The 56,465-nt window shown below is 70.6% G+C and carries 52 protein-coding genes, 1 tRNA gene and 2 pseudogenes (2 of these 55 cut by a window edge); 33 read left to right on the forward strand and 22 right to left on the reverse strand.

Annotated features, from left to right (window positions below; all coding sequences use genetic code 11):
• The 4 genes and pseudogenes from OG385_RS19425 to OG385_RS19440 form a co-directional block, all read right to left on the reverse strand.
• Positions 1–514, reverse strand: partial view of an S-methyl-5'-thioadenosine phosphorylase gene (locus OG385_RS19425; protein WP_266856034.1) — the 5' portion only. It extends 371 nt beyond the left edge of the window; the window shows 514 of its 885 coding nt (coding positions 1–514); the start codon lies at positions 512–514; its stop codon lies off the left edge, out of view.
• Between the two features lie 98 nt (positions 515–612).
• Complete coding sequence (locus tag OG385_RS19430) at positions 613–993, reverse strand: FmdB family zinc ribbon protein (RefSeq protein WP_266856036.1); 381 nt, start codon at positions 991–993, stop codon at positions 613–615.
• A gap of 228 nt (positions 994–1,221) precedes the next feature.
• A pseudogene (locus OG385_RS19435) lies at positions 1,222–2,439 on the reverse strand (MFS transporter); the annotation flags it as partial.
• A 245-nt stretch (positions 2,440–2,684) separates the two neighbouring features.
• Positions 2,685–4,196 carry a potassium/proton antiporter gene (locus OG385_RS19440; protein WP_266861003.1) on the reverse strand — a complete coding sequence of 504 codons (1,512 nt, stop codon included), beginning with the start codon at positions 4,194–4,196 and terminating at the stop codon, positions 2,685–2,687.
• 189 nt (positions 4,197–4,385) lie between these two features.
• Between OG385_RS19440 and OG385_RS19445 the strand changes: the two genes are divergently transcribed.
• Positions 4,386–7,142 carry a penicillin acylase family protein gene (locus tag OG385_RS19445; RefSeq protein WP_266856038.1) on the forward strand — a complete coding sequence of 919 codons (2,757 nt, stop codon included), beginning with the start codon at positions 4,386–4,388 and terminating at the stop codon, positions 7,140–7,142.
• A 78-nt stretch (positions 7,143–7,220) separates the two neighbouring features.
• On the opposite strand, the gene OG385_RS19450 is transcribed toward OG385_RS19445, so the two are convergent.
• Complete coding sequence (locus OG385_RS19450) at positions 7,221–7,814, reverse strand: 5-formyltetrahydrofolate cyclo-ligase (RefSeq protein ID WP_266856040.1); 594 nt, start codon at positions 7,812–7,814, stop codon at positions 7,221–7,223.
• A gap of 94 nt (positions 7,815–7,908) precedes the next feature.
• Between OG385_RS19450 and galU the strand changes: the two genes are divergently transcribed.
• From galU to OG385_RS19505, 11 genes and pseudogenes are all read left to right on the forward strand, one after another.
• Entirely contained in the window at positions 7,909–8,811 is a 903-nt protein-coding gene (galU, locus tag OG385_RS19455) for a UTP--glucose-1-phosphate uridylyltransferase GalU (RefSeq protein WP_266856041.1), read from the forward strand.
• A gap of 3 nt (positions 8,812–8,814) precedes the next feature.
• Positions 8,815–10,119, forward strand: coding sequence for a gephyrin-like molybdotransferase Glp (glp, locus tag OG385_RS19460; protein WP_266856043.1), 1,305 nt, complete (start codon positions 8,815–8,817; stop codon positions 10,117–10,119).
• A gap of 60 nt (positions 10,120–10,179) precedes the next feature.
• A complete protein-coding gene (gene moaC / locus OG385_RS19465) occupies positions 10,180–10,680 on the forward strand; it encodes a cyclic pyranopterin monophosphate synthase MoaC (protein WP_266856045.1) in 501 nt (166 codons plus the stop codon).
• A complete protein-coding gene (locus tag OG385_RS19470; RefSeq protein WP_266856047.1) occupies positions 10,677–11,204 on the forward strand; it encodes a molybdenum cofactor biosynthesis protein B in 528 nt (175 codons plus the stop codon). Before moaC ends, OG385_RS19470 begins: the two co-directional genes overlap by 4 nt.
• Positions 11,205–11,221: 17 nt before the next feature.
• Positions 11,222–11,833, forward strand: coding sequence for a GNAT family N-acetyltransferase (locus OG385_RS19475; protein ID WP_266856049.1), 612 nt, complete (start codon positions 11,222–11,224; stop codon positions 11,831–11,833).
• A 232-nt stretch (positions 11,834–12,065) separates the two neighbouring features.
• Positions 12,066–13,130, forward strand: coding sequence for a hypothetical protein (locus OG385_RS19480; RefSeq protein WP_266856051.1), 1,065 nt, complete (start codon positions 12,066–12,068; stop codon positions 13,128–13,130).
• Positions 13,131–13,214: 84 nt separating this feature from the next.
• Positions 13,215–13,288 (forward strand) — tRNA-Ala (locus tag OG385_RS19485).
• 681 nt (positions 13,289–13,969) lie between these two features.
• Positions 13,970–15,013, forward strand: coding sequence for a TauD/TfdA family dioxygenase (locus tag OG385_RS19490; protein WP_266856053.1), 1,044 nt, complete (start codon positions 13,970–13,972; stop codon positions 15,011–15,013).
• Between the two features lie 131 nt (positions 15,014–15,144).
• Positions 15,145–15,308, forward strand: a pseudogene (locus tag OG385_RS19495) (TetR/AcrR family transcriptional regulator); the annotation flags it as partial.
• A gap of 95 nt (positions 15,309–15,403) precedes the next feature.
• A complete protein-coding gene (locus tag OG385_RS19500; RefSeq protein WP_266856055.1) occupies positions 15,404–16,306 on the forward strand; it encodes a hypothetical protein in 903 nt (300 codons plus the stop codon).
• Between the two features lie 132 nt (positions 16,307–16,438).
• Positions 16,439–17,200, forward strand: a complete 762-nt coding sequence (locus tag OG385_RS19505; protein WP_266861005.1) for an SAM-dependent methyltransferase — start codon at positions 16,439–16,441, stop codon at positions 17,198–17,200.
• 33 nt (positions 17,201–17,233) lie between these two features.
• Here the strand turns inward: OG385_RS19505 and OG385_RS19510 are convergent, their stop codons facing one another.
• Positions 17,234–17,728, reverse strand: coding sequence for a GNAT family N-acetyltransferase (locus OG385_RS19510; RefSeq protein ID WP_266856057.1), 495 nt, complete (start codon positions 17,726–17,728; stop codon positions 17,234–17,236).
• 84 nt (positions 17,729–17,812) lie between these two features.
• On the opposite strand from OG385_RS19510, the gene OG385_RS19515 reads away from it, so the two are divergent.
• The gene (locus tag OG385_RS19515; RefSeq protein ID WP_266856059.1) at positions 17,813–18,616 is read left to right on the forward strand and encodes an exodeoxyribonuclease III; all 804 of its coding nucleotides are present in this window, start codon (positions 17,813–17,815) and stop codon (positions 18,614–18,616) included.
• A gap of 96 nt (positions 18,617–18,712) precedes the next feature.
• Here OG385_RS19515 and OG385_RS19520 read toward each other — a convergent pair whose 3' ends face one another.
• Complete coding sequence (locus OG385_RS19520; protein ID WP_266856061.1) at positions 18,713–19,690, reverse strand: calcium-binding protein; 978 nt, start codon at positions 19,688–19,690, stop codon at positions 18,713–18,715.
• Between the two features lie 198 nt (positions 19,691–19,888).
• Positions 19,889–20,554, reverse strand: coding sequence for a MerR family transcriptional regulator (locus OG385_RS19525; protein WP_266861006.1), 666 nt, complete (start codon positions 20,552–20,554; stop codon positions 19,889–19,891).
• 163 nt (positions 20,555–20,717) lie between these two features.
• On the opposite strand from OG385_RS19525, the gene OG385_RS19530 reads away from it, so the two are divergent.
• From OG385_RS19530 to OG385_RS19545, 4 genes are all read left to right on the forward strand, one after another.
• Positions 20,718–22,334: an NAD(P)/FAD-dependent oxidoreductase gene (locus tag OG385_RS19530; protein ID WP_266856063.1), complete on the forward strand. Its 1,617-nt coding sequence runs from the start codon at positions 20,718–20,720 to the stop codon at positions 22,332–22,334.
• Positions 22,331–23,248, forward strand: coding sequence for an alpha/beta fold hydrolase (locus tag OG385_RS19535; RefSeq protein WP_266856065.1), 918 nt, complete (start codon positions 22,331–22,333; stop codon positions 23,246–23,248). The genes OG385_RS19530 and OG385_RS19535 overlap by 4 nt, the downstream gene beginning before the upstream one ends.
• Positions 23,245–24,126: an SDR family oxidoreductase gene (locus tag OG385_RS19540; RefSeq protein ID WP_266856067.1), complete on the forward strand. Its 882-nt coding sequence runs from the start codon at positions 23,245–23,247 to the stop codon at positions 24,124–24,126. Before OG385_RS19535 ends, OG385_RS19540 begins: the two co-directional genes overlap by 4 nt.
• Before the next feature lie 94 nt (positions 24,127–24,220).
• Entirely contained in the window at positions 24,221–24,433 is a 213-nt protein-coding gene (locus OG385_RS19545; RefSeq protein ID WP_266856069.1) for a hypothetical protein, read from the forward strand.
• A gap of 209 nt (positions 24,434–24,642) precedes the next feature.
• Here the strand turns inward: OG385_RS19545 and OG385_RS19550 are convergent, their stop codons facing one another.
• A complete protein-coding gene (locus OG385_RS19550; protein WP_266856071.1) occupies positions 24,643–28,011 on the reverse strand; it encodes a S41 family peptidase in 3,369 nt (1,122 codons plus the stop codon).
• Positions 28,012–28,260: 249 nt separating this feature from the next.
• Here OG385_RS19550 and OG385_RS19555 point away from each other — a divergent pair, with 249 nt between their 5' ends.
• Positions 28,261–28,854 carry a TetR/AcrR family transcriptional regulator gene (locus OG385_RS19555; protein ID WP_266856073.1) on the forward strand — a complete coding sequence of 198 codons (594 nt, stop codon included), beginning with the start codon at positions 28,261–28,263 and terminating at the stop codon, positions 28,852–28,854.
• A 146-nt stretch (positions 28,855–29,000) separates the two neighbouring features.
• The gene (locus OG385_RS19560) at positions 29,001–31,196 is read left to right on the forward strand and encodes an MMPL family transporter (protein ID WP_266856075.1); all 2,196 of its coding nucleotides are present in this window, start codon (positions 29,001–29,003) and stop codon (positions 31,194–31,196) included.
• 25 nt (positions 31,197–31,221) lie between these two features.
• Here OG385_RS19560 and OG385_RS19565 read toward each other — a convergent pair whose 3' ends face one another.
• Positions 31,222–31,674, reverse strand: coding sequence for an SsgA family sporulation/cell division regulator (locus OG385_RS19565; protein ID WP_323183802.1), 453 nt, complete (start codon positions 31,672–31,674; stop codon positions 31,222–31,224).
• 230 nt (positions 31,675–31,904) lie between these two features.
• Here OG385_RS19565 and OG385_RS19570 point away from each other — a divergent pair, with 230 nt between their 5' ends.
• Genes OG385_RS19570 through OG385_RS19580 form a run of 3 tightly spaced genes read left to right on the forward strand, consistent with a single transcriptional unit; the run spans position 31,905 to position 34,490 of the window.
• The gene (locus OG385_RS19570) at positions 31,905–32,972 is read left to right on the forward strand and encodes an energy-coupling factor ABC transporter permease (RefSeq protein WP_266856077.1); all 1,068 of its coding nucleotides are present in this window, start codon (positions 31,905–31,907) and stop codon (positions 32,970–32,972) included.
• A 1-nt stretch (position 32,973) separates the two neighbouring features.
• Positions 32,974–33,735 carry a cobalt ECF transporter T component CbiQ gene (cbiQ, locus tag OG385_RS19575; protein WP_266856079.1) on the forward strand — a complete coding sequence of 254 codons (762 nt, stop codon included), beginning with the start codon at positions 32,974–32,976 and terminating at the stop codon, positions 33,733–33,735.
• Positions 33,723–34,490: an energy-coupling factor ABC transporter ATP-binding protein gene (locus tag OG385_RS19580; protein ID WP_266856081.1), complete on the forward strand. Its 768-nt coding sequence runs from the start codon at positions 33,723–33,725 to the stop codon at positions 34,488–34,490. The genes cbiQ and OG385_RS19580 overlap by 13 nt, the downstream gene beginning before the upstream one ends.
• A 74-nt stretch (positions 34,491–34,564) precedes the next feature.
• Here the strand turns inward: OG385_RS19580 and OG385_RS19585 are convergent, their stop codons facing one another.
• On the reverse strand, positions 34,565–35,797 hold the full coding sequence (locus OG385_RS19585; protein ID WP_266856082.1) for an MFS transporter: 1,233 nt from the start codon (positions 35,795–35,797) through the stop codon (positions 34,565–34,567).
• A 335-nt stretch (positions 35,798–36,132) separates the two neighbouring features.
• On the opposite strand from OG385_RS19585, the gene OG385_RS19590 reads away from it, so the two are divergent.
• Positions 36,133–37,290 (forward strand): serine hydrolase domain-containing protein, encoded by a 1,158-nt coding sequence (locus OG385_RS19590; protein WP_266861008.1) that lies wholly within the window; start codon positions 36,133–36,135, stop codon positions 37,288–37,290.
• A gap of 7 nt (positions 37,291–37,297) precedes the next feature.
• Positions 37,298–38,077, forward strand: a complete 780-nt coding sequence (locus OG385_RS19595; RefSeq protein WP_266856084.1) for an SDR family NAD(P)-dependent oxidoreductase — start codon at positions 37,298–37,300, stop codon at positions 38,075–38,077.
• A 212-nt stretch (positions 38,078–38,289) separates the two neighbouring features.
• On the opposite strand, the gene OG385_RS19600 is transcribed toward OG385_RS19595, so the two are convergent.
• A complete protein-coding gene (locus OG385_RS19600; protein WP_266856085.1) occupies positions 38,290–39,477 on the reverse strand; it encodes a S8 family serine peptidase in 1,188 nt (395 codons plus the stop codon).
• 317 nt (positions 39,478–39,794) lie between these two features.
• Between OG385_RS19600 and OG385_RS19605 the strand changes: the two genes are divergently transcribed.
• Positions 39,795–40,607, forward strand: a complete 813-nt coding sequence (locus OG385_RS19605; protein ID WP_266856086.1) for a TrmB family transcriptional regulator — start codon at positions 39,795–39,797, stop codon at positions 40,605–40,607.
• Positions 40,608–40,634: 27 nt separating this feature from the next.
• Here the strand turns inward: OG385_RS19605 and OG385_RS19610 are convergent, their stop codons facing one another.
• On the reverse strand, positions 40,635–42,014 hold the full coding sequence (locus OG385_RS19610) for a chloride channel protein (protein WP_266856088.1): 1,380 nt from the start codon (positions 42,012–42,014) through the stop codon (positions 40,635–40,637).
• A gap of 143 nt (positions 42,015–42,157) precedes the next feature.
• Between OG385_RS19610 and OG385_RS19615 the strand changes: the two genes are divergently transcribed.
• Positions 42,158–43,267 (forward strand): FAD-binding oxidoreductase, encoded by a 1,110-nt coding sequence (locus tag OG385_RS19615; RefSeq protein ID WP_266856090.1) that lies wholly within the window; start codon positions 42,158–42,160, stop codon positions 43,265–43,267.
• 15 nt (positions 43,268–43,282) lie between these two features.
• On the opposite strand, the gene OG385_RS19620 is transcribed toward OG385_RS19615, so the two are convergent.
• The 3 genes from OG385_RS19620 to OG385_RS19630 all read right to left on the reverse strand — a co-directional run bounded on the left by OG385_RS19620 (position 43,283) and on the right by OG385_RS19630 (position 45,588).
• On the reverse strand, positions 43,283–44,476 hold the full coding sequence (locus OG385_RS19620) for an acyl-CoA dehydrogenase family protein (protein WP_266856092.1): 1,194 nt from the start codon (positions 44,474–44,476) through the stop codon (positions 43,283–43,285).
• A 76-nt stretch (positions 44,477–44,552) separates the two neighbouring features.
• Positions 44,553–44,777: a DUF397 domain-containing protein gene (locus tag OG385_RS19625; RefSeq protein WP_266856094.1), complete on the reverse strand. Its 225-nt coding sequence runs from the start codon at positions 44,775–44,777 to the stop codon at positions 44,553–44,555.
• The gene (locus OG385_RS19630) at positions 44,764–45,588 is read right to left on the reverse strand and encodes a helix-turn-helix transcriptional regulator (protein WP_266856096.1); all 825 of its coding nucleotides are present in this window, start codon (positions 45,586–45,588) and stop codon (positions 44,764–44,766) included. Before OG385_RS19630 ends, OG385_RS19625 begins: the two co-directional genes overlap by 14 nt.
• A gap of 172 nt (positions 45,589–45,760) precedes the next feature.
• Between OG385_RS19630 and OG385_RS19635 the strand changes: the two genes are divergently transcribed.
• From OG385_RS19635 to OG385_RS19655, 5 genes are all read left to right on the forward strand, one after another.
• Complete coding sequence (locus OG385_RS19635; RefSeq protein WP_266856098.1) at positions 45,761–46,039, forward strand: hypothetical protein; 279 nt, start codon at positions 45,761–45,763, stop codon at positions 46,037–46,039.
• A complete protein-coding gene (locus OG385_RS19640; RefSeq protein WP_266856100.1) occupies positions 46,039–46,473 on the forward strand; it encodes an ATP-binding protein in 435 nt (144 codons plus the stop codon). Before OG385_RS19635 ends, OG385_RS19640 begins: the two co-directional genes overlap by 1 nt.
• Before the next feature lie 124 nt (positions 46,474–46,597).
• Positions 46,598–47,374 carry an SDR family oxidoreductase gene (locus OG385_RS19645; protein WP_266856102.1) on the forward strand — a complete coding sequence of 259 codons (777 nt, stop codon included), beginning with the start codon at positions 46,598–46,600 and terminating at the stop codon, positions 47,372–47,374.
• 23 nt (positions 47,375–47,397) lie between these two features.
• The gene (locus tag OG385_RS19650; RefSeq protein WP_266856104.1) at positions 47,398–47,850 is read left to right on the forward strand and encodes an SRPBCC family protein; all 453 of its coding nucleotides are present in this window, start codon (positions 47,398–47,400) and stop codon (positions 47,848–47,850) included.
• Positions 47,851–48,030: 180 nt separating this feature from the next.
• Entirely contained in the window at positions 48,031–48,591 is a 561-nt protein-coding gene (locus OG385_RS19655; RefSeq protein WP_266856105.1) for a DinB family protein, read from the forward strand.
• A 358-nt stretch (positions 48,592–48,949) separates the two neighbouring features.
• Here OG385_RS19655 and OG385_RS19660 read toward each other — a convergent pair whose 3' ends face one another.
• Positions 48,950–49,513 carry a TetR/AcrR family transcriptional regulator gene (locus OG385_RS19660; RefSeq protein WP_266856107.1) on the reverse strand — a complete coding sequence of 188 codons (564 nt, stop codon included), beginning with the start codon at positions 49,511–49,513 and terminating at the stop codon, positions 48,950–48,952.
• A gap of 110 nt (positions 49,514–49,623) precedes the next feature.
• Between OG385_RS19660 and OG385_RS19665 the strand changes: the two genes are divergently transcribed.
• Entirely contained in the window at positions 49,624–50,613 is a 990-nt protein-coding gene (locus OG385_RS19665) for an amidohydrolase family protein (protein ID WP_266856109.1), read from the forward strand.
• 15 nt (positions 50,614–50,628) lie between these two features.
• Here the strand turns inward: OG385_RS19665 and OG385_RS19670 are convergent, their stop codons facing one another.
• Entirely contained in the window at positions 50,629–51,552 is a 924-nt protein-coding gene (locus OG385_RS19670) for an NAD(P)-dependent oxidoreductase (RefSeq protein WP_266856111.1), read from the reverse strand.
• A gap of 214 nt (positions 51,553–51,766) precedes the next feature.
• Between OG385_RS19670 and OG385_RS19675 the strand changes: the two genes are divergently transcribed.
• The gene (locus OG385_RS19675) at positions 51,767–53,152 is read left to right on the forward strand and encodes an MFS transporter (RefSeq protein WP_266856113.1); all 1,386 of its coding nucleotides are present in this window, start codon (positions 51,767–51,769) and stop codon (positions 53,150–53,152) included.
• A 71-nt stretch (positions 53,153–53,223) separates the two neighbouring features.
• Here OG385_RS19675 and OG385_RS19680 read toward each other — a convergent pair whose 3' ends face one another.
• From OG385_RS19680 to OG385_RS19695, 4 genes are all read right to left on the reverse strand, one after another.
• Complete coding sequence (locus OG385_RS19680; protein WP_266856115.1) at positions 53,224–53,946, reverse strand: FadR/GntR family transcriptional regulator; 723 nt, start codon at positions 53,944–53,946, stop codon at positions 53,224–53,226.
• 38 nt (positions 53,947–53,984) lie between these two features.
• Positions 53,985–54,605, reverse strand: a complete 621-nt coding sequence (locus OG385_RS19685; RefSeq protein WP_266861010.1) for a bifunctional 4-hydroxy-2-oxoglutarate aldolase/2-dehydro-3-deoxy-phosphogluconate aldolase — start codon at positions 54,603–54,605, stop codon at positions 53,985–53,987.
• Between the two features lie 70 nt (positions 54,606–54,675).
• Positions 54,676–55,656 carry a sugar kinase gene (locus OG385_RS19690; RefSeq protein WP_266856117.1) on the reverse strand — a complete coding sequence of 327 codons (981 nt, stop codon included), beginning with the start codon at positions 55,654–55,656 and terminating at the stop codon, positions 54,676–54,678.
• A protein-coding gene (locus OG385_RS19695; protein ID WP_266856119.1) for a dihydrodipicolinate synthase family protein crosses the window boundary here: on the reverse strand, positions 55,653–56,465 show its 3' portion. 150 nt of this gene lie beyond the right edge of the window; the window shows 813 of its 963 coding nt (coding positions 151–963); its start codon lies off the right edge, out of view; its stop codon occupies positions 55,653–55,655. The genes OG385_RS19690 and OG385_RS19695 overlap by 4 nt, the downstream gene beginning before the upstream one ends.

A 56,465-nucleotide genomic window follows, 5' to 3' on the forward strand; every position in this document is an offset into this window, starting at 1 on the left:
CCTGCCCGCGCGCCGCCGCGAGGGCGGCCTTGCGGCCGGCGGAGCAGTACGGGTCGGCCAGCGACACGTGCACCACGTTCGGGATGCTGCCGTCCGGCAGCGCCTGACCGTCGTAGTACGTCTGCGTGCGTGCCTTCGTACGGTCCACCATCTGGTCCGGTACGAGCAGCGTCCCCGGCCCGTACTCCGGCCGCAGCCCGCCCACTGCGCACGGGCCGAGCACCTGCCGTACGCCCACGGACCGCAACGCCCAGAGATTCGCCCGGTAGTTGATGAGGTGCGGGGGCAGATGGTGGCCGCGCCCGTGCCGGGGGAGGAACGCCACCCGGCGCCCGGCGATCTCACCGAGGAAGAGGGAGTCGCTCGGCTTCCCGTACGGGGTGTCCACCGCGACCTCGGTCACGTCCTCCAGGAAGGAGTAGAAGCCGGAGCCGCCGATGACCCCGATGTCCGCCGTGGGGGCCGCGGTGTCTCCCGCGGTTGCCTGGTCTGCCGAGTTCGCCACATTCACCATGCCGGTCACACTATCCGGGGTTCCGGACGGGCCCCGGCCACTCCGGACATGCCGGAAACCCCACCGTCGGACGACGGCAGGGTTCCGGGGAACCGGTATCAGGCGGCGGAGCTGCCGCTGGAGGAGCTGCTCGACGAGGACGCCGACGATGCCGAGCCGCCGGACTTCGAGGCACCGGCCTTCGCGTCGGAGCCCGAGGAGCCGGACGAGCTCGAAGAGCCGGACGAACCCGAAGACGAGTCCGACGAGGACGACGACGAACCGGCGGGCTTGGAAGACGCCGCCGTGCTGCTCGACGAGGAGCCGCGGCTGTCGTTCCGGTAGAAACCCGAACCCTTGAAGACAATGCCGACCGCCGAGAACACCTTCTTCAGGCGTCCATCGCAGCTCGGGCATACGGTCAGGGCGTCATCGGTGAACTTCTGCACCGCCTCAAGGCCCTGGCTGCATTCGGTGCACTGGTACTGATAGGTCGGCACTTGCTCCTCCTGGCACTCTCACTCAGTGAGTGCTAACGACGTTCTATAGTGACGTATTCCGCTGGATCAGTCCACTGAGACCGGCACTCGGTGACCCATCCCACGCCCTGCGCCACGCTTGATGCCACGGCCGGCGCCCCGCGCGGTGTCGTATTCCGGGCCCGCTTCCGAGCCCTGTTCCGTGCCCTGCTCGGTGTCCTTCTCCGTGCCCTGTTCCGTGCCAGGTCCCGCGTCGCGGGGCGTCAGCCGCGACCGCAGCGCCAGCAGGGTGAGCAGTGCCAGTACGGTCCCGCCCATCGGCACCAGGAATCCGGCGCTGGAGCTGAACGAGTCGGTCAGCTCGCCCGCCACCGATACGGCCGCGGCCTGCCCCAGTGCCACCGAACCGGTCAGCCAGGTGAAGGCCTCGGTGCGCGCCGAAGCCGGCACCAGGGTGTCCACCAGGGTGTATCCGCTGATCAGCGCGGGTGCGATGCAGAGTCCGACCAGCAGTCCGAGTCCCGCTATGAGCGGCACCGTGTGCATCGCCCAGAGCCCGGACGCGGTGACGGCCAGCGCGGTGTACGCGACCAGCAGCCGGGACTTCGGCGCGATCTTCCAGGCGATGGCCCCGCAGACGATGCCCGCGAGCATGTTGCCGGCGGCGAAGACCCCGTACAGCACGCCGTTCACACCGGGCCGGCCGATCTCCTCGGCGAACGCGGTCAGTGAGACCTGCATACCGCCGAACACCGCGCCGATCCCGAGGAACGCCACGGCGAGCACCCGTACGCCCGGCACCGACAGTGCGGAGATGTGCCGCTCGGAGGTGTGGCTGTTGTCACGTACGCGGACGGACGGCTGGGTCCGGCGCTGCGCCGCGAAGACGAGGCCGCCGATCAGGGTCAGCGCGGCCTCGGTGATCAGCCCGGCCGCCGGGTGGATCCCGGTGCACAGTGCGGTCGTCAGCACCGGGCCGATGACGAAGGTGAACTCGTCCGTCACCGATTCGAAGGCGGCGGCCGTCGACATGAGGGGCGAGCCCTCCAGTTTCGCGGCCCAGCGGGCCCGGACCATCGGGCCGACCTGCGGCACCGACGCACCGGTCGGCACAGCGGCGATGAACAGCGCCCACAGCGGCGCGCCCGCCATCGCGAGCACCGTCAGGGTGATCACTGAAGCGGCGTGCACGAGGACACCGGGGAACAGCACGGCGCGCTGTCCGAGCCGGTCGGCGAGCTTGCCGCTCTGCGGCGCGAACAGCGCCATGGAGACACCCGTCACAGCGGCGACGATGCCTGCGTTTCCGTACGAGCCCGTCGTGTGCTGCACCAGCAGCACGATGCCGATGGTCAGCATCGCGAAGGGCTGCCGCGCGGCGAAACCGGGCAGCAGGAACGTCCATGCGCCAGGTGTGCGCAACAACTGCCCGTACCCCGGACGGGTCTCGGAGACCGCGGACACCACGGCCTAGCCTTTCTGCCGCCTGGTAGCACTCCCCTTGGTGTACAGGCATACGAAGGCATGCGTACGGGAGCTGCCGAGAGCTGTCCTCTTGCGCGGAACTGCGGTAGGCCGGGCCGTTTCGTCGTGCGGAACTCCTGCGCGGATACCGCGCACGCACCGCGACGGGGGGTGCCTCGACCGCCATACGGTCGCGCCAGCTCTGCATCAGGCAGAGTTGGTCGATCAGGTCAATCAAGTCAATCGGGTCAAGCCGATCGGTTCATGGTACCGCTACTCGCGAGCCATCCCGCCAGCTTGCCTCCCTGGCCGATCGCCCGCAGCCGTGCCTCGGCGGCGTCGCGCACCGGATTGGTCGCCACCACGAGCAGTTCGTCCCCGCGCCGCAGCACCGTCGAGGGCTGCGGTACGAAGCTCGTGCCGTCCCGGACGACCAGGGTGACGGCGGCGCCCTTGGGCAGCCGCAGCTCGCCGACCTCGACGCCGTGCATCCGGGACTTCTCCGGGATCGCCACCGACAGCAGATGCCCGCGCAGCCGCTCCAGGGGTGCCGATTCGATGCCCAGGTCCGCCGCGGCGTCGGCGCCGTCGCCGAGGCTGAGCTTCCTGGCCAGCCAGGGGAGCGTCGGCCCCTGCACCAGTGTGTAGACGACGACGAGCACGAAGACGATGTTGAAGACCCGGGAGCTGCCGTCGATGCCGGACACCATCGGGATGGTCGCCAGGATGATGGGGACGGCTCCGCGCAGCCCGGCCCACGACATCAGGGTCTGCTCCTGCCAGGGCACCCGGAACGGTGCCAGGCTCAGCAGTACGGAGACCGGCCGCGCCACCATCGTCAGGACCAGGCCCACGATCACCGCGGGCCAGAAGTCGCTGCCCAGCTCGTGGGGGCTCACCAGCAGTCCGAGCAGGACGAACATGCCGATCTGGGCGATCCAGCCGAGACCCTCGGCGAACCCGCGGGTGGCCGGCCAGTGCGGCAGCTTGGCGTTGCCGAGCAGCATCGCGGCGAGATAGACGGCGAGGAATCCACTGCCGTGCGCGATGGCACCGGCCGCGTACGCCGTGATCGCGATGGCCATCACGGCGATCGGGTAGAGGCCGGAGGCGGGCAGCGCGACATGGCGCAGCCCCCACGATCCGAGCCAGCCGACGGCGAGGCCGATCGAGGCGCCGATCGCCAGCTCCAGGGCGATCTTGCCGATCAGTACGTACCAGTGGTCGACAGGACCGGCCGTCGAGAACGCGATGACCAGGATCACCACCGGGGCGTCGTTGAAGCCGGACTCGGCCTCCAGTACACCCGTGATCCGGGCCGGCAGGGGCACCTTGCGCAGGACGGAGAAGACGGCGGCGGCGTCGGTGGACGACACCACGGCGCCGATGATCAGGGCCTGGCGCCATTCGAGACCGACCAGGTAGTGCGCGCCGGCGGCGGTGATCCCCACGCTCACCGCGACGCCGGCCGTCGACAGCACGACGGCCATCGGCAGGACCGGTTTGATCTCTTTCCACTTGGTGCCCAGGCCGCCCTCGGTCAGGATCACGACCAGCGCGGCGTAGCCGATCACCTGGGTCATCTCGACGTTGTCGAACTTGACGTTGAAGATGCCGTCCTGGCCTATCGCCATCCCGATGCCGAGATACAGCAGCAGGCTGGGGAGGCCGCTGCGCGACGAGATGCGCACGGCGGCCACGGCGATCAGCAGGACGAGTGAGCAGATCAGCAGGAGCTCGTTGAGATGGTGGACAGTCAGTGGCCGTTCCTTCCCTCGTACGCTGCAAGTACTTCGTTACCCTACCTAATCCTTGACGCTTCCTTGACGCTTCGCTTACTTGTGCGATGCCGCTGGGGATACCGCGTCCGTAACGCACAGGCGCTGCGCCTATGGTTGCTCCAGCGCTCCGTCGGACCTACAGACCACCCTGCCCCTCGAAGGACAGCGATGCCCGCCGCCACCACCACAGCCGTCCCTTCCGGCACGAAATCCGGCACGAAATCCCGTAAGAAGAAAGGGCGTCGCGCCAGGCTGATCGTGATCGTCGTGGTGCTGGCGCTCGTTGCGGGCATCGGGTACGGGTCGTACTGGGGCGTGAGCACCGTGCGGGCGTCCCTTCCGCAGACGACCGGTGAGATCAAGGTCCCCGGCCTCTCGGGCAACGTCGACGTCAAGCGGGACAGCTACGGCGTACCGCAGATCTACGCGGACACCGACGCCGACCTCTTCCGCGCGCAGGGCTACGTCCAGGCCCAGGACCGTTTCTACGAGATGGACGTCCGGCGCCACATGACGTCCGGCCGGCTCTCCGAGATGTTCGGATCGAGCCAGGTCAAGACCGACTCCTTCCTGCGCACGCTCGGCTGGCACCGGGTCGCGCAGAAGGAGTACGACACCAAGCTGTCGCCGGAGACGAAGAAGAACCTCCAGGCGTACTCGGCCGGGGTCAACGCGTATCTGAAGGGCAAGGACGGCAAGCAGATCTCCGTCGAGTACGCGGCTCTGAACCTCACCAACGACTACAAGCCCGAAGCGTGGACGCCCGTCGACTCGGTGGCCTGGCTCAAGGCGATGGCCTGGGACCTGCGCGGCAACATGCAGGACGAGATCGACCGTTCGCTGATGACCTCGCGGCTGAGCGCCCAGCAGATCAGTGACCTGTACCCGTCCTACCCGTACAGCCGGAACAAGCCGATCGTGCAGCAGGGCGGCATCGACCCGGTCACCGGGAAGTTCGACCAGGACGCGAACCCGGGCGGCACCGTGGGTGGTTCGGACACCGCGACCGGCGCGGTCCAGGGCATGCAGTCGCAGCTCTCGTCCCTCTCGGACACCCTGGACAAGATCCCGACGCTGCTCGGCCCGAGCGGCAGCGGCATCGGATCCAACTCCTGGGTGGTCTCCGGCGACCTGACGACCACCGGCAAACCGCTGCTGGCCAACGACCCGCACCTGGCGCCGCAACTGCCGTCCCTCTGGTACCAGATGGGCCTGCACTGCCGGACCATCTCCAGCAGCTGCCACTACGACGTCGCGGGCTACACCTTCTCCGGCATGCCGGGCGTGGTCATCGGTCACAACCAGGACATCTCCTGGGGCTTCACCAACCTCGGCGCCGATGTCACCGACCTCTACCTGGAGAAGGTCACCGACAACGGCTATCTGTACGACGGCGAGGAGAAGCCCTTCACGACCCGCAAGGAGACGATCAAGGTCGCCGGCGGGAAGTCGCGGCAGATCGTCGTACGGGAGACGAACAACGGCCCGCTGGTCTCCGACCGGGACACCGAACTGGCGAAGGTCGGCCAGAAGGCACCCGTGACCTCGGCGGCCCCGGACCGCGGCGACGGCTATGCGGTGGCCCTCAAGTGGACCGCGCTCCAGCCGGGCAATTCCATGGACGCGGTCTTCGACCTGGACAAGGCCAAGGACTGGTCCGGCTTCCGGGCCGCCGCCAAGAACTTCGACGTCCCCTCGCAGAACCTGATCTACGCCGACACCAAGGGCAACATCGGCTACCAGGCGCCCGGCTCCATCCCGATCCGCTCCAAGGGCGACGACGGCACGATGCCCGCTCCGGGCTGGGACCCCAAGTACGCCTGGAAGGGCACGATCCCCTTCGATCAGCTGCCCTACGAGTACAACCCGAAGCGCGGCTACATCGTCACCGCCAACCAGGCCGTGATCGACCCGAAGAAGTACCCGTACCTGATCACCGAGGACTGGGGCTACGGCACCCGCAGCCGGCGGATCACCGACCTCATCGAGTCGAAGACCAGGGACGGCGGGAAGATCTCGACCGAGGACATGCAGAAGATGCAGCTGGACAACAGCAGCGAGATCGCCAAGCTGCTGACCCCGATGCTGCTGAAGCTGAACATCAAGGACCCGTACGTCCGCCAGGCGCAGAAGCTCCTCGAAGGCTGGGACTACACCCAGGAGTCGGACTCGGCGGCGGCCGCGTACTTCAACGCCGTCTGGCGCAACATCCTCAAGCTCGCCTTCGGCAACAAGCTGCCCAAGGAGCTGCGGGTCGAGGGCCAGTGCCTCAATGTGCCGCCCGCCGACAGTGCTTCGGGTCCTGCCGACAAACAGGACAAGCTGGTACGGGAGTGCGGCGAGCGCTCGGCCGACTCGGCGCAGCCGGACGGCGGCGACCGCTGGTTCGAGGTCGTGCGCAAGCTGCTCGACAAGCCGGACAGCGACTGGTGGAAGACGCCGAAGACCCGTCTGGACAAGCCCACCCACAACCGTGACGAGCTGCTCGGGCGGGCCATGAAGGACGCCCGCTGGGAGCTGACCGCCAAGCTCGGCAAGGACGTCGACACCTGGAACTGGGGCCGGCTGCACCAGCTGATGCTCACCAACCAGACGCTCGGCACCGACGGCCCCGGCATCCTCAAGTGGCTGCTCAACCGCGGCCCGTTCAACCTGGGCGGCGGCGAGGCGGCGGTCGACGCCACCGGCTGGAACGCGGCCGGCGGGTACGGCGTCGTCTGGGTCCCCTCGATGCGGATGGTCGTGAACCTCAAGGACCTCGACAAGTCGCAGTGGATCAACCTGACCGGGGAGTCGGGGCACGCGTACAGCGCGCACTACACCGACCAGGAAGGCAAGTGGGCCAACGGCGATCTGCTCGACTGGTCGTTCAGCAAGGCCGCCGTGGACAGGAGCACGGTCGACACCCTGGTGCTCAAGCCGTGACGCGGGCGCGCCGGCTGTGACGTGAGGCGCCGGTCGCGCAGGGACAGCTGCGCGCCGGCGCCTGCCGGAGCCTCCGGTTCATGCGCCGAACCGGCGGACTCCTTCCGGGGTCACCACTGCCTGTACGGGGTGGTCGTGCGGTTCCTCCGGGACCCGTGCGACCACCTCGTCGCCGTACAGCAGCACCACCAGGGCGGGGTGCGCGTCCGCCCGTGCGAGCCGGGCGAGGACCCGGTCGTAGCTGCCGCCGCCGCGCCCCAGCCGCATCCCCCGTCCGTCGACGGCCAGCCCTGGCAGCAGAACGGCGTCCGCGTCGAGCACCGCGTCCACGCCGAGCCGTGCGCCGTCCGGCTCACGGAGCCCGCGCCCGGCGGGCACCAGCGAGTCCGCGCCCTCGTACGCGCCCCAGTCGAGGTCGTTGTCGGGCAGCAGCACCGGAAGCAGCACCCGGACCCCGCGGGCGCGCAGCGCGTCCAGGAGCGGGCGGGTGCCCGGCTCGCGGCCGACCGAGACATACGCCGCGACCGTGCGCGCCCGCGCCAGCTCCGGGAGCGCGACGGCGTGCCCGGCGAGAACCGCGGCGGCCGATTGCACGTCCTCAGTGGGCAGGAGGGCTCGCGCGGCCAGGAGTTGCTGCCGCAGGGACGCTTTGTCGAAGTTTGCGGGCACCATGGGAAGTTCGCAATCCTCTCGTAACCTCGGGTATGAGGATCTATTAACCGGAGCATCATCTTCCGCCTCGAAGTCAGCGGATATGGTGCTACGTATGACTCAGTTGCCACCCAGGATCAGCAAGGCTGTCATTCCGGCAGCGGGCCTCGGCACCCGGTTCCTGCCGGCCACCAAGGCCACTCCCAAAGAGATGCTGCCCGTGGTGGACAAACCAGCCATCCAGTACGTCGTCGAGGAGGCCGTCTCGGCCGGTCTCTCCGACGTACTCATGATCACCGGTCGGAACAAGCGTCCGCTGGAGGACCACTTCGACCGCAACTACGAGCTGGAGTCGGCGCTCACCCGCAAGGGCGATGCCGAGAAGCTGGCCAGGGTCCAGGAGTCCAGCGACCTCGCGACCATGCACTACGTACGCCAGGGCGACCCCAGGGGACTGGGCCACGCCGTCCTGTGCGCGGCCCCGCACGTCGGTGACCAGCCCTTCGCGGTCCTCCTCGGCGACGACCTGATCGACCCGCGCGACCCGCTGCTGGCACGCATGGTGGAGATCCAGGAGCGCGAGGGCGGCAGTGTGGTCGCCCTCATGGAGGTCGAGCCGGCCCAGATCCACCTGTACGGCTGCGCGGCCGTCGAGCCGACCGGTGAGTCGGACGTGGTCAAGGTCACCGACCTGGTGGAGAAGCCCGCGGTGGCCGACGCCCCCAGCAACCTCGCGATCATCGGCCGTTACGTCCTGGACCCCGCGGTCTTCGACATACTGCGCAAGACCGAGCCCGGCCGCGGCAACGAGATCCAGCTCACCGACGCCCTCCAGCAGCTCGCCCACGACGAGAAGGCGGGCGGCCCGGTTCACGGTGTCGTCTTCAAGGGCCGCCGCTATGACACCGGCGACCGGGGCGACTATCTGCGTGCCATTGTCAGACTCGCGTGCGAACGTGAGGACCTGGGCCCGGACTTCAAGGCCTGGCTTCGCCGTTATGTCACCGAGGAGATGTAGCACGTGAGCAACACCCCGATCTGGTCGGTGGACGAGCATCTGGACGACATCCTCGCGGCCGTCCGCCCCCTCGAACCGATCGAGCTGCAACTGCCGGACGCGCAGGGCTGCGTCCTCTTCGAGGACGTCACGGTCGAGATCTCGCTGCCGCCCTTCGACAACAGCTCGATGGACGGGTACGCGGTCCGTACGGTCGATGTCGAGGGTGCGAGCGAGGAGTTCCCCGCTGTCCTCACGGTCATCGGGGACGTGGCGGCCGGGATGGCCGAACTGCCCACGGTGGGGCCGGGCGAGGCCGCCCGCATCATGACGGGCGCGCCGCTGCCGCCCGGCGCACAGGCCGTCGTACCGGTCGAGTGGACCGACGGCGGCACCGGCGGGGGAGCGGCCACCACTATGCGGGCCGCGAGCGGCGCACCCGAGGGCGCGAGCGGCGAAGTCCGCGTGTACCGCCAGGCCAGGCCGGGCGAACACGTCCGCGAGTGCGGCAGCGACGTCCGCTCCGGCGACCTCGCGCTCGAAGCGGGCACGGTGCTCGGCCCGCCGCAGATCGGGCTGCTCGCCGCGATCGGCCGGGGCTCCGTGCGGGTACGCCCGCGTCCGCGCGTCGTCGTGATGTCGACCGGCAGCGAGCTGACCCAGCCGGGTGAGGTGCTCGCCGAGGGCCAGATCTACGACTCCAACAGCTTCGCCCTGGCCGCGGCGGCCCGGGACGCGGGCGCCATCTCGTACCGCGTCGGAGCGGTCACCGACGACGCCGACGCGCTGCGCGCCACCATCGAGGACCAGCTGGTCAGGGCCGACCTCCTGGTCACCACCGGTGGCGTCAGCGTCGGCGCGTACGACGTGGTGAAGGAGGCGCTGTCGTCCGTCGGCGACGAGGACGAGCACGGCAGCGGTATCGACTTCCGCAAGCTGGCGATGCAGCCGGGCAAGCCCCAGGGCTTCGGCTCGATCGGCCCCGACCACACCCCGCTGCTCGCCCTCCCCGGCAACCCGGTCTCCAGCTATGTCTCGTTCGAGTTGTTCGTGCGCCCCGCGATCCGCGCCCTGATGGGCATGAAGAACGTCAGCCGTCCGACGGTGCGCGCCACCCTGGAGACCGGCAAGGCGATCAGCTCGCCCGCCGGACGGCGCCAGTTCCTGCGCGGCCGGTACGACGCGGAGAAGGGAACCGTCGCCACCGTCGGGGGTTCCGGCTCGCATCTGATCGCGGCTCTCGCTCACGCCGACTGCCTGCTCGTCATCCCCGAGGAGACCGTCGTGGCCGAGTCCGGCACGGAGCTCGAAGTGGTCCTCCTGGGGTGAGGGCGGCGCCGTGGCGGTACCGTGTCTGACCACACAGGCCAGACCGGGAGCACCACAGCAATGAGTAAGCAGCAAGGGCTCACGCACATCGATGAGGTGGGTGCGGCCCGCATGGTCGACGTCTCGGAGAAGGACGTCACCGCACGCACCGCACGCGCGAGCGGTCGGGTTCTCGTCTCGCCGCGCGTCGTGGAACTGCTCAGGGGCGAGGGAGTCCCCAAGGGAGACGCCCTGGCCACCGCCCGGATCGCGGGCATCATGGGAGCCAAGCGCACCCCCGATCTGATCCCGCTGTGCCACCCGCTCGCGGTCTCCGGGGTGAAGCTCGGCCTGACCGTCGCCGACGACGCGGTCGAGATCCTCGCCACGGTGAAGACCACCGACAGGACCGGCGTCGAGATGGAGGCGCTGACGGCCGTCACGGTCGCCGCGCTCACCGTGATCGACATGGTGAAGGCGGTCGACAAGGGCGCGGTCATCACCGACGTCCGGGTCGAGGAGAAGACGGGCGGCAAGTCCGGCACGTACCGCCGCCCGGACCCGGAGGGGACCGGAGCATGAGTACCCCGACCACCCCGCCCACGGCACGGGCGTACACCGCACTCGTGGTGACAGCGTCGAACCGCGCGTCGGCCGGCGTCTACGCGGACCGGGGCGGCCCGCTCATCGCCGAGGCGCTCACCGGACTCGGCTTCACGGTCGAAGGACCGCAGGTCGTCCCGGACGGAGACCCGGTCGAGCAGGCGCTGCGCGCCGGGGTGGCGGCGGCGTACGACGTCATCGTCACCACCGGCGGTACGGGCATCTCGCCCACCGACCGCACCCCCGACGCGACCCTGCGTGTCGTCGACCGCGAGATCCCGGGCATCGCGGAGGCGATCCGTGCCGAAGGCCTGGCCAAGGTCCCGGCCGCCGCACTCTCACGGGGCGTCGCCGGGCTGGCCGGCACGACCCTCGTCGTCAACCTCCCCGGCTCCACCGGCGGGGTCCGCGACGGACTCGCCGTACTCGGACGGCTGCTGGTGCACGCCGTGGACCAGATCCGGGGCGGCGACCACCCCAGACCCGCCGGGAGCATGAGCTGAACCTCTCACCGTGGCCCGTGGAACTGGCAGAAGGCCCCGTCGCCCTGCGCCCCATAAAACTGCGGGACCAGAAGGTCTGGCGCGAGGTGAACCGGCGCAACCGCGACTGGCTGCGCCCCTGGGAGGCGACCGTTCCGCCGCCCGCACCGGGCGGCCCGGTCGCGCAGCGCCCCACCTACCGGCAGATGGTCCGCCATCTGCGCTCGGAGGCGCACGCCGGGCGGATGCTGCCGTTCGTGATCGAGTACCAGGGGCGGCTCGTCGGGCAGCTGACCGTGGCCGGGATCACCTGGGGCTCGATGTGCTCGGGCCATGTCGGTTACTGGGTCGACCGGGAGGTCGCCGGGCGGGGTGTCATGCCGACCGCGGTGGCGCTCGCCGTCGACCACTGTTTCCGTACCGTCGGGATGCACCGCATGGAGGTCTGCATTCGCCCGGAGAACGAACCGAGCCGGCGGGTCGTGGAGAAACTCGGATTCCGCGAGGAGGGGCTGCGGCCGCGTTATCTGCACATCGACGGGGGCTGGCGTGACCATCTGGTCTTCGCGCTGACCGCCGAAGAAGTCCCTGACGGGCTGCTCAACAGGTGGCGCCGGGCGCGTCCGGGGACGACACCGAAGCGGCCGTGAGTCTGTTCGCAAGCTGCCCGGGAGTGTTCCTGGCAGCTTGTCAGAAGACCCCGTAAATAAAATAAGTGTTCGAAATTGGCGCCCAATCGGGCATCATCCGTAGTGAACACGCCCACATTCGGAGACTGTTGATCCGAACAATCACAAAAAAAGTTCGAGATATCAGCCGGATCGTGCGACACACCGGGCCAATTGGCAGATGGCCCCATGCGGACCCCTCTACGGTGTGAGGGTGAGCAGCAGTGGCCTCATCTACGCAGTCATCGTCGGGGCCTGGGCCGCCTACTTGGTGCCGATGTGGCTCCGCAGGCAGGACGAGCTGAACGAGGCCCGTCCGACGGAACGCTTCAGCACCGCCATCCGGCTGCTGTCCGGACGGGCGGGAATGGAGCGCCGGTACGCCAGGGAGCTTCAGGAGCGCGCAGCCGGTGAGGGCGTTCCCGACGATGCGGTGCCGGACAGTGCGACGGATTCCCCGAGTTCCGTCGACGTCCGGTCTTTCGCCATGTCCTCGGAGGACCCGGACGTGCCCGTGGCCCACCAGGAGCGGCCCGCTCCGAAGGCGCGCCGTGCCGGGCCCGCCGACGGCCCGGCCGCCGAGCGCGCCCGGCGCCTGAAGGTACTCGCGCGCCGCAGACGCACCACCGTGCTGCTCTTCATGGCGTTCACCCTCGGCGCGATCGTCGCCGCGGTCGGCGGTCTGGGGCTCCTCTGGGCGCCCGCCGCGCCCGCCGTGCTGCTGAGCACGTACATCGTGTACCTGCGGACCCAGGAGCGGCGCCGCTTCGCCTTCACGATGGACCGGCGCAGGGCCGAGGCCGCCGCGCAGCGGCTGCGCGAGAACCGCCCCCGCCGCCCCGGCGCGGGCGCGGCCGACCAGCGCGCCGACACCGACGCGCGCCACCCCGAGCCCGAGCCCGCCCCGGCCGTCTCCGCACAGGAGGCCGGCCGCCGCGCCCTGGTCGAGCAGACGGACCACGCGGAGTGGGTCGACCAGCAGCGTGAGCGCGGCCGGGGCCGGGGCGACAGCTGGGAGCCCGTCCCGGTGCCGCTGCCGACGTACGTCACCGCCCCGGTCGCACCCCGCGCGCCGGGCAGTATCGACCTCGGCGCCCCTGACACCTGGAGCTCGGCCCGCTCGTCCAGCGTGCCCGAGCCGGCGTCCGACGAGACCCCGGACCCCGCCCCCGCCGATGACCGGAAGAACCCGGCGGCCCGGCGCCCCCGCGAGCGCGGGCGCACGCCGCTCTTCGACCAGTACGAGGACGAGGACCGGCCGCGCGCGGCCAATGAGTGACCGGCCGGGACCGGCCTCCGTGACCAGCGGGGGAGCGGATTTCCGAGCACCCCGGCCGGGGTGCTAAAGTTTCACTCGTTGCAAGGGCCTGTGGCGCAGTCTGGTAGCGCACCTCGTTCGCATCGAGGGGGTCTGGGGTTCAAATCCCCACAGGTCCACCGCAAGGACCGTCTCCGGGTTCATCCCGGAGCGGTTCATGAAATCCCGGTCAGACGGTTTCCGTCCGGCCGGGATTTCGTCGTTTCCACGGCCCTGCGGTCGCAACGTTACGGCGGCATGAATTCGCCCCGCCGCTGGGGACCCGGTTCGCGACGGTGCGCGCACCTCGCCCGGCCTGGTGAAAAGCCGCTGCTCAGAGGCGATTTCACGGTGCGGCGGCGGTGCTGCCGCAGGCCCCGCGCAGACGCCGCTTCAACCGCTCCCGCGCACCGTCCGGCAGGCGGAGGGCCCTTGACGCGGACGGAAGGGCGCTGGAAATCTCCGGATCATGTTCGCGACGGCCGTTCCCGACGCGTGGCCCGCCCACGCCGCCCGCTCCGCTGTGCGGGCGGCGTGTCCGGACCGCTGTCGCTGTACCGCCGTCTGACCGGACGGCCCGGCCGCGTCGCCCCGTAGGCCCTCAAGGCCGTGGGCCCATCGCCCCGTAGGCCCGTAGTTCCGCAGGCCCCATGGCCCCAGGTGCCGGCTTCGCGGTCCGGCGGCCGCGATTCGCTCCCGACGCCACAGTCCCCGTACGGCTCTCTGCCCTGTGCCGCCCCGGCTCCGCCGCTCGGCCTTCCTATTACTTCCTCTCCAGGATCAATCACCGGATGATCTTGGCTTTCGAAGGGAATCCCGCCATGTCATCGGCAACCACCGCCGCTGCTTCCGCCTCCGCCACCGACAGGCCCGCCACCGAGAAGCCCCGCGCCGGGAAGTCCGGCGCGGATGAGGTCACCGTCCAGAAGCTCGGCGGCCGTATCGGCGCTGTCATCTCCGGGGTGCGCCTCGGAGGCGACCTCGACCCGGTGACCGTCACCGCTGTCCGGGACGCGCTGCTGGCCAACAAGGTCGTCTTCTTCCGTGGCCAGGACCACCTGGACGAGGACAGCCACGAGGCGTTCGGCCGGCTCCTCGGCACCCCGGTCGCACACCCCACCGTCCCGTCCGCCGACGGGCGCTACTCGCTCGGCATCGACTCCGACCACGGCGGCCGGGCCAACCAGTGGCACACCGACGTCACCTTCGTCCCCGCCTACCCGGCCTTCTCGATCCTGCGTGCTGTCGTCATCCCGCCCTACGGCGGCAACACCCTGTGGGCCAGCACCGCGGCGGCCTACGCCGGGCTTCCCGAGCCGCTGCGCGCCCTCGCCGACACGCTGCGCGCGGTCCACTCCAACGACTACGACTATGTGGCCGTGCGCCCCAACGCCCGGCCCGAGGCACTCGCCCAGTACCGGAAGGTGTTCACATCGACGAAGTTCCTCACCGAGCACCCGGTGGTGCGCGTCCACCCCGAGACCGGCGAACGCGTGCTGCTCCTCGGCAACTTCGTGCAGCGCATCAGTGGTCTGACCGGCCGCGACTCCCGCGCCCTCGTCGACCTGTTCCAGTCGCACATCGAGCGTCCGGAGAACACCGTGCGCTGGCAGTGGCAGACCGGTGACGTCGCCATCTGGGACAACCGCGCCACCCAGCACTACGGGGTCGACGACTCCGACGAGCACACGCGCAAGCTCCGCCGCGTCACCATCGACGGGGACGTCCCGGTCGGTGTCGACGGCCGCCCGTCGACCCTCATCAGCCCCGAGGAGGTGCCCGACCCGGCCTTCGGTATCGCATCAGGCGCATCAGGTGTATCAGGCGCATCCGGCACCCGGGTGCCGGAGACGGCCGGCGCATGAGCGGCTCCGCCGGGCGACCCCGCAGGTGATCGGGGGCGAAGGGGCGGGGGGTACGGGCTCGCGTCACTGCCCGAGCCCGTACTCCACAGCCGGCCGACGTCCGAGGCGCAGTCGCCCACGATTCGGCCTTCGCCCAGTGGATCCAGCCGTACGTTCTCTCCGGTGAACTCGCCCCGCTCCCAACGGCGTTGATAGAGTCGCTCGCTCTCGGCCCGGTCGTCGGTGTCGCCCGCCGCCGGCTCGCGGTACCGACGACGTCGATCTCGGCGAGGCCGCCCGGATCCTTCCGGAGCGGTATCTGGCTGTCGCCGGCCCCGTGACACGGGCCCCCGGCAGTCCCGGACCCCTGATACGTGCCCTCCACCGGGAGAGCCACGAGGAGAGCGCGCTGTGCGCCGCACCATCGCCACCCAGCCCTTCGATGTGGAAGCGCTGCTGCCGGAGTTGGCCGGGCTCGCCCGGGGGACCACGCTGCTGTATCCGAGGCGCGGTGAACCGGGCGTCCACGACAGCTCCGTCGGCGGTCCCCTGCTCTGGCCGGCCGCCGAGCCGTGGCCGCGCTGTGCGGATCCCGGGCACTGGAAGCCGCTGCGCACCCCGACCGAGGTCGTCGGGCCCGACCCCGTGGCGATGGTGCCGGTCGTGCAGCTGTACGCACGCGACGTGCCCGAACTGCCCTTTCCCGAGGGCCGGGACCTGCTCCAGGTGACGTGGTGCGCACTGATCCACGACGACGGGCCCGCGACCGTACGGCCGAAGCTGTACTGGCGCAGCGAGCGGGAGACCGTCACGGGCGGGGTGCTCGCAGACCGGCCGCTGCCGTACGAGTGCGACGAGGAGTTCACGCCCCGTCCCTGCACGGTGAGTCCGACGCGCGTGGTCGAGTACCCGAACTCCGACCTGCCGGCGGCTCTCGCGGCCGAACTTGGCGGACGGTTCGACCAGATCGAGGAGGAACTCGGCTGCTCGTACTACGACGTGGCCACCGTCCTGCAGACGAAGGTCGCCGGATACCCGTGCTGGACCCGGCGGCCCGCCTGGCCCCGGTGTTCCTGCGGCCGGCGGATGGAGCACCTGCTCAGCATCACGGCATCGGAACCGGCGGGCGGGCGCTGGCTGCCGCTCGACGAGCACCGGCCCGGCAGCCGCGAGCCGTTCCTGCGGTCGGACGCCGACCCGGCCGTCGTGGACGACATCGGGCACCACATGGTGATGGGGGGCCTCGGCGGTGTGTACCTCTTCGTCTGTACGGCCTGCCCCGGGATGCCGTACGCCCACCGCTACGACTGCTGACGGGGCGCGCCGCCGGGCGGCCCCGACTACCGTGGGGGCCCAGTGAGCCCAGCGATTCGAACATCCGAGGAGCGTTCCGTGACCGCCGGCAGTGACAGACCCCTGAGTGACACGCCCCTGACCGACAGGCCTCTGGTCGACACCAGCAGACCCCACCCGGCGCGCGTCTACGACTGGCTCCTGGGCGGCAAGGACAACTACCCGGTCGATCAGCAGGTCGGCGAGAAGCTGCCGCCGGAGGCGCGCGCCAACGCGGCGCGGAACCGGGCCTTCATGCACCGTGCGGCGGCCTGGCTGGCGGGGAACGGCGTGGACCAGTTCCTCGACGTCGGTACGGGCATCCCGACCGCGCCCAACCTGCACCAGGTGGTCCAGACGATCACGCCCACCGCCCGGGTCGTCTACGCGGACAACGACCCGATCGTGCTGCGCCACGCGGAGGCCCTGCTGATCAGCAGCCCGGAGGGTGCCACCGACTACATCCACGCCGATGTGCGCGAGCCGGAGCTGATTCTCGACCGCGCCCGTGAACTGCTGGACTTCGAGCGGCCGGTCGCCCTGTCGCTCATCGCGCTGATGCACTTCCTGCCCGACGACCAGGATCCGTACGGCATCACCCGCACCCTGGTGGACGCGCTGCCGTCCGGCAGCTGTCTGGCCCTCTCGCACGGTACGGCGGACCAGCATCCGGAGCTGGAGGACGAGACCAGGACGGCGTACCGCAAGGGCGCCATCTCGCTGCGGATGCGCACCCGGGAGGAGGTCGAGCCGTTCTTCGACGGGCTCGATCTCGTCGCGCCGGGGCTGGTGACCGCGACCGAGTGGTACCAGGACGGGCCCGCGCCGGAGAAGGAGCGGAGCGGGTTCTACGTGGGGGTCGCCCGGAAGCGCTGAGCTACCGGCGGCGGCGCTGTGCGGGGGCGCGGGTCACCCGGCGGGCGGGGTGAGCGGCTTCGCGAAGCAGCGGCTGGTCTCGTACTCCCGGTAGTGGCCGAACTTCGAGCAGGGCGCGTAGCCGCTCGATGTGTACAGCGCTATCGCCTCGGGCTGCCGGTTGCCGGTCTCCAGCACCATGCGGGTCCGGCCCGCCGCACGGGCGCTCTCCTCCAGGGCGGCGAGGATCCGGCGGGCCAGACCCAGCCCGCGCGCCTCGCGGACCACGTACATCCGCTTCAGCTCGGCGTCTCCCGCCGAGTACCCCTGATCCCCGGCCTCGTCCTGGTTCCGCCAGCCGCCGGTGGCCACCGGACTGTCGTTCTCGTCGTACGCCAGGAGGTAGAGCCCGGCGGGCGGGTCGAACATCGTGGCGTCGAGCGGGGTGATGTCGCCGTCGTCGCCGTAGCGCTCGACGTATTCGAGCTGGACCTGGTCGTTGAGCTTGACCGCGTCGGGGTGGTCGTAACGGACCGGTCGTATATTCATGCATTGCATAGTACATCTATGCGGCAATCGGAGTCGGGGACCGGAGGCCAGGGGTCAGGGACCGGAGGCCGGTAAAGTGCCCTGATGCTCACTGTGACAACCGTAAACGTGAACGGGCTGCGCGCCGCCGCCAAGAAGGGCTTCGTGGAGTGGCTGGCGGGGACCGACGCCGATGTGATCTGCCTCCAGGAGGTACGGGCCGAGCCCCAGCAGCTGACCGATGAGGTCCGCGAGCCGGAGGGCTGGTTCACCGTGCACGCCCCGGCGGCCGCCAAGGGGCGCGCGGGTGTCTCGCTGTACTCCCGGCGTGAGCCGGAGCGGGTGCAGATCGGATTCGGCAGCGCGGAGTTCGACGGCAGCGGGCGGTACGCCGAGATCGACCTCCCCGGTGTGACGGTCGCAAGCCTGTATCTGCCGTCGGGCGAGGTCGGCACGGAGCGGCAGGACGAGAAGCTGCGGTTCATGGCGGAGTTCCTGCCGTACCTCCAGGGGCTCAGGAAGCGGGCGGCGGCCGACGGCCGGGAGGTCGTGGTCTGCGGCGACTGGAACATCGCCCACCAGGAGGCCGACCTCAAGAACTGGAAGGGCAACAAGAAGAACTCCGGCTTCCTGCCCGAGGAGCGGGAGTGGCTGACGAGTGTCTTCGCCGGGGACGGCGCGGCCTACGTCGACGTGGTGCGCGGGCTGCACCCGGATGTGGAGGGCCCCTACTCGTGGTGGTCCTACCGGGGACGGGCCTTCGACAATGACTCCGGCTGGCGCATCGACTATCAGGTGGCGACCCCGGGGCTGGCCGCGAAGGCGGTCAAGGCGTGGGTCGAGCGGGCCGCCACGCACGACGAGCGGTGGAGCGACCACGCGCCGGTGACGGCGGTGTACGAGCTGTAGGGCGCGGCGGCGACGGCCCCGCCCGGCTGCCGACGGAACGGCAGACGGGACGGGGCCGGGCCCGGGCCGGGCCCCCTCGGCCCGACGGGGCGGGGCTCAGTCCTGGTGGACGACGTTCGTACCGGGGCCGCCCGAGAGTGTGTCCTTGCCGGGGCCGCCGTACAGCTCGTCGTTGCCGCTGTTGCCGTACAGGGTGTCGTCCCCGCTTTCGCCGTACAGGATGTCGTCACCCTTGCCGCCGTACAGGAAGTCGTTCCCCGTACCGCCGTAGAGCCGGTCGTTGCCGTCGTCGCCGGAGAGGTTCTGGTCGCCCGCGCCGCCGTGGATCACGTCGTCGCCTGCGCCGCCGGTCACGGAGCTCCCGTCGCCGTCCGCGTAGATCGTGTCGTCGTCCGCGCCGCCCTGCACGACGGCCCCGCCGCCCGCGGCGTGCACCGTGTCGGCGCCGTCGCCGCCGAGTGCCACCGCGTCGGTGCCCACCGTGAGGTCGTCGTCGCCCGTGCCGCCGATGACCGAGTTGCCGTCGACGTCACCGGTGTCGGTCACTCTGTCCGCGCCTGCGCCGAGGTCGACCGAGGCGAAGTTGTAGGTCTGGCTGGTGGCGTTGTCGTAGGTGAGGACATCGTTGCCGTCACCGAGTTCGATCCGCAGGCTCGCGTACGGGTCCTGGCTGTCCACCGTGCTGACCGTGCAGCGGACCTTCGTCCGGTCCGCGCTGTCCGGGTACGCGCATCCGGCCCCGGCGTCGATCGGGACGGTGTCGTCGATGACGTAGGCGATATCAGCGGAGCCGTCGGCCTTCGACGCGGTGACGGCCGCCTGGTTGGTCTGGCCCGCTGCGGCGGTGTAGCGGATGGTCCGCCCGGTGTCGTCGAGTCCGGCGCTCGCCGCCGGGGTGGCGGCGCCGGCCGGGCCGGTGAGGAGGAGGGGAGCGGTGAGGCCGGCGCCGATGGCCAGCGTCAGGGCCGATACGGCGCGTACCGTCCGGCGGCGGGTGAGGCGGGTGAGGTGGCTGGGTCGGGTGGGCTGGGTGAACTGAGCGGGCTGGGTGAACTGAGCGGGCTGGGTGGGCACTTCGTGGCCTCCGTGCGCGGTGGGTGGTTCTGGCGTCCCACAGGTGACGGGTTGGGCTGCCCGGTGGTTGCCCTGCGCGGAGGAGGCCCGTTCGGCCGCGCGTATGCCATCTGGCCTGCGGTGATGGGGAGTTGGATCGCGGCCGTACAGCTGGTCGTCGGACACTCGTCGACGAGAGTTCATGCCGGGTAACGGCGGCTACTCCGCCTCCGGGTCGCTCTTCTCCGCCCGTATCCGCCGGTCCACCGACATCGAGAGCTCCGCCTCCACCACGTCCTTCGCCAGTGGCCGCACCCGTTCCATCGCGCTCGCGAAGTCCTCGTCCTTCAGATGGGTGTGGACCAGGGTGGAGAAGAGCTCCGTGAGGGCTTCGGTGTGCTTGCGGACCTCGTGGCCCGCCGCCAGGACCGAGGCCAGCGGGACGCCCTGGCGTACCAGGGCCGCCGATACGTCCAGCAGGCGGCGGCTGATGTGGATGATGTCGTCGCCGTCCGTGGCGAGATAACCGAGGTCCAGGGCGGATGCCAGGTTCTCCGCCGTGACCTCGCCCTCGAAGTAGTCCGCGAGCTGCTCCGGAGTGAGCCGGACCGGCTCCTCCTCCGTCCAGGCCGGCGGCTCGGTGGCGGCCAGGCCCAGCAACTGGCCGACGTCCCGGCCGCTCTCGAAGGCGGTGGCGAGATCCGCGATGCCGCTGAGTGTGTGGCCGCGCTCCAGCAGGGCCGAGATCGTGCGCAGCCGGGCCAGGTGGTGCTCGTCGTACCAGGCGATGCGGCCCTCGCGGCGCGGTGGCGGGATCAGCTTGCGTTCGCGGTAGAAGCGCAGGGTGCGCACGGTGATCCCGGCCGCTTCGGCCAGCTCCTCCATGCGGTACTCGCGCCCCGTTCTTTCCTCTGCCACGGCGGAAGCCTATGCGGTACCGGCGCGAACTTTCCTGGGCCTGCCCCCTACCCATGAGTACGAAGCTGCTCTACTCTCCAACAGTGCCAGTGATTACTGGCAGAGTCAGGGCACTGCGGGAGGCGGCAGCATGGCCGAACACGAGCACGTACGAGTGGCGGTGATCGGATCCGGATTCGGTGGCCTGGGGGCAGCCGTCCGGCTGCGCCGCGAGGGGATAACCGACTTCGTCGTCCTGGAGCGGGCCGGTTCGGTCGGCGGGACCTGGCGCGACAACAGCTATCCGGGGTGCGCCTGCGACGTGCCGTCCCACCTCTACTCGTTCTCCTTCGCCCCCAACCCCGACTGGCCGCGCACGTTCTCCGGCCAGCCGCACATCCGGGCCTATCTGGAGAACGTCGCCGACACCTTCGGGCTGCGGCCGCACATCCGCCTCGACCACGAGGTGCGGAAGATGCGCTGGGACTCCGGCGAGCTGCGCTGGGAGATCGAGACCGCGCAGGGGACGCTCACCGCCGACGTGGTCGTCTCGGCGACGGGGCCGCTCTCCGACCCGAAGCTGCCCGATGTCCCGGGACTCGACTCGTTCGAGGGCAAGGTCTTCCACTCCGCGCAGTGGGACCACGGCTACGACCTGCGCGGCAAGCGCGTCGCGATGATCGGGACCGGGGCGTCCGCGATCCAGATCGTGCCCGCGATCCAGCCCGAGGCCGGGCGGCTCACCCTCTTCCAGCGCACCCCGCCGTGGGTCATGCCCCGGATGGACCGCGCCATAAGCGGTGCCGAGCGGTGGCTGCACGGGAAGGTGCCCTTCACCGCCGCCGCCCGCAGGCGGCTGTTGTGGAGCATACGAGAGCTCCAGGTCAGCGCCTTCACCAAGCGCCCCAACGAGCTCGGTCTGATCGAGTCGATAGGCAGGGCCAACATCGGCCGGTCGATCAAGGGCCCGGCGCTGCGGGCCAAGTTGACGCCCTCGTACCGGATCGGGTGCAAGCGCATCCTGCTCTCCAGCTCGTACTACCCGGCGCTCGCGCAGCCCAATGTGGACGTCGTGGCGTCCGGGCTCCAGGAGATCAGGGGAAATACGCTGGTGGCGTCCGACGGAACCGAGACCGAGGCGGATGTGATCATCTTCGGGACCGGTTTCCATGTGACGGACATGCCGATCGCGGACCGGGTGGTGGGCGCCGACGGTGCCACGCTCGCGGAGTCGTGGAAGGACGGGATGCAGTCGCTGCGCGGTGCGACTGCGGCCGGGTTCCCCAACTGGATGACGATCATCGGCCCGAACACCGGTCTCGGGAACTCCTCGATGATCCTGATGATCGAGTCCCAGCTGAGCTATCTCGCGGACTACATGCGGCAGTTGAACATCCTGGGCGGACGCGTCGCGCTCGATCCCCGGCCGGCTGCGGTGGACGCGTGGAACGTGCGCGTCCAGGAGCGGATGAAGCGGACCGTCTGGAACACCGGCGGCTGCACCAGCTGGTACCTCGACGCCAACGGGCGCAACACCACGATCTGGCCGGGGACGACCGCCGAGTTCCGCAAGGCCACGCGCGGGGTGGACCTCGGCGAGTACGCGGTCGTACGGGCCGGGGCCGACCGGCCGCTGGTACGCCAGCGAACCGGCGACCACGACCGCGTCACCGAGCGCGAGCGCGGGACTGCCGATGAGCAGGGCCGCGCCGCCGGCCAGGGGCGAACCGGTGACCAGGGCCGCGCCGCCGACCGGGAGTCGGTGTGAGCGGCGTCGGAGCGCGGGAACTGATCGCCGTCTCCGCGGACGGCGCGCGGATCCATGTCGAGGTGTACGGGCCCGACGGCGCCCCCGCCGTGGTGCTCTCGCACGGCTGGACCTGCTCGACCCGGTTCTGGGACGCCCAGATCAGCGAGCTCGCGGGGGATCACCGGGTAGTGGTGTACGACCAGCGCGGGCACGGGCGTACGCCCGGCGCGGACCTGCGCGGCTACACCACGGACCTCCTGGCCGACGACCTGGAGGCGGTGCTCGCCGCCACTCTCGCCCCGGGTGAACGGGCGGTGCTCGGCGGCCACTCCATGGGCGGGATGACCATGATGGCGGCCTCGGGGCGGCCCCGGTTCCGGGAGCACGCGGCGGCGGTGCTGCTGTGCAGTACGGGCAGCTCGCGGCTGATCGCCGAGTCGACAGTGGTGCCGCTGCGGGCCGGACGGCTGCGGACCCGGCTGACGGGCGCGGTGCTCGGGGCGCGCGCCCCGTTCGGGCCGGTCACGCCCGTATCGAAGCGGATCCTCAAGTACGTGACGATGGGCCCCGGTTCGGCCCCGGACCGGGTGGCCGCCTGCGCGCGCATCGTGCACGCCTGCCCCCGGGCCGCGCGGGTGGCCTGGTCGCATGTGCTCGCCGGGCTCGATCTGGACGCGGGCGTACGGGAGTTGGCCGTACCCACCGCAGTGGTCGCCGGGACGGCGGACCGGCTCACTCCGGTGGTGCACGCACGGGCGCTGGCCGCCGCGCTGCCGCACTGCACCGGACTCACCGAGCTGGTGGGCGTCGGGCACATGACACCGGTGGAAGCCCCCGAAGCGGTCGGCGCGTTGCTGCGCGAACTGGCCGCCGCACATGTACCGGTGGACCTGGCCACCGGCAGGCGAACGGACAAGGAGGAGGCCGTATGAGCAGGAACAGCCTGGAGGGCCAGGTCGCGGTCGTCACGGGAGCCGCGCGCGGGGTCGGCGAGCTGCTGGCCCGCAAGCTCTCGGCGCGCGGCGCGAAGGTGGCGCTGGTCGGCCTGGAGCCGGACGAACTGAAGGCGGTCTCCGGGCGGCTGCACACCGAGAGCGCGCACTGGTACGCCGACGTCACCGACCACGAGGCGATGGCGGCTGTCGCGCGGGAGGTCAAGGCGCACTTCGGCAAGGTCGACATCGTCGTGGCCAACGCCGGGGTGGCGTCCGGCGGGCCCTTCGTGGACTCGGACCCCGAGGCGTGGCGGCGGGTCATCGAGGTCAATCTGGTGGGCGGGGCGGTGACCGCGCGGGCGTTCCTGCCGGTGCTGATGGAGAGCCGCGGGTACTTCTTGCAGATCGCGTCGCTGGCCGCGATCACGCCCGCGCCGATGATGTCGGCGTACTGCGCGTCCAAGTCGGGTGTCGAGGCCTTCGCGCACTGCCTGCGGGCCGAGGTCGGCTACAAGGGTGTGCGGGTGGGGGTCGGCTATCTGTCCTGGACGGACACGGACATGGTGCGCGGGGCCGACGAGGACGACGTGATGCGGGAGTTGCGCCAGCGGCTGCCGTGGCCGAGCAACCGCACCTATCCGCTGGGCCCGGCCGTCGACCGGATCGTGGCCGGGGTCGAGCGGCGGTCCTCGCACGTGTACGCGCAGTGGTGGCTGCGCGGGATGCAGTCCGTACGCGGGTATCTGCCGGCGCTGATCGGCACGGTCGGCCAGCGCGAGATGCGGCGCTTCGAGCCCCGGCTCGCCGGGGTCGGCAGGGGCCTTGTGGGCGCCGGCGGGGTGGCGGACGAGAAGGCGCGCACGGAGCGTAACTGATCGAAATGCGGCGAATGTTCCCTCGTGTAAGTCTGGTCGAGGCCTGGAGGGCACAGCTCTCCATCCCCTCACACTTCACTTGGGAGTGAACCTCATGGGTATGAAGGACCAGTTCAAGGACAAGGCGCAGCAGCTCGCCGACCAGGGCAAGCAGTCGAAGGGCGGTGCGCAGGACGAGGCTTCGGAGCGGATGGCCCGGCCTGAGGACGAGGCCCGTGCGGGCGAGCGCGGCGGGAGCATGGGGGACCGGGCGCGGGAGCGGGGTCAGGACGCGGCGGACCAGGTCCGGGACCAGTTCGACTCCTGAACGCCTGGTCCGTGAGAGGGCGCGTCTCCCTTCCGGGGGGCGCGCCTTTCGCGTGGCGGTGCGGGTGCGGGTGCGTGTGCGGGCACCGTGTGCACGGGGGCGCTGCCCCCGGACCCCCGGTCCTCAAGCGCCGGACGGGCTTGGATTTTGCCCACCTTCGGTGTGATCGGCATGGTGCCGACGGCGATGAGCGCGTCCCCGCAGGCGCCCTACCGTGGCGGCAGTTGCGGGCGCCTCTTGTCCGGGACCTCCGTGTAGCCCGGTGGTTCCGCCGCCGGCCTGGCCGCCAGTAGGTCGAGCGCTGTCCAGACCGCGTCGTCCAGTTGGCCGTGGCGGCCCTCCGCCCAGTTCAGCGGGGTGCGCAGGGCCTCGATGTCCGGGTCCACGCCGTGGTTCTCGACCGACCAGCCGTATGTGTCGAACCAGGCCGCGTTCATCGGGACCGTGATCACCGTGCCGTCGCCGAGGCGGTGCCGGCCGGTCATGCCGACCACGCCGCCCCAGGTGCGCTGGCCGACCACCGGGCCCATTCCGAGCAGCCGGAACGCCGCTGTGATCATGTCGCCGTCGGACGAGGTGGCCTCGTCGGCGAGGGCGACCACCGGGCCCCGGGGCGCGTTCGACGCGTACGAGACGGGCTGGGCGTCGCGGGTGAGGTCCCAGCCGAGGATCGTACGGGTGAGCTTCTCGACCACCAGCTCGCTGATGTGACCGCCCGCGTTGCCCCGTACGTCCACGATCAGCGCGGGGCGGGACACCTCCAGGCGCAGATCGCGGTTGAACTGGGCCCAGCCCGAACCGCCCATGTCGGGGATGTGCAGATAGCCGCACCGGCCGTCGCTCAACTCCCGTACGACAGAACGCCGTTTGGCCACCCAGTCCTGGTAGCGCAGCGGGCGCTCGTCGACCAGCGGGACCACCGCGACCCGGCGGGAGCCGCCCTCCCGGCCGGCCGGGTTGAACGTCAGCTCGACCGTGGTGCCGCCCGCCGCCGCGAGCAGCGGGTACGGGCCGGTGAGCGGGTCCACCGGGCGGCCGTCGACATGGGTCAGTACGGCACCCTCGCGGATGCCCGTACCGGCGAGCGGGGAGCGCGCCTTGGAGTCCGACGAGTCGCCGGGCAGGATGCGCTTGACCACCCAGGCGCCGTCCCGGCACACCAGGTTCGCGCCCAGCAGGCCCATCACCCGCTGGTAGTGCGGCGGTCCCTCATTGCGGCGGGCGGCGGTGACGTACGCGTGCGAGGTGCCCAGCTCGCCCAGGACCTCGCGGAGCAGATCGGCGAACTCGTCGGGGGACGCGACCCGTTCGACCAGCGGGCGGTACTGCGCGAGGATCGCCGACCAGTCGATGCCGCACATGCGCGGCTCCCAGAAGTAGGCGCGGATGATGCGCCCCGCTTCGTCGAACGCCCCGCGCCACTCCGACGGCGGGTCGACGTCGTGCAGGATGCGGCGCGGGTCGAGATAGGCCGTGGTGTCGTTGTCGCCGGGCTCGGTGGCGGGGACCGCGCGCAGCTCGCCCAGGTCCATGACCACCAGCCTGCTGCCGTCGCCGCTGACCGCGAACCAGTCCAGGTGGTCGACCAGTTCGGCCTTGCGGGCCCTGGCGATGGCGAAGTGTTCGAGTGTGGGGCGGCCCGAGGTGTCGGCCGGGTTGACGAAGGTCTCGCCGAGCGCGCCCGAGATGGGCCAGCGCAGCCAGACGAGGCCGCCGCCGCTGACCGGGCAGAGCGAGGAGTACTTCGACGCGGGCACCGGGAACGGCGTGACCCGGCTCTCCAGCCCCTCGATCTCGACCAGCACCTTGCTGCCGTCCGCGCTGTCCCCCGGATCGTCCGCCGGGTCGAGACCGCCCGCCGCGGGGCGCCCTTCGGGGGAGAGCGCGAAGGGCGAGGGTGTCGTGGAGGTGAGCGGTACGAGGTAGGGGCGGCAGCCCAGCGGGAACGACAGGTCGCCGGTGTGGACGTCGTACACCGGGTCGAAACCGCGCCAGGACAGGAACGCCAGATAGCGGCCGTCGCTGGTGAAGACCGGGTTCTCGTCCTCGAAGCGGCCGTTGGTGACGTCGACGACGGTGGGCGACATCGGCCCGGCGATCTTCGCCATCTTGATCTGCCGCAGCGAGCGGCCGACCCCGGGGTGCGACCAGGTCAGCCAGGTGCCGTCGGGGGAGAAGGCCAGATCGCGCACCGGGCCGTTGAGGGAACGGATCAGCTCCGTGACCGCACCGGCCGGCCGCTGGTCCCCGGGCTGCTTCGCGGTCTCCTCCGGCGCTTCCCCGCCCGCTGTTTCACCGTCCGGGGCGGTACCCAGGACTTCCTCCGGTACGTCGTCGGCGACCGTGAGGAGCAGCAGCCGCCCGTCGTGCGAGGCGATGGCCAGCTGCTCGCCTTCGGGGTCCGAGACCATCTCCTGGACGCGGCCCAGCTCGCCGGCGGCGAACCGCCGGGGCGGCAGGTCGCCGCTGGCGCGTGGCATGTACGCGATCTCGACCGCGTCCTCGCCCTCCGCGTCCGTGACGTACGCGATCCGTCCCGCGCTGCCGAGCATTTCGGGGAGGCGGACCCGTACCCCCGGGGTGTCCGTGATGGTGCGGGCCGGGCCGTCGCGGTGGGTGAGCCAGTACAGGCTGCCGCGCACGACGACCGCGCTCGCCCGGCCCGTCTCGTCCACGGACAGGCCGTCGACGTTGGTGGACGCCGGGACCTGGTAGGCGCGCCGCCCGGTGCGCGGGCTGCCGATGCGGACCTCCAGCTTGCGCGGCACCGCGCCGGGCGACAGGTCGTCGGCCAGCCAGATGTCGCCCGCGCACTGGTAGACCACTCGGTGGCCGTCGGTGGACGCGTTCCTCGCGTACCAGCTGTCGTGGTCGGTGTGGCGGCGCAGATCCGTGCCGTCCGGCAGACAGGAGTAGAGGTTGCCGATGCCCTCGTGGTCGGAGAGGAAGGCGACCCGGCCGTCGACCAGCATCGGGCAGGCCAGATGCCCCTCGATCCCGGCGAGCAGCCGCTCGCCGTGCAGCCAGAGGCGGCCGGTGGCGCCGCCCCGGTAGCGCTTCCAGGCGGCCGGTTCGTGCGGCGGCGTGCCGGTGAGCAGGAGCGTGCGGCGCTCGCCGGCCACGTCACCGATCGCGATGTCATGGACCGGGCCCCAGGGCAGCTTGGCTCCCGGTGAGCCATCGGTGGCCACCGTGTAGGCCCAGCTGAAGTGCGAGAACGGCTGGTTGTGCGAGGCCACGGCCAGGATGTCGCCCTCCGGCGTCCAGCCGCGTACCCGGGTGTCGAGCGAGCCCCAGTACGTCAGCCGCCGGGACGGGCCGCCGTCCACGGGGGCCAGATGGATCTCCGGGTCGAGGCTGCGCCAGGACGTGTACGCGATGTGCCCGCCGTCGGGGGAGAACCGCGGCTGGCCCACCCGGGTCCGGTCGGCGGTGATCCGCCAGGCGCGCTCGGGGCGCCCGGCGCCGCCGTCGATGGGCGCGACCCAGAGGTCGTCCTCGGTCACGAAGCACAGCAGATCGCCCTGGAGGTTCGGGAAGCGGAGGTACGCGGCGTCTCCCGCATCGGCTTGGCTCACCCCTCAATGCTTTCCGCGCTGAGGAGGCCCGGCAACTCGTGGCGCCGCCCCTCCGGCCACCGGCACCTCCCGTGCGGCGGGTGGCACGTGTCATGCCGCCTCTCGTGCCGCCTCCTGTGCCGCTTCTCATCCCGCTTCTTATGCCGGTCCGACAAGCGTGATCGAGTCCACAAGCGAAACGTTGTCGTTTCGCTCGGGCCCGGCGTACCGTCGTGGTGTACGAAACCGTTTCGCTCGGGAAGGCCGGGGATGGCAAGCAGACTGACGCCGGAGCGCGAGAGTGAGCTGTACGCGGCCACCCTCGATCTGCTGCGTGAGGTCGGCTACGAAGCCCTGACCATGGACGCCGTCGCCGCCCGTACGCGGTCCAGCAAGGCCACCCTCTACCGCCAGTGGGGGAGCAAGCCGAAACTGGTCGTCAGGGCGTTGCGGCACAACAAGCCTGTCCGTATCGACCAGGTCGACACCGGTTCCCTGCGCGGGGACTTCCAGGTCATGGTGGCCCGCGAGGACGACTGCGAGATGGAGCGGAACTCCGCCCTGATGCGGGGTCTGATGCATGCCGTGCATGAGAACCCGGATCTCTTCCAGGCCCTGCGCGAGCTGCTGATCGAACCCGAGGTGACCGGGCTCAACCGCATGTTGTACCGCGCGGTGCAGCGTGGCGAGATCAGCGCGGGCAACCCCGCGCTGCATTTTGTCCCGCACATGATGGTCGGCGCCTTCGTCGCCCGTCAGCTACTGGAGGAGCAGCCTGTCGACCAGGCATTCCTCTCCCGTTATCTGGACGCCGTGGTACTCCCCGCTCTCGGCGCCCAGCCACCGATCACGGTCACCCCGTGATCCGTATCAACGACCGGTGTTCACCATGACCACCATCTGAGCCATCGCCTGACACACCTGAACATCTCTCCACCTGACACGCCGCTCTCGTCGTCGGGCTGGTTCCTTACGCCCTTTTCCACCCGACCTGACCGGGAGACGCCCTCGTGGCCACGTACCTCTACAAGCTCGGACGGTTCGCCTTCCGGCGCCGCCGTTATGTCGCCCTGGTGTGGGTGGCGCTGCTGGCGCTCGCCGGCTTCGGCGCCTCCTCAGCGGCCACCGCGACCGCAAGCTCCTTCTCGATACCCGGCACGGAGGCCCAGAAGGCCTTCGACCTGCTGGGGCAGCGGTTCCCCGGGCAGAGCGCCGACGGCGCCACCGCCCGGGTCGTCTTCAAGGCCCCGTCCGGCGAGAAGATGACATCCGCGGCGAACAAGGCCGAGGTCAAGAAGGTCGAGGGGGAGCTGAGCTCCGGCTCGCACCAGATCTCTTCGGTGACGGACCCCTACCAGGCGAAGGCCGTCTCCAAGGACGGCAGCACCGTCTACGTCCAGGTGTCCTACAAGGTCAGCTCGATGGAGCTGACCGACCAGGCCAAGGACTCGCTCCAGAACACCGTGGACAAGGCGCAGCACAACGGGTACACGGTGGAGGTCGGCGGTGACGCGCTCCAGGCCATGCCGGAGACCGGCCCCGGCGAGATCATCGGTGTCGTGCTCGCCGCGATCGTGCTCATCGTGACGTTCGGCTCGCTGATCGCCGCCGGGCTCCCGCTGCTGACCGCCCTCATCGGCGTCGGCATCGGTGTCTCGACGATCACGGCGCTGGCCAATGTGCTGGACCTGGGCAACACCACATCGACGCTGGCGATGATGATCGGCCTCGCGGTCGGTATCGACTACGCGCTGTTCATCGTCTCCCGCTTCCGCGCGGAACTCGCCGAGGGCAGGGAACCCCAGGAGGCCGCGGGCCGGGCGGTCGGAACGGCCGGTTCGGCGGTGGTCTTCGCCGGGCTCACCGTGGTCATCGCCCTGGTCGGCCTGGCCGTCGTGAACATCCCGATGCTCTCCAAGATGGGCTTCGCCGCGGCCGGTACGGTCGTGATCGCCGTCCTCATCGCGCTCACCCTCATCCCCGCGCTGCTCGGCTTCGCCGGAAAGCGCGTGGTGGGACGCAAGGCCCGCAAGAACCCGCCGGTGCCGGGCGCCGAGGTCAAGGCCAACGGCGGCACCCGCTGGGCGCGCGTCGTGCTGCGCCGCCCCGTTCTGGTGCTGCTCGTCGGTGTGATCGGCCTGGGCGCCATCGCCATCCCGGCCGCCTCACTGCAGATGGGCCTGCCCGACGACGGGGCGCAGCCCACCAACACCACCCAGCGCCGTGCGTACGACCTGCTCTCCGACGGCTTCGGCCCCGGGTTCAACGGTCCGCTGACGACGGTCGTCGACGTCAAGGGCGTCAGCGGCGGTACGGCAGCGGTCGACGAGGTGCACCGGAAGATCGCCAAGCTCGACGGCGTGGTCTCGGTGGCGAAGCCGTTCTACAACAAGGCGCACGACACCGCGACGATCAGCGTCATCCCCAAGGACCGGCCCTCGTCGGTCAAGACCGAGGACCTGGTCCACTCCATCCGTGACGCGGGTGCGCAGGTCAAGTCCGAGACCGGCGCCACGGTGCTGGTCACCGGCGCGACCGCGATGAACATCGACTTCTCGCAGAAGATGAACGACGCGCTGGTCCCGTATCTGGCGCTCGTCGTCGGGCTCGCGTTCCTGCTCCTGATGGTGGTCTTCCGCTCGGTGCTGGTGCCGCTCAAGGCGGCGCTCGGCTTCCTGCTCTCGGTGGTCGCCGCCCTGGGCGCAGTCGTCGCGGTCTTCCAGTGGGGCTGGCTCGGCTCGCTCTTCGGGGTCCAGCAGACCGGCCCGATCATGTCGATGATGCCGATCTTCATGGTGGGTGTGGTCTTCGGTCTCGCGATGGACTACGAGGTCTTCCTGGTCACCCGGATGCGGGAGGCGTACGTGCACGGGGAGAGCCCCGGGCAGGCCGTCGTCACCGGCTTCAAGCACGGGGCGCGCGTGGTCACCGCAGCCGCCGTCATCATGATCGCGGTCTTCTCCGGCTTCATCGGAGCCAGTGACTCGATGATCAAGATGATCGGCTTCGGCCTTGCCATCGCGGTCTTCTTCGACGCCTTCGTCGTACGGATGGCCATCGTGCCCGCCGTCCTGGCGCTGCTCGGCAGGCGGGCGTGGTGGCTGCCGCGCTGGCTGGACCGGGCACTGCCGAATGTGGACGTCGAGGGCGAGGGCCTGAACAAGCACATCGAGGAGCGGACACAGCGGGAGCTGATCGACGCATAGGTCTTCCCGGGAAGACCTGTCCGGCTCAGGTCCGCAGCGGCCCTCCATGCCCCACGGCATGGGGGGCCTCCTGCTGCTCCTGCGGTGCCTCCTCGCGGAGTGCTTCCCTGCGGGCGGCCCGCTCGGCCCGTTCGGTTTCCTGGGGGATCGCCGCATGGGTCCTGCGCAGGAACCGGATCAGCGGCGCGTTGTCGAACTGCACCACCGCCACCCCGTCCGCCGCCGAGTAGAACTCAAGGACCACCTGGGCCCGCCCGCACGGCCAGATCCCGATGTCGCCCGAGCGCCGGGGCGTCCGCAGCCCCGATTCGAGCAGCTCTCTGGCGAAGACCCATTCGCGGCCGCCGGGGAAGAGGAAGCGCACGGCGCCGGGATCGCCCTCGGGGTCGTACTGGAGCGCGACGTAGACCACCGACCACTGGCCGGGGACGTCCGTCACCACATGACCTCGTACGGGCACCTCGACGGCGGGGGACATGAGCGCTCCCTTGATCAGTGGTCCAGCGATCCGGTGACATGCGCACACGGGTAACCTTCTGGGCCTAATTTTCATCTAATGTCCCATATTTTGACAGGGATGCCACCGCCCGGCCACCGCTGTGCCGCCGCAGCTGGGACTGAGGCGCTCTTGCGAACCATTCGCAACAAGGCTCTATCATCGAACGGTTCACCACCGCCGGTGCGCCATCGCGAGGAGAGAGTCACCACATGCATGTCCCCGACGGATTCATCAACGCCCCCGTATCGGCGGTGACCGGTGTAATCGCCGCGGGCGCGATCGCCGTGAGCCTCCGGGGCGCGCGCCGTGAGCTGGACGAGCGGACCGCGCCGCTCGCCGGCCTGGTCGCCGCGTTCATCTTCTCCGTGCAGATGCTGAACTTCCCCGTCGCCGCCGGCACCAGCGGCCATCTGCTGGGCGGCGCGCTCGCCGCGATCCTGGTCGGCCCGTACACCGGGGTGCTCTGTGTCTCCGTCGTCCTGCTGATGCAGGGCATCCTCTTCGCCGACGGCGGGCTCACCGCCCTCGGGGTGAACATCACGGACATGGCCATCGTGACGACCGTCGTCGCGTACGCCGTCTTCCGCGGTCTGGTCAAGGTGCTGCCCCGCCGCCGCAGTTCGATCACCGCCGCTTCTTTCGTCGCCGCGCTGCTCTCCGTACCGTGCGCGGCGCTCGCCTTCACCGCGATGTACGCACTCGGCGGCACCACCGATGTCCCGGTCGGCAAGGTGCTGACCGCGATGGTCGGTGTCCATGTCCTCATCGGCATCGGCGAGGCCGCGATCACCGCACTCACCGTGGGCGCCGTGATCGCCGTCCGCCCCGACCTGGTCTACGGCGCCCGCGGCCTGACCGCGCCGCTCAAGCTCCGGGTCGGCGGCGAACTCATCGACGCGCCCGCGGCCGAGCCCGTCCCGGCCGCCGCCCGGTCCGCCCGGTCCACCCGGTCCACCCGCAGGATCTGGGGCATCGGGCTGATCACCGCCCTCGTACTGGCCGGGTTCGTCTCCTTCTACGCGTCCGCCAGCCCCGACGGCCTGGAGAAGGTCGCCCACGACAAGGGCATCGACGCCAAGGAGCAGCCGCACCGCACCGGGGACTCCCCGCTCGCCGGGTACGGCGTCAAGGACATCTCCGACGCCCGGCTCTCCGGCGGTCTCGCCGGGCTGATCGGGGTCGGCGCCACGGTCGTCGTGGGCAGCGGTGTCTTCTGGGCGGTCCGCCGCCGCCGTACGCAGGCCGCCCCGGCCGGCCCGAACGCGGAAGCCGTCTGACATGGGCGCCGGTCACGCGCACAAGCTCTACCGGCACGGCCACTCCCCGGTCCACGACCTGCCGCCGCACTGCAAGCTCGCCGCCGTCTTCACCTTCGTGCTCGTGGTGGTCTCCACCCCGCGCGAGGCGATGTGGGCGTTCGCGCTGTACGCGGTGCTGCTCGCGGGGGTGACCGCCGTGGCCCGCATCCCGGCCGGGTTCCTCCTCAAGCGGCTGCTCATCGAGATCCCGTTCGTGGCCTTCGCGGTGCTCATGCCGTTCGTCGTCCCCGGCGATCAGGTCCACGTCCTGGGCCTCTCGGTCAGCGAGCCCGGACTCTGGGGCGCCTGGAACGTCCTGGCCAAGGGCACGCTCGGCGTCGCCGCGTCCGTACTCCTCGCGTCCACCACCGAACTGCGCTCGCTGCTCCTCGGGCTCCAGCGGCTGAAACTCCCGCCGATGCTGGTGCAGATCGCGTCCTTCATGATCCGGTACGGCGACGTGATCACCGACGAGATGCGCCGGATGTCGATCGCCCGCCGCTCACGCGGCTTCGAGGCACGCGGCGTACGGCAGTGGGGGGTGCTCGGCAAGTCGGCCGGGGCGCTCTTCATCCGCTCCTACGAACGGGGCGAGCGCGTACATCTGGCCATGGTCAGCCGGGGATACACCGGGACCATGCCGGTCATCGACGAAGTGACGGCGTCGGGAGCGCAGTGGCGGTCCGCCGCGGCACTCCCCGTCGCCGCGCTCTGCGTCTGTCTGCTGGGATGGACCCTGTGACTACGACCCGCACCGCACCGCCCTCCCTTGAGATCGCCGGCCTCGCGTACGCCTACCCCGACGGCCACCAGGCGCTCTTCGGGGTCGACCTGGCCGTCGAGCGCGGCCAGCGGGTCGCCCTGCTCGGGCCCAACGGCGCGGGCAAGACCACGCTCGTCCTCCATCTCAACGGCATCCTCACCGGCGGCGCCGGCACGGTCTCGGTGGCCGGGCTGCCGGTCGCCAAGGCCAACCTCGCGGAGATCCGGCGCCGCGTCGGCATCGTCTTCCAGGACCCCGACGACCAGCTGTTCATGCCGACGGTCCGCGAGGACGTCGCCTTCGGCCCGGCCGCCGCCGGGCTGCGCGGGCCTGAGCTGGAGGCGCGGGTCGTCGCGGCGCTCACCCAGGTCGGCATGGAGTCCTACGCGGACCGGCCCCCGCACCACCTCTCGTACGGCCAGCGCCGCCGTGTCGCGGTCGCGACCGTCCTCGCGATGGAGCCGGAGATCCTGGTCCTGGACGAGCCCTCGTCCAACCTCGACCCGGCATCCCGCCGTGAACTCGCCGACATCCTGCGGTCGTTGGAGGTGACGGTGCTGATGGTGACGCACGACCTGCCGTACGCGCTGGAGCTGTGCCCGCGCGCCGTGGTGCTCAGCGACGGTGTGATCGTCGGCGACGGGGCGACCGGCGACATCCTCGCGGACGAGGCGCTGATGCAGGCGCACCGGCTTGAGCTGCCGTTCGGCTTCAACCCGCGCGCGGCGGTCTGAGCAGAGGGCCTGTCTCCGGGCCGGACACCTGCTCTGAGCAGAGGGCCTGTCCACGCCGGACAGACCCGCGGCGATCAGGTGCCGCCGCCCTCCCCCGTACGCCGTCCGGCCGCCAGGCTCACCAGTACGGCGAGGGCCAGCAGCGCCACCGCGCAGCTGAACACCTCCCCGGCCGGCCGCAGGCTGGAGACGTGGATCAGTACGCCGACGCCGATCGAGGGGACGGCGAGCATCGTGTACAGGATCGCGAAGAACGTCGACACCGCGGCGCCCCGGTGCTCCGGATCGCTGCGGGTGGTGATGGTGCCGAGTCCGTAGCCGATGGCGATACCGGTCGCCAGACCGTTCACCGCGGCGCCGACGATCAGCGGGGCCAGGGTCTCGGTGACCATGGCCGTCGCGATGAGCGCCGCCGCGGCGATCAGCCCCACACAGGCCACGGTCAGCGCCGGCCCGGACCCGATCCGGCGGATCAGCAGCTGGCCCAGCGCGGTGCAGACGAACGCGGTGAAGACGACGGCCCCGGTGAGCGTGTGATCCGTGTCGTGCAGCACGTCACCGAGGAACAGCCCGGTCACGGCGGTGAGCACCCCGAGCACCGCGAAGCCCGTCCCGGTGACCATCGCCGACCGCAGGAAGTCCGAACGGATCTCCGCCGGGACGTGCAGCGGCTGGAACCGGAAGGTGAATCCGGTGCGGTGGCGCGCGGTCTCCGGGGTGAGCGCGAGACCGGCGAGGGCGAGCGCCGCGAGGACGAGCGAGACGACCCACGGCGTACGCAGCGGGGAGGGCGCCGTATCGGCCAGCACCCCGGCGAGCAGCGGGCCGCAGGCCAGCCCGCCCATGTTGGCGAAGAGCGCCACTGTGGCGGGGCGCACCCTGCCGTCGGGCGGCATCAGCTCGGTGAGCGCGGCCGTGCCGGCGCCGGTCACCAGCGCCGCAGAGAAACCGGAGAGCACCCGTCCGAACAGCAGGACCGGCACATTCCCGGCGACCAGGAAGACCACGGCGGCGCAGACGGAGAGCACGGTCGCCGCCATCAGGACCGGGCGGCGCCCGATCTGGTCCGACAGGCGCCCGAAGGTCAGGAGCCCGACGACCACCCCGATCGCGTAGACGGCGAAGATCACGGTGACCATGATGGGCGAGAAGCTGAAGTCGTTCTCGTACAGCGGGTACAGGGGCGTGGGCACGGTGGTCCCCACCATGGTGATCCAGAAGGCGAAGGCCACCACGGGCGCCGCGAACCGCGGGGTGCCGCCCGGCTTCCCTGCCGGGGAGGCCACACGGTCGGATGGAGTCGGCATGGCGGGACCTGCTTTCCTGCTCTGGCGCTTTTCCTGCTCGGTGCTTCTTCTGCTCGGTGCCTTTCCTGCTCCGGGCTTCCGTGCTCGGGGCTCCCCTGCTCGGGACTTTCCCGCTCCGGGCTTTCCTGTCCGGGGCTCGCACGCTCATTCGCAAGATCGTCCGGCTTCACGGACTCTAGGCCTCCGTCCCGCCGCGGGGATCCCGCCACAGGGGCGCCCGCCCCTCCGGTCACACGGAAGACCCACCCCCCGGCACTGACCGGCAGGCCGCACCCGCACCATGGACCTTGTACGCCAGTCCGGGCGTACTGCTAGATGTGTGGGAGCGCGACGTGGTGGACGTCCAGGGCACAGTGGCGGACGGATTCGAGGCGGTCCGGGACGCCTTCATACGGAACTTCACACACCGTGCGGAGCGCGGCGCCGCCGTCACCGTCTACCGCGACGGTCACAAGGTCGTCGACCTCTGGGCCGGTACGAAGGACGTGGACGGCGCCGAGCCCTGGGCCCTGGACACCGCCCAGGTCGTCCGGTCCGCGACCAAGGGGGTGGCCGCCGCCGTCCCGCTGCTCCTGCACCAGCGCGGCCAGCTGGACCTCGACGCCCCGGTCTCCACGTACTGGCCGGAGTTCAAGGCGGGCGGCAAGGAACGCGCCCTCGTCCGGCACTTCCTGGCCCACCGCACCGGCGTCCCCCTCATCGACAGCCCCCTCACCCCCGCCGAGGCCATCGACGGGGTGTCGGGCCCGCGCGCCGTCGCCGCCCAGCAGGCCGTCTGGGAGCCCGGCACCGAGCACGGCTACCACGCGCAGACATACAGCTGGCTGCTGAGCGAACTCGTCCGGCGGGTCACCGGCCGCACCATCGGCCGGTGGATCGCCGAGGAGATCGCCCGCCCCCTCGACATCGACTTCTGGGTCGGCCTGCCCGCCGAGGAGGCGCACCGTGTCGGCCGGATCGGCAGCGTCGCCGCGCCGCCGGTCGGCAGTGGCCTCAAGCTCAAGCCGAAGCGGTCCGTCAGCGAGGCGTACCAGGACCCCTCCTCGCTGACCAGCCGCGCCTTCGGCGCCATCGAGCCGTTCCCCGACGAGAACGACCCCGCCTACCGCGCCGCCGAACTCCCGGGCTCCGGCGGCATTTCCACCGCCCGCGCGCTGGCCCGTGTCTATGCCGCGATGATCGGTCACGTCGACAACGGCAACCGCCTCTTCGCCCCCGCCACCCTCGCCCTGGCCCGCAGCGAGGAGTCGTCGGGCCCGGACCGCGTGCTCGTCGTCAACACCCGCTTCGGCCTCGGCTTCATGCTGCACGGCCCGTCGGCCCCGCTGCTCGGCCCCGGCTCGTTCGGGCACCCCGGCCGGGGCGGCTCGCTCGGTTTCGCCGACCCCGAGTCCGGGGTCGCGCTGGGGTATGTGACCAATGCGCTCCAGAAGGGCGTCACCGCCGATCCGCGCGCCCAGGCCCTGGTCAGGGCGGTGCGCTCGGCGACATGATCGCCGTATGGATATCACGAGGCGGTTCGAGGGTTACGCGGTCCTGATCACCGGCGCGGGAAGGGGAATCGGCGCGGCCACCGCCCGCCGCTTCACCGACGAGGGCGCCCGCGTCCTGGTCACCGACCTGGACGGCGGCCGCGCGGAGAAGACCGCGGCGGCGCTGCCGGGCGCGCTGCCGTTCACCTGCGATGTCACCGACCGGTCCGCCGTGGAGGCGGCCGTGGCGTACGCGGTGGGGGAGTTCGGCGCACTCGACGTCCTGGTCAACAACGCGTACGCCTGCTCGCCCGACGCGCCGCTCTTCGAGGACGAGGACGACGAGTCCTGGCACCGCGATCTGGACGCGACGCTCAGTGGCGCGTTCCGTGTCTCGCGCGCCGCCATGCCGCATCTCGCGGCGGCGGGCGGCCGGGGCGCGATCGTCAGCGTCGGCTCGGTCAACGGTGCCCAGGACTTCGGCAACCACGCGTACAGCGCGGCGAAGGCGGGCCTGACGAGCCTGACCCGCACCCTCGCCGGCCACGCGGCGCCGCGCGGGGTCCGGGTCAACCTGGTGGCGCCGGGCACGATCCACACGGACGTATGGGCGGCGCGCGGGGTGGAGGCGACCCTCGAACAGGCCGCGAAGCACTACCCGTTGGGCCGGGTCGGGGTGCCGGAGGACATCGCGGCGGCGATCGCGTTCCTGGCGTCGCGGGACGCCGCGTGGATCACCGGGGTGACGCTGCCGGTGGACGGCGGCCTGCTCAGCAGCAACCTGGGGCTGCGCAACTCGCTGGGCTGAGCCGCGGTGGGATCAGCCGGGGCGGGCTGAGCCGGGGCGGAACGAGCCGGGCCGGTCGGGCGGGCGCCGGCGCGGGCCTCGCCCCGGGTTCGGACAGGACAGCGGGCCCGGACGGGATTACCGGTCCGGGCCCGCTGCGTTCGCGGTGCGGTGTTCACGTCGCCGTGGTCACCGCGTGGCCCTCGCGTGCGCGCAGAGCCGGGTGGTGCGGGTTACTTGGTGAAGGCCGCGGTGCCGTTCGGCGTACCGAGACCGGTCGGGCCGTCGTAACCCTTGCCCGCCTTGCACAGGTAGTCGCTGCACGACCCGTTGGCCCCGGTGGTGACGTCGTTGAGGGAGCCGGTGTGGGCGTACGGGTACGAGGCGGGGGTGTCACTCGCGCCGGGGGCGCCGGCGAGAGCGTAGACGCCCGCGATGAACGGCGAAGCGGCGCTGGTGCCGCCGTAGACGTTCCAGCCGCTGGCCTGGTAGGTGTCGTAGACCGCGAGGCCGGTGGCCGGGTCGGCGACGGACGACACGTCAGCGACGGCGCGCTTGGCGCAGTTGGCGTCCTTCTGCCAGGACGGCTTCGCGTCGTACTGCGAGCAGCCCGAGCCTGCTCCCTCGCCGCCCGCGCTGGTTCCCCAGACGGACTCGGACCAGCCACGCGTGCTGCTGTCCTTCTTGAGCGAGGTGCCGCCGACCGCGGTGACGTACTGCGAGGCGGCCGGGTACTCGACGCCGTAGCCGCTGTCACCGGAGCTCACGGTGATGGCGACGCCGGGGTGCTTGAAGTACTGGTCGTCCGACTGCGTGTCGCTGGCGTCCTCACCGCCGCCGTAGCTGTTGGAGACGTACTTGGCACCCTGCTTGACGGCCTGGTTCACGGCCGCGCCGAGGTCGTCCATGCTGGCGGAGTTGGCCTCGACGAGCAGGATGTGGCACTGCGGGCAGGCCGAGCTGACCATGTCGACGTCGAGAGAGATCTCTCCGGCCCAGCCGGCGTCGGGTGCCGGGTAGTTGGAGCTGCCGTCCTGGTCGATCTTCTTGAAGCAGCCGTTGTCGGTGGTGCAGGCGGGCAGACCGTACTGGGACCGGTAACTGCCCAGGTCCGCCTCGGCGTTGGGGTCGTCGTTGGCGTCGACGATCGCGACCGTCTGGCCCGAGCCGCCGTCCTTGGGGAGGTTGTAGGCGGACTGTAGGTCGCTGGGGCCGAAGCCGGAGGGGGCGGCGTTGTGGCCGAGCGACTTCTGCTGCTTGATGTCGGTGCGGGCCACGGCGTTGCACGCCATGTAGCCGGGCTTGGTCGGCTGTGAGCAGAGCCGGTGCGTGTGCACCGTCGATGCCGGTGCCGCGGAGCCCGTCGTCGCGAACGCGGACGTCTGGGAGGCGGCGAGGAGGCCGCCGGATATGAGTGCCACTGCTGACAACAGGGCCGGTGCGCCGCGACGCAACAGGCCGTTTCGATGAGACTGCAAGGAGCTGCCCTCCGTGGGGGGTTGGGTGTCCGAACGGACATCCGGGGGCATTCATGTCAAGTGCATGACAACGCACATGACAAGGAATTTATCCGGACAGAACGTCGCGGATCCTGAGGGTGGCGCTGTTCGCTCGACTACTGCCACCCCGTTGAGTGGTGGCTAATAGAAAGCTATTCAACTGCTTGCCCAAGTGGCTACCGGGCGTTGGTAAAGCCTTTCCCTCGACCCGTGCTCTTTGGCATATACCTTGTCTTGCCATGGAGTTGGAAGAAGGACCGATCAGCGATCTGGTGGCGCTCGGCTTGGCCCGGTACGAGGCGCGTGTCTATCTCGGCCTCATCAGGCGTGATTCGTACACGGCCGCCGAGGTGGCCCGCGAGGCGGACGTACCGCGCCAGCGGGTTTACGACGTCCTGGACGCACTGGTACGGCGTCGGCTGGTCACCACCCACCCCGGGCGGGTCGCCACATATTCCGCCGTCACCCCGGAGCTTGCCGTGGCCCGCCTGATGGCTCTTCAACGCGAGTCCGTGGACCGGTTGGAGCGGGTCTCGGAGGGGCTGGCCGCCGTGCTGCAGCCGCTCTGGTCCGACGGGCGGGTGCACACCGACCCGCTGGACTACATCGAGATCCTGCGCGATCCGAAGGCGATCGCCGAGCGCTTCGCCGACATCCAGCAGCAGGCCCAGCACGAGCTGTTGACCTTCTGCAAGCCCCCGTTCGTCGCCCCCGAGGAGAACACCGAAGGCATCAAGGTCGTCCGCCGGCTGCACCGGGCGGGCGGCACGGTCCGTGCCATCTACCTCGACGACGCGCTGGACAACCCCGGGACCGTGGAGCACATACGGCGCTTCGCCGACGCGGGGGAGCAGGCCCGCTTCACCCCCGAACTGCCGCTGAAGCTGGTTGTCGCCGACTCTTCTCTGGTGCTGTGCGACATGCCCGACCCGGTGGCCGGCGCGGGCTCCACCACCACCTTGTTCATCGAGCACCCGGCGCTCGCGGGATGCCTGCGGCTGGCGTTTCTGACGGTCTGGGAGGGCGCCAAGGAGCACCGCCGGCCGGCCTGAAGCCTTGCTGACCGTGGCCCCGTCGGGTCAGGCGGCCGAGGGCGAGGACGGGGCCGCCGCCGGGGTGCCCGCCGGGGTGGCCTCGCCCTCCACCGGCGGCGGGTTGAGCCGTGCCGACACGACATGGCAGACCACCACCGCCACGATCACCAGCGGCATGACAGTGAGGCCGTCATGTCCCAGCAGCAGCGTGGCCAGCAGTACGGAGGTCATCGGCAGCCGGAGCAGGGCCACCGACATCGCACCCATCCCCATCGCGGCAGCCGAGACGAACGGCAGCCCCGGAAGGTGCGACAGCGCGATCCCGCCCGCGGCGCCGAGGAACAGCGCCGGGAAGATCGGGCCGCCGCGGAAGGCCGCCAGCGACACGCAGTACGCGAGGCTCTTGCAGACGAGGAGCAGCACCAGTGCGCCGAGGGAGTACGAGGTGGTGCTGAGCAGGAGGTGCGGCAGCGCGCTCTGCCCGGAGAACAGCACGTCGGACGTTGCCTTCCCGGCCCCTTCGGCGTACGCGATGGCCAGCCCCGCCACGGCCAGGCCGATCACCGGTGTCCACACCATCCGCCGCCGGTTCACGCCCGGTTGCAGCCGCAGCGCCATGCGGCGGACCCCCGCACCGAGGGTCGCGGCGGCGATCCCGATCACCAGGGCATAGCCGAACTGGGCGATGTCGGGGCGCTCCACATGGGGCAGGTTCGGGATGACGAGCGTTCCGGCGCCGACACCGGCCCAGGTGCCGAGCCCGGTGAAGATCAGCGAGCCGATCCCGGCGGCCAGCAGCCCGGGTACGAGCACGATCCCGAGCATCGGCCCGCCGAGCCCGGAAGCCTCCATCAGCAGAAAGGCCCCCACCAGCGGCGAACCCAGCAGCGCACTGATGGCCGCGAAGCTGCCGGCCGCCGCCACGAGTCCCTGCTCCCTCGCGGTGGATCCGGGCCGCAGCAGCCGGAACCCGTAGAGGGCGACACCACCACCCAGCGCGATCATGGGCGCCTCCGGCCCGATGACCGCACCGAACGCGAGGGAGGCGACAGCGGCCAGCAGGATGCCGGGCAGCTCGGCGGCGGGGGCGGCGCCCTTGGTCTTGAGCCCTTCGGCGGGCTGATGACCGCCGTTGCCCGGCAGATACCGCACGGTCAACGCGACCAGCAGCCCGGCGATGACGAGCATGGGCACCGGCCACCAGACAGGAACGCTGTCAAGCCCGAGCCCGTGGGGCAGGTCGGTGAAGACGGCCTCCTGGAGGTAGTGGACGGCTTCCAGAAAGCCGTAGGCACCGGCCGAGAGCACGACACCGAAGAGCCCGGTGACGACGAGAAGCAGGTGATAGCCCCTGCTCCGCAACGGCCCGAACGGATCGGCGAGCAGGGCGGCTTGCTGGTCTGCGGCTGGCTCGTCCGCTGACATCAGAGCGTCTCCTCAGGGCTGCTGCCCGGGCTCTCCGGGACGGGTCGACTGCCTGACGATAATGCCAGCAATGCGGATATTTCCGGGTATTAACGAGCTGCTGGGCCGAGCGGCTCGGCGCGCGCATCCCTAGGATCGGTTCCATGGAGCGACCTGAACGTGTTGCTGTCATCGGAGTGGGCATCCTCGGAGCCTGCGTGGGCTGGAACCTGGTCCGGCAAGGCGCCAGGGTGGTCTTCATCGATGCGGGCCGGCCGGGCGAATCCGTCACCAACTGGTCTTTCTCGTGGGTCAACGCCAGCAACAAGACCGCGCGCAGGTCCTACTTCGACCTGAACGTCGCGGGTATGGCGGCGTACCGGGACCTTGCCAGGACCATCGGGCCGGACTCGTGGTGGCATCCCAGCGGCCACCTGCGCTGGGCGGACGATGCCGCAGCGGAGACGAAGCTCCTGAAAACAGCCGAACTACTGACCGGCTGGGACTACCGGGTCGAGGTGTCCACGGGGGCAGAGGTGCGCCGCCGCCTCGAACCCGCTCTCACGCTGCCCGGCGAGGTTCCGGTCGTTTTCTACCCCGACGAAGCCTGGGTGCATGGCCGTCATCTCGTCGGCCGCCTGGTCGGCCGGGCCGTCGCATCGGGCGCCGAGCTCCGGTCCGGCACGGCCGTCCGTGACATCGGCACCGGCGCCGACGGGAGCGTCAGGACGGTCGCTCTGTCCGACGGGAGCTGTCTCGACGTCGACGCCGTCGTGAACGCGGCAGGTCCCCGCGCCTCCCACGTCGCCGGGTTCGTCGCACGGGACTTGCCGATGCGCCACGAACCCGGCGCCGTCACCCGGATCAGCTGTGCCCACGTCCCGGTCCGCCGGGCCATGCACGCGCCGCACATCGAGATCCGCCCTGACGGAGACGCTTCGGTGGTCCTCCACAGCCGCGAGATCGACGCACTCATCGACACCGGCGAGGAGCCGGCGGAACTCGCCCGGCTGCTCCACGAATCGGCGCGGCACGTCATTCCCGAGCTGGGCAACTCCCGCATCACCGAGACCCGGATCTCCAACCGGCCCATCCCGGCCGACGGATTCCCCTCAGTAGGAGCGGTGCCGTCGGTGCCGGGCTACTACGAGGCCGTCACCCACAGCGGCATCACGCTCGGCCCGGTCATCGGCCGACTGCTCGCTTCGGAGATCGTCAGCGGGAAGAGAGAGGCGATGCTGGCGGACTTCCGCCCGGAGCGGTTTTCCCTGTGACGGCCCAGTTGATTTTCAGAAGCGGAAGATCGTTGAGAGGGGCGGCATTTCACCAGTCACCTCGAACATGCCGACGTAGACGTTCTTGGCATCGATGGGGTCGTGCGAGGCGAACGTGCGGGCGTTGCGCCAGAAGCGGTCGAGGCGGTACGCGTTCGAGGTGCTGCGTGCTCCGGTCACCTCGTGCATACTTCCGGCTGCCTCAAGGGACGCTTCCACGCAGGCGACCTTGGCGCGGAAGCACTCCACCGAGGTAACGGCAACGTTGTCGTCGGCGGCGGCCTCGATCCGGTCGGCCGCGGCGAACAGCAGCGCACGGGATGCGGCCAGCCGGCTCGACAGATCGCCGACCCTCCGCAGGATCAGGGGGTCCTCGGCCGCGGTGGCGTACTGGGGGAGCGCGCCGCGCTTCATCGTGCGGACGTACTGGATCAGGGCGTCGAGGGCGCCGTCGCCGATGCCCTGCATCAGGCCGGAGTGCAGGAGCATCACCGCGCCGAGGAATGCCGGGGACGGCGTGTGCGCGGCATAGTGCCAGCCGTCGGGTACGAAGACGTCGTGATAGGTGATGGTCTGGCTGCGGGTACCGCGCTGGCCCATGTTGTCCCAGTCGCCGTGCAGTTCGACGTCGGGGTGGCCCAGTTCCACCAGCACGTGATGCGGGCCGGGCTGCTCTCCTTGCAGGACGCATCCGACGTTGGCGATCCCGAGGCCGCCACTGTTGGTGTTGAAGGACTTGGTCCCGCTGAGGATCACGCCGCCGTCCACGGGCCGGGCGGTGACCTTGCCGTTCACGCCCGTCTCGGCGTTGGACGCGACGAGCCTCAGGCCCTTGTTCAGCAGCCGGTCGGCCAGCTCCTTGCGGGTCTCCTCGGGCAGGGCGCTGCTCTCGTCGAAGATCTCGCGGCTGACGAGTCCGGTGGTGGCCCAGTTCTGGCCGGTGGGGCCGTCGCCGGCGCTGATCTCAGCGATGGCGCGGGTGAAAGCGCCGATCCCGCCGAGTGCCGTCCCGTCCCACAGACCGCCGTAGGCGGCGGGTACGAGTATGCGGGCGGCGCCCAGCTCCGAGAGGAGCGCCAGGTTGTCGGAGGGATCGGTGTTGTCCCGGTCGCTCCGGAGCCCGGTGTCGGCGAGGTCCTGGCGCCGTGCGCGGATGGCTGAGAGGAGCGTAGGTATGTCGTGGGGCGCGGTGGATTCGGCGGTCGTCATGTATGCACCTCTCCGGGAGGGAACAGAGCAAGACCGAACACCCTGACAACCGGGTCCCGGGCCAGGGCTGTTCGCGTTACGGGGTGATGCGCCCATTCTTCACCGCGGAGACGAACGCGGTCCAGCCTTCGGCGGGGAAGGCGAGGGCCGGGCCGTGGGGGTTCTTGGAGTCGCGGACGGGGATGTTGGCGTATCCGTCGGCCACTTCGAGGCAGTCGCCCTGATTGGCGCCGCTGTAAGTGGACTTGCGCCACCCTTGCAGGAGCCCGGCGTCCGATATGACCTGCTCACTGTGACGCATGTGCGTATTCCTCCGCTACGGCTCTTACCAGGGCCAGTGAATCTTTGTGCGACAGGGCGTCCCCCAGTGCCAGATCGTAAGCGGTCTGGCATTTGCTGACCAACGCCGGATCATCCATCAGATGACCCGTGTGCACACCCTCCGAGTAGGCAATCGACGGGGCATCAGCGAACTTCATGAGGTAGAGCAGCCCCTCCGTCAGTGCGTGGTTCCCGAGGCTGAACGGCAGTACGTGCAGCCGTAGGCGTCCGGCTTCCGCCATGTCCGCGATCTTGTGGAGCTGATCGGCCATGACCTTCGGACCACCCACCCTGCGGCGGAGCACGGCCTCGTCCAGCAGGCACCAAAGTACGGGCCTCGACGGCTTTTCGAGCAATGCAGCCCGAGCCTGGCGGATGACGACATCCTCGTCCAGTTCATCGTCCCGATAGTTCGCTGAGCCCTCACGGAAGACCGCACGTGAGTACTCCTTGGTCTGGAGCAAACCGGGGACGAGCGAGATCGAGTAGTGCCGGAGTTCGGTCGCCTGTTGCTCCAGCTCAGCTGCGGGTGCGAAATGTTGGGCGTACTTCGTATCCAGGTCCTTCAGCCAACGGGCGAAGAACCCGTCCGTCCCCAGGACCAGGTCCAGGCGCTGCGCGTCGTCCGGGGTCGGCAGGCGGCGCCCCGCCTCCCAGTGACTGATCAGCGTCGGGGAGCAGACCACCCCCTCGCTCACCGCTTCCTGTGTCAGCCCGGCGGCGATGCGCCGGATCCTCAGTTCCTCGCCGTACTTCTGCCGGATCGAGCGCGACTTGGGTGCTCCGGACACGGGACCAACTCCTGTACTTGAAGCTCGCGTTGTCAGGTCGAAACCCCTAGAAGCGTAGCGACGCAAGCCACAGGCTGTGAGTTATTCGTCACAGTGCGACAGGAACGCACGGGACCCCCGCGACCGCAGCAACGGTCCGGGGGCGTGGCCAACGCCAAGCAGGAGCGTCAACATGCCCAAGTTTATTGCCCGTCTCGTCGGCCCGGTGGTCCGATTCCTGAATCTGTCGGCCAGGCGGCGGCCCGCCCCGCCGCCCCCGATCGTGGTCCGTCGGCGCCGTCTCCTCGTATGCCGGGCGTATCTGCCACTCGGTCACCAACTCCGTCCCAATCTCGGCTCGTTCTCCGCCCTGGCGTACGAGCGGCTGGAGTACAGCCGGATCGCGTGGTTCGACCTGCACGGCGTCGAGGTCGGGCCGCCCTGCCCGCTGCACGGTGTGGTGGTGCGGTGATGGAACGGACCGTCAGGAACGCCGAGAGTGCAGTCGTACGGCGGTGGAGCCGGCACCCCGCCTGTGTCGCTCGGGCGCGTACGGAACTCCGTACCGCGCTGGAGGGTTGGGGCCTCGCGCCGCTCGCGGACGCGGCTTCGCTCGTCCTCTCCGAGCTGCTGACCAATGCCGGGCGGCATGCCGTGGTCTCACCGGGGCGGGAGATCGAGACCCGCTTCCTGCTGGACGAGCGCGGACGCGGCATCCGTATCGAGGTGCACGATGCGTCGTCCGTGCCTCCCCGCATGGCCGATCCGGACCAGGACGCGGTCGGCGGGCGGGGCCTGTGCCTGGTGGACGCGGTCGCCGACGCCTGGGGATTCGGCGAGCGGGTCGGCCCCGGCAAGGTCGTCTGGGCGGAGTGCGCTCTGGGGGAGGAAGAGGCATCCCGCTGAAGCGGCCGGTTCCCGCTGGTCATGGGCTCCACTGCGAGGTGCCCACCATAAGGCGTCCGCCTTAATGGTTCGTGTACGTTGGTGAGGCAGTCGCCTTACTTCTGGGCACGCGAAGGAGCAAACCATGTCCCGTACCTATCTGGTCACCGGAGCCTCCTCCGGCATAGGCAAGGCCACCGCGGCCCTCCTGCGTACGCGGGGGCACACCGTCATCGGGGCTGATCTCAAGGACAGCGACATCTCCGCCGACCTGTCCACGGCCGAAGGCCGGGCCGTACTGGTCAGCCGGGCCCGGGAGCTGAGCGGCGGGCGTCTCGACGCCGTCATCGCCTGCGCCGGCGTCGCACAGCCCGATCCGCTCACCATCAAGATCAATTACTTCGGCGCCGTGGCCACGCTGGAGGGGCTGCGCCCGCTGCTGGCCGCCGGTACCGATCCGAGGGCCCTGGTCATCAGCTCGATCGACTCCGTCCACCCGACCGACTCCGCGATCGTGGACGCAGCCCTCACCGGTGACGAGGAGGCGGCGGTGGTCGCCTCCCGGGCGGCCGTCGACCGGGGGGAAGGGCAGCTCGTCTACTCCTCCTCCAAGGCCGCGGTCTCCCGCTGGATCCGGCGTGCGGCCATCACCGACGACTGGGCCGGGGCGGGTATCCCGCTCAACGCCGTCGGCCCCGGCGTGATCGTCACGCCGATGACCCAGCCGATGCTCGACGACCCCGCCATGCGGAAGCTCGTCGAGCAGAGCGTGCCGATGCCGTTGCACGGCTACGCCCGCCCCGAGCAGATCGCCCCGCTGATCGACTGGCTGACCTCGCCCGAGAACACCCATGTGACCGGACAGGTCGTCTTCGTCGACGGCGGTGCCGACGCGGTCCTGCGCGGTGACCGCACATGGTGACCGCCCGTGACGAGGAGACATCCATGACATCCATGACCCCCCGGACGCTGGAGCGTTCCACCGTGCTCGCGGCCACCCCCGACCAGGTGTGGGCGGCCGTCGGCGACTTCGGCGGCCTCGCCGACTGGCACCCGTACATACAGCCGTCCACCATCGAGGACGACGCCGACCCCGGAGTCCCCGGTGCCGTACGGGTCTTCTCGGTCGACGGCGAGATCGTCGCCCGTGAGCGCCTGGTGGCCCGCGACGCCGACGCCCGGTGGTACCGCTACGTCCTGCTGGCCCCGGTGATGCTGCCGGTCGGCGAGTTCGTGGCGACGCTCGCCGTGCACCCGCACGCCGACGGCGCCGAGGTCCGGTGGTCCGCCGATTACCAGGGCGCGGACGAGGTGGTGCCGCAAGTGGAGTCGATCTTCGGTGACGGCACGTACGGTGCCGGTCTCGACGCCCTGCGGAAGCGCTTCTCCGAGGGCTGAGCCGGTGGCTCCCGCTCACCGCGGTCTGCGCGTACGGAAGGCGCGCCGCGGTGAGTTGCTTCCCCCTTCATCTCTGCTCTTCTCGTCTCGGTTCTTCGCCATATAGGCCAGTAGATGACCGACATGGCCTCTAGCGTGGTTCTTGGCCGAAGGAACAGGGACAACGGAAGGCAGAGCCCCATGACCGTCAACGAGCCGACCAACCAGCAGGACCCGGCAGAGGCGCCCGCTGCGACGGGGGAGAGTGCCGACCTGTTGGAGGCGCTGGCCAAGCAGCGGCACTTCCTGCGCTTCACCACCCGCGACCTCACGGACGAGCAGGCCGGGCTGCGTACCACCGCGAGCGAACTGTGCCTGGGCGGCCTCATCAAGCATGTCACCGCAGTTGAGCAGGGCTGGGCGGCCTTCATCCTGGAAGGCCCCTCGTCGATGCCCGACTTCACCAAGATGACCGAGGCGGACTTCGCCCGGCGGGCCGACCAGTTCAAGATGCTGCCCGGTGAGACGCTGGCCGGTGTCCTGGCCGAGTACGCCGATGTGGCCCGCCGGACCGACGAGTTGGTCGCCAAGCTGGCCGATCTGAACGCCAGTCACCCGCTGCCGAAGGCTCCGTGGTTCGAGGCCGAAGCGCAGTGGTCGGCCCGCCGGGTGGTGCTCCACATCATTGCCGAGACCGCCCAGCACGCCGGCCACGCCGACATCATCCGCGAGACCCTGGACGGCGGGAAGAGCATGGGCTGATCAGGGGTTGATCGGGGGTTGAACGGGGGTTGAACGGGGGTTGAGGACGGTCCGGACCCGGGGGCTGTCGCGAGGACCTGCTCGCGAAGATCTCGGGTCCTGCCGTGGAACGGCACCTCGTGCGGGGCATGGATTGGCGGAAGAAGCCGCCTTGACCTGCACCGACGGGCAACCTGTCGGGCGGTGGACGCGTCTGACAGGAAAACGCCGGTCGTGGAGAGAAGGACGCTGTGGACGAGTTTCTGGTGAGGACATTCGGGTGGTTTGCTCGCGGTGCGGGGCTTTCCCTCGACTACTTGAGCCAGCGTCCCGGCCTGGGGGCACTCTCCGGCATGTTCGGACGCGGCCGCCAGAACCCTTAGCGCTCGGTACGGGGCTCGGTACGGGGCTCGTGCGACAGGGCGGCGATCCAGGCATTGGCCGCGTTGACGAGCGCCTCCCGGGGGATGTTCTCGAAAGCCTGGAGCTTGAGGAAATGGCGGGCGATCGTGAGCCCGAGGATGCTGCTGACGACCATCGCGGCCCTCAGCTCGGCGTCCTCGCCTTCGAATGAGCCCTTGAGGTTGTCGACCCGCTCCCCGAGGAAGTCCCGCATGGACGCTTCTGCCTCCGGGACGGTCAGCATCGAGCGGACGAGCGCCCGGGTCTCCGGGGGGAGTTCGCCCATGCGGACGTCGAGGACATCGAAGAGGTGGTCCGAGGCCGCCTGCTGGTCGTCATCCGGAAGCTGGACGGCGATCGTGAAGAGGGACGCCTTTGAGCCGTAGTGCTGCATGACGAGCGATGCGTGCACTCCGGCCCGGTCCGCGATGGACCGGATCGTCGCGCCCTCGAAGCCGCGAAGAGCGAACTCCTCCTGGGCGGCTTCGAGTATCCGTTGTGCCGTCTCAGCTCGTTTCGCGTCCCTCGTCTTCCCGGTCATGCCCTCCACTATACGAGCGTTTAGCGAGCGTGTTACCGTCTTTGCTAAACGTCTGTTTAGTGGACCTGTGTCAGATACTTTCAGGTGCTTTCAGGTACGGAGGCTCGGTCGTGGCCGTCATCGGCATCGAAGAACACTGGACGACGCCGCAGCTGGCGGCGGCACTGAAGGCACTTCCCGAGGAGGACCGGGACGACAGCCTGGCGTTCAACGAGATGGGCGACAACCTTGAGCGCCTGGAAGACATCGGTGAAGCGCGCATCGCGGCCATGGACGCACTGGGCATCGACATGCAGGTCCTCTCGCTGGCGCCCCCTGCGACAGGTCCGCTCGCTCCGGCCGATGCGGTCTCGCTCAGCAGGGACACCAACGACTTCGCCGCAGAGGCGGTCCGCCGTCACCCGGCCCGTCTTCGGGCGATGTCGACGTTGCCGATGGCCGATCCGGCTGCCGTCGCCGGAGAGCTCGAACGCGCCGCGGGCCTCGGGTTCGTGGGCGCCATGGTCTACGGACGGACGGGCGGGACCGCGCTCGATGATCCTTGCTATGACGACCTGTTCGCGACCGCCGCGGCCCTCGGCCAGCCGATCTTCATCCATCCGCAGATTCCGTCGCGAACCGTCCGGGACGCGGCCTATGCGGGCTTCGACCCGATGACCTCCCTCGCCCTGTCCACTTTCAGCTGGGGATGGCACATCGAGGCGGCCCTCGCCGCGTTGCGTCTCATCACCAGGGGCATCTTCGACCGCCACCCCGCCCTGCAGATCGTCCTCGGCCACTGGGGCGAGCTGCTGCTGTTCTGGAGTGACCGCACCGACAGCCTGTCCCGCATCGCGGGCCTTCAGCGGAAACCGTCCGAATACATCCGTACGAACGTGCACATCACCAGCTCCGGGATGCTCAACCCCGCCCTGCTGCGTCACGCCCTGGCGGCCACCACCGTCGACCGGCTGCTGTTCTCCACGGACTACCCGTTCCACCGGCCGGGCGCGACGGACGTCCAGAAGTTCCTCGCGGAGTTCGAAACCGACGAGGACCGGGACAAGTTCACCGCCGGCAACGCGCGGAAACTCTTCGGAATCGACAGTCCTGACGCCTGACAGGACGAGACCGCTTCAGAAGCCCCGGCCGGGTGTGACCGCGCCCGTCAGCGGGCGGCCCGCGGCGAACCCGGCGACGTTGGCCTCGACCCGTTCCGCGAGCCCACGCCAGTACGAGGAGCGCGGGTTGGCGCAGTGCGGGGTGATCAGGGCGTTCTCCAGGTCCCACAACTCATGCCCCGCGGGAAGTGGTTCGGGGTCGGTGACATCCAGTGCCGCTCCGCCGATCGTGCCGTTCTTCAGTGCGTCCACCAGGTCGGCGGTGACGACCAGCCCGCCCCTGGCGACATTGACCAGCCAGGCGTCCCGGCGCATCAGGGCGAACTCGGCCGCCCCGAACATCCCACGGGTGTCAGGGGTCGTGGGCGCCGCGGCCACCACGAAGTCCGCGTCGGCAAGTACCTCGCGGAAGGCGGCGCGCGCCACTGTCCGCTCCGCGCCCGGGACCGCGCCGCTGTCGGACACGGCCAGGATCCGGCAGCCGAACGGCTCCAGGAGCCGGATCAGCGAGCGGCCTATGCCGCCGCAGCCGACAACGGCGACGGTTGAGCCCGCGAACTCCCGGGTGCGGCCGTCGCCCCACTCGCGGGACCGGGCCAGCCGGTGCAGCCCGCGCGCGGCGGCCAGCATCAGCGCGAGAGCGTGCTCCGCGACGGCCTCCCCGTACGAACCGGTGGCCGCGGTGAAGACGGGGTGCGCCCGGATCACTCCGGCGTCCGCCCAGCGCTCCACCCCCGCGTGGGGCAACTGCACCCAGCGGATGCCTTCGTGGATCATGCCGTCGACCTCGGCCGGGTCGTCGTTGCCGAAGTAGACGATGGCTTCGGCCTCCGCCAGGGGCACAACCCGGCCGCCCCCGGCCCGTACCGCTTCGAGCAGTACGGGCACGGGGTCGGGGCCTACGTGAACGGCGGGCGCGGCGCAGGCGGGGGTGGTCATCGTGAACCTCCAGGGGGTCGCGGAGAAGTCCGTCTTCGTCTCTGGTTCGCCTGTCGGCTCCGTGTGCACCCGGCCATTGACAGGGACGAGCCATGCCCACACCATTGGGCCTATCATAGCACCATTGAAATCCGGTGTGCATGAGGCGCACCTGCCTTCAGCGCGGCGCACGTTGCGCATATCGCACACCGGCAGACCGGACGGAGGGGGACCGATGAGCCCCGATCAGGACAGCGTCGTCGGCAGGGGCGATGACGGCGGCCTGGAGCGCGACACCATGAACCGGGTGACCAGGAGGCTGATGCCGCTGATCGTCATCTGCTATCTCGTCGCGTACATCGACCGTTCCAACCTCTCCGTCGCCGCCCTGACGATGAACGACGCGATCGGTCTGACAGCAGCCCAGTTCGGCCTGGGCGCCAGTCTGTTCTTCGCCACCTACGTCGTCTTCGAGGTGCCCAGCAATGTGCTTCTCGCCAAGCTCGGCGCCCGCCGCTGGATAGCCCGCATCATGATTTCGTGGGGCATCGTCTCCGGCTGTATGGCCCTGGTCGGGGGCGCGCACTCCTTCTACCTCGTACGGCTGTTCCTCGGCGCCGCCGAGGCGGGTTTCACGCCAGGCGTCATCTGGTACCTCACCCGCTGGTTCCCGGCCAGTCACCGGGGCCGCGCGATGGGCCGCTTCTATGTGGGCGCCGCGCTCGCCACGGTCATCGGCTCCCCGCTCAGTGGCCTGGTCCTGAAGATGGACGGTGTGCTCAACACCCCGGGCTGGAAGTGGCTGTTCGTGGTCGAGGCAGTGCCCGCCGTGCTGCTCGGGTTCATCGTCCTGAAGTCACTGACCGACACCCCGGAGGACGCCGCGTGGTTGCCCGAGCGCAACCGGCGGTGGCTCACCGGCCGGCTCGCCCAGGAGCGGGCGGAGATCGCGGGGCGGCGCTCGGTCTCCGTGCGTGAGGCGCTCACCAGCCCCGGAGTGCTGCTGCTCGCCCTCTTCTTCTTCCTGTACTCGTTCGACAGCATCGGCCTGACCCTGTGGATGCCGCAGGTGATCCAGGGCGGCTTCGGGGACCCGAGCGACTTCGTGACCGCTCTGCTCACCGCGGTCCCCTATGCCCTGGCCGTGGTCGCCATGGTGATCGTCGCGCGCTCCGTCGACCGGCGGGGGAAGCACGCGCTGCACATGGCCGTACCGATGGCCGTCTCGGGCGTACTGCTCGTCGCGAGTGTGGCGGCGGGACCCGGAGTGCCCGGCTTCGCGCTCCTCGCGCTCTCCACGGGAGCGGCCTGGGCCGCGGTGCCCGCGCTGTGGGGGAGCGCGACGGCCTTCATGACCGGCGTCGCGGCGGCGGCCGGGGTCGCTTTCATCAATGCCTTCGCCAATGTCGCGGGGCTGGCCGTCACCCCGCTGATCGGTGTCATCAAGGACGCCACCGGATCGTTCGACGCACCCCTGCTCGTGATCGCCGGGGCGATGCTGCTGGGCGCCGTGGTGGCGATCGTGTCCGGGCGCTTCACCGCACCGGGCCGGCTGGCCGCCGAGACGGCGAAAACCACCGGCGACGGTGCGGCGCCGGTGGCCGTGCGGCCCGAGGGGTGAGTCAGCCGGTGGGGAGCTGAACCGGCCGGGAGCTGAACCGGCCGACGGACTGAACCAGCCCGGGAGCTGAATCAGCCGCCCAAGGCGCAGGCCGAGCCGCCCTCAAGGAGCTGCTCGACCTCGCTGCGGGCGGCCTCCACGACCGTGCTCACCGCGCGGGCCGCATCGGTGGCGCGGCCCTCGGCGATGGCGTCGGCGACCTCCTGGTGCCGGCGCACCGACGCCATGTCCACCTGCTCGGGCATCAGCAGCAACTCACGCCGTGCCACCAGGAGTTCTTCGGTGACCTCGGAGAGCTGGGCGAACATGCCGTTGCCCGAAGCGGTGAGCAGCGCCCGGTGGAACGCCGCGTCAGCTGCGATGAACCCCTTGCTGTCACCCGCGTGGGCAGCGCCCGCCATCGCCTGCGCGTGGGCGCTCAGGGCACGCCGGGCCTCGTCGCCTGCTGCCGTCGCGGCGAGCGCGGCCGCCGACGGCTCCACCGCGGCCCGCAGTTCGGCCAGTTCGCGCAGCTGGGTCTCACGGCGCGGGGATGCCAGGCGCCAGCGGATGACCTGGGGGTCGTACAGATTCCAGTCGGTCATCGGCCGTACGGTGATGCCCACCCGGGGACGGCTGGTGACGACCCGCTTCGACTCCAGGACCCGGACGGCCTCGCGGGCCACGGTGCGGGAGACGCCGTACCGCTCCTGTACGTCCTCCAGGCGCAGCACCTCGCCCGCCCGGATCTCGTCCGCCGCGAGCGACTGGCCGATCCGGTCGACCACCTGGCCGTGCAGGCCCTGAAGCTCCACGTCGTTCCCCGTCTGCCGATGCGTCTGGTCCGGTGTGGTCAGCGGGCTGCCGCCAGGCGGCCCAGCAGGGTGGTGACCCGCTCGCCCGCCGCCTGTGCGCCGCCCGAGGTCAGTGCCGAGCCCATGCCGCAGGCGACGGCGCCGGCCGCGATCCACTCCGGTGCGTTCTCGATTGTCACACCTCCGGTGGGGATCACGGGGGCCTGGGGCAGTGCGGCCCGCACATCGCGCAGCCAGGACGGGGGCACGGCCGACGCGGGGAAGAGCTTCAGCGCGTCAGCGCCCTCCTCCAGGGCCCGCACCATTTCGGTCGGGGTGGCCACACCGGGGAAGACGGGCACGCCGTAGCGGTGTCCCGTACGGATCACCTCCGGGTGGAGGCTGGGCGAGACCAGGAACCGGGCACCTGCTTCCACGGCCGCCCGCGCCGCGGCCGCGTCGAGCACGGTGCCCGCTCCGATCAGGGCGCCGGGGCGCCGGCCGGTCAGCTGCGCCACCGCGCGCAGGGCGCCCGGGGTGGTGAGGGCGATCTCCACGGCGTGCAGCCCGGCGTCCAGTACGGCGTCGGCCGCGGCGACGGCCTCCTCGGGGCCCGGGGTGCGGACGATGCCGAAGACGCGCTGGGCCGTGACGGCCCGGACGGTCTCCCAGCGGTACATGTGATCCATGACGGTGCTCCTGGCGAGAAGGGGACGGACTGGCGGGAGAAGGGGGGAGGGGAGAGGGGCGTCAGCGGTGGACGGTTTCGGCGCCGTCGGTGAACGCGGCGAGTGCCCGGTCCAGACCCGTCCGGTCGGGCAGCCCGTCGGTGTCGGTGGCGCACTGCACGACCAGCGCCGCGACGGCGGCCGCCGTGCGCAGGCACGCGTCGTACGGTTCGGCGCGCAGCACCCCGGAGAGGAACCCCGCGACGAACGCGTCGCCCGCGCCCACCGGGTCGGTCACCGGGACCCGGAAGGCCGGCTGCTGCCAGTGCCCGTCCCCGGTCAGGCAGGAGGCCGACTTGTCGCGGTGCTTGACCACCACGGCCCGCGCCCCGGCGGCCAGCAGCCGCCGCGGGGCCGGCCCGCCGAGCAGTTCCAGCTCGTCCTCGCCCGCGAGGACCAGATCCGCCCGTTCCAGGAGCGGTGCGACGACCTCGCGCCACCGTTCCGGACTGCCGAGCTTCAGCCGTACGTTGGGGTCGAAGGAGACGGTCGCCCCCGCCTCGTGGGCCAGTTCGAACAGCCGCAGCGTGGCGAGGTGCGCGGAGTCCGAGAGCATCGGGGTGATGCCGGTGAGGTGGACGATCGCGGCGCCGCCCAGCAGGTCCGGGGTCAGCCCGTCGGGCGCGAGACGCGAAGCGGCGGAGCCCGCCCGGTGGTACTGCACATCGATCGCCCTGGCCGGGTGGCTGTCGCGCAGCAGCAGACCGGTGGGCGCCCCGGGGTCGGTCACCGCGTACGAGGTGTCGATGCCGTCGGCACGCAGCTGGGCCAGCACGGCCCGCCCCGACGGGTCGTCGCCGACCCGGCCGAGCCAGCGCACCGGGTGCCCGAGGCGGGCCAGGCCGGCCGCGACATTGGACTCCGCTCCCGCGACCGAGCGGCGGAAGGCGGTGGCCCGCTCCAGCGGGGTGCCGGGCTCGGCGACCATCAGCAGCATCGCCTCGCCGCAGGTGACGACAGCGGGGCCGGCCGTCGCACCCGCTCCCGCACCGGGGCCGGTCATCGCGCCAACTCCGGCAGCAGACCGGTGAACTCCGGCAGCAGATCGGCGAACTCCGCGCAGAAACGGTCGATCATGCGCAGCTCCTCCTGGTCGAGGCGGTATCCGGGGGCGCGGCAGTGCGCCGAGCCGAACCAGCCCCGGCGTACCGAGATCTCCTTCTCCGCGGCGACGATCAGCTCGACGCTCTGCATCCAGTACGAGAGGTACGGGGTCATCCGGGTATGTAGGGCGACGCAGCCGTCCTCGTCGCCCGCCTCCCAGCGGCGCCACAGCTCGACGTACAGCTCGGTGAAGGAACACCCGGGCTGCACGCCGACCGCGCCGCGCCGCAGTGCGTCGGGCAGCTGGAGTCCCGCGTAGCCCACCAGCGCCGGCAGTGGCCGCGTCCCCGCCGCGAGAGCCGCGATGAGCCGGCCCGGCGGCGCCGATTCGACCTTCACCCAGCGCAGGTTGGCGTGCTCGGCTGCGAGCTGGTGGAGCGTCGGGGCGTCCAGCGCGGTACCGGTCTGCGCGGGCGCGTACTGCACGACGACCGGCAGCGGGTCCACTGCGGCGAGCACGGCCCGTACATGGGTCAGTACGGCTTCGCGCGAGGGGCCGAGAAAGTGCGGCGGCAGCACATTGAGCGCATCGGCGCCGCGCTCGGCGGCCCACTCGGCCTGCGCGACCGCATGCCGGGTCGCGTGGTCGGGCACGGACACGATCGCGGCGACACCGGGCTCCTCGCGGGTGCGGTCGAGCAGCATCCCGGTGAGCAACTCCCGTTCTCCGTAGTCGAGTTTATGGAACTCGCTCGCGAAGCCGGGGAA

Origin of the sequence: Streptomyces sp. NBC_01306 (assembly GCF_026340465.1) — a bacterium.
In the GTDB taxonomy this organism is placed as follows: Bacteria; Actinomycetota; Actinomycetes; order Streptomycetales; family Streptomycetaceae; genus Streptomyces.

Excerpts from the sequence above, each read along its gene's own strand:
- OG385_RS19445 (WP_266856038.1), top strand. The coding sequence starts at position 4,386 with ATGCCCGCCGCCACCACCACAGCCGTCCCTTCCGGCACGAAATCCGGC.
- OG385_RS19450 (WP_266856040.1), bottom strand. The coding sequence starts at position 7,814 with ATGGTGCCCGCAAACTTCGACAAAGCGTCCCTGCGGCAGCAACTCCTG.
- galU (WP_266856041.1), top strand. The coding sequence starts at position 7,909 with ATGACTCAGTTGCCACCCAGGATCAGCAAGGCTGTCATTCCGGCAGCG.
- moaC (WP_266856045.1), top strand. The coding sequence starts at position 10,180 with ATGAGTAAGCAGCAAGGGCTCACGCACATCGATGAGGTGGGTGCGGCC.
- OG385_RS19470 (WP_266856047.1), top strand. The coding sequence starts at position 10,677 with ATGAGTACCCCGACCACCCCGCCCACGGCACGGGCGTACACCGCACTC.
- OG385_RS19490 (WP_266856053.1), top strand. The coding sequence starts at position 13,970 with ATGTCATCGGCAACCACCGCCGCTGCTTCCGCCTCCGCCACCGACAGG.
- OG385_RS19510 (WP_266856057.1), bottom strand. The coding sequence starts at position 17,728 with ATGAATATACGACCGGTCCGTTACGACCACCCCGACGCGGTCAAGCTC.
- OG385_RS19515 (WP_266856059.1), top strand. The coding sequence starts at position 17,813 with ATGCTCACTGTGACAACCGTAAACGTGAACGGGCTGCGCGCCGCCGCC.
- OG385_RS19525 (WP_266861006.1), bottom strand. The coding sequence starts at position 20,554 with ATGGAGGAGCTGGCCGAAGCGGCCGGGATCACCGTGCGCACCCTGCGC.
- OG385_RS19530 (WP_266856063.1), top strand. The coding sequence starts at position 20,718 with ATGGCCGAACACGAGCACGTACGAGTGGCGGTGATCGGATCCGGATTC.
- OG385_RS19540 (WP_266856067.1), top strand. The coding sequence starts at position 23,245 with ATGAGCAGGAACAGCCTGGAGGGCCAGGTCGCGGTCGTCACGGGAGCC.
- OG385_RS19545 (WP_266856069.1), top strand. The coding sequence starts at position 24,221 with ATGGGTATGAAGGACCAGTTCAAGGACAAGGCGCAGCAGCTCGCCGAC.
- OG385_RS19555 (WP_266856073.1), top strand. The coding sequence starts at position 28,261 with ATGGCAAGCAGACTGACGCCGGAGCGCGAGAGTGAGCTGTACGCGGCC.
- OG385_RS19565 (WP_323183802.1), bottom strand. The coding sequence starts at position 31,674 with ATGTCCCCCGCCGTCGAGGTGCCCGTACGAGGTCATGTGGTGACGGAC.
- OG385_RS19570 (WP_266856077.1), top strand. The coding sequence starts at position 31,905 with ATGCATGTCCCCGACGGATTCATCAACGCCCCCGTATCGGCGGTGACC.
- cbiQ (WP_266856079.1), top strand. The coding sequence starts at position 32,974 with ATGGGCGCCGGTCACGCGCACAAGCTCTACCGGCACGGCCACTCCCCG.
- OG385_RS19580 (WP_266856081.1), top strand. The coding sequence starts at position 33,723 with ATGGACCCTGTGACTACGACCCGCACCGCACCGCCCTCCCTTGAGATC.
- OG385_RS19585 (WP_266856082.1), bottom strand. The coding sequence starts at position 35,797 with ATGCCGACTCCATCCGACCGTGTGGCCTCCCCGGCAGGGAAGCCGGGC.
- OG385_RS19595 (WP_266856084.1), top strand. The coding sequence starts at position 37,298 with ATGGATATCACGAGGCGGTTCGAGGGTTACGCGGTCCTGATCACCGGC.
- OG385_RS19605 (WP_266856086.1), top strand. The coding sequence starts at position 39,795 with ATGGAGTTGGAAGAAGGACCGATCAGCGATCTGGTGGCGCTCGGCTTG.
- OG385_RS19610 (WP_266856088.1), bottom strand. The coding sequence starts at position 42,014 with ATGTCAGCGGACGAGCCAGCCGCAGACCAGCAAGCCGCCCTGCTCGCC.
- OG385_RS19615 (WP_266856090.1), top strand. The coding sequence starts at position 42,158 with ATGGAGCGACCTGAACGTGTTGCTGTCATCGGAGTGGGCATCCTCGGA.
- OG385_RS19620 (WP_266856092.1), bottom strand. The coding sequence starts at position 44,476 with ATGACGACCGCCGAATCCACCGCGCCCCACGACATACCTACGCTCCTC.
- OG385_RS19625 (WP_266856094.1), bottom strand. The coding sequence starts at position 44,777 with ATGCGTCACAGTGAGCAGGTCATATCGGACGCCGGGCTCCTGCAAGGG.
- OG385_RS19635 (WP_266856098.1), top strand. The coding sequence starts at position 45,761 with ATGCCCAAGTTTATTGCCCGTCTCGTCGGCCCGGTGGTCCGATTCCTG.
- OG385_RS19640 (WP_266856100.1), top strand. The coding sequence starts at position 46,039 with ATGGAACGGACCGTCAGGAACGCCGAGAGTGCAGTCGTACGGCGGTGG.
- OG385_RS19645 (WP_266856102.1), top strand. The coding sequence starts at position 46,598 with ATGTCCCGTACCTATCTGGTCACCGGAGCCTCCTCCGGCATAGGCAAG.
- OG385_RS19650 (WP_266856104.1), top strand. The coding sequence starts at position 47,398 with ATGACATCCATGACCCCCCGGACGCTGGAGCGTTCCACCGTGCTCGCG.
- OG385_RS19655 (WP_266856105.1), top strand. The coding sequence starts at position 48,031 with ATGACCGTCAACGAGCCGACCAACCAGCAGGACCCGGCAGAGGCGCCC.
- OG385_RS19660 (WP_266856107.1), bottom strand. The coding sequence starts at position 49,513 with ATGACCGGGAAGACGAGGGACGCGAAACGAGCTGAGACGGCACAACGG.
- OG385_RS19670 (WP_266856111.1), bottom strand. The coding sequence starts at position 51,552 with ATGACCACCCCCGCCTGCGCCGCGCCCGCCGTTCACGTAGGCCCCGAC.
- OG385_RS19675 (WP_266856113.1), top strand. The coding sequence starts at position 51,767 with ATGAGCCCCGATCAGGACAGCGTCGTCGGCAGGGGCGATGACGGCGGC.
- OG385_RS19685 (WP_266861010.1), bottom strand. The coding sequence starts at position 54,605 with ATGTACCGCTGGGAGACCGTCCGGGCCGTCACGGCCCAGCGCGTCTTC.
- OG385_RS19690 (WP_266856117.1), bottom strand. The coding sequence starts at position 55,656 with ATGACCGGCCCCGGTGCGGGAGCGGGTGCGACGGCCGGCCCCGCTGTC.